Raw genomic sequence first — 54,845 nt, forward strand, 5'->3', positions numbered from 1 at the left:
AGGTGCCGTCCGGCTCGTGGACGTAGCGGAGGCGGTCGTGGAGGCGGTTCTCGTGGCCCTGCCAGAACTCGACCGTCTCGGGGATCACGCGGATGCCGCCCCAGGACGGGGGGACCGGGACCTGTTCGCGGTCGGGGTAGCGGGCGGCCAGTTCGGCGTAGCGGGCGAGGAGGTCCTCGCGGGACGGGATCACCGTGGACTGGGGGCTGGCCCAGGCGCCGAGCTGGGAGCCGTGGGGGCGGGTGCGGAAGTAGGCGACCGTCTCGTCGCGGCCGACGCGGACCGCGCGGCCGGTGACGATGACCTGGCGGGCCAGCGGGTGCCAGGGGAAGAGCAGGGAGGCGTACGGGTTGGCCGCCAGCTCCTGGCCCTTGCGGGACTCGTAGTTGGTGAAGAAGACGAAGCCGGCCTCGTCGTAGTGCTTGAGGAGGACCGTCCGGGAGGACGGGCGGCCGTCGGGGGTGGCGGTGGACACGATCATCGCGTTGGGTTCGTGGATCGCCGGGTTCTCGGCGGTCTCCTTGAACCAGCGGGCGAACTGGCCGACCGGTTCGGGGGCGAGGTCCGCCACGGTCAGCTCCGTGGTGCGGTACTGCTCGCGCATGTCTGCGGGATCCAGGGCGTCGGTCACAGGGGCCATCCTGCCGCAGCGGCCCAGTCTGCCCGGCACCGGCGGGCGCTAATCCTCTCTCGCCGGATCGGCGCAGTGTGCCGGATGTCACGCTTCCCCGCATCATCGGAACCGTACAGACTCTTCCGCTGGATGACTGTTGATTCCCCACGATCGCCCTGAACGGTTGATCGATCATCGATAGAGGAGCCGCCTGATGTCCGACTTCGTACCCGGGCTCGAGGGAGTCGTCGCGTTCGAGACGGAGATCGCCGAACCCGACAAGGAGGGCGGCGCCCTCCGCTACCGCGGGGTCGACATCGAGGACCTCGTCGGCCACGTCTCCTTCGGGAACGTCTGGGGCCTGCTCGTCGACGGCGCCTTCAACCCGGGCCTGCCGGCCGCCGAGCCCTTCCCGATCCCCGTGCACTCCGGCGACATCCGCGTCGACGTGCAGTCCGCGCTCGCGATGCTCGCGCCCGTGTGGGGCCTCAAGCCGCTCCTCGACATCTCCGCCGAGCAGGCCCGCGACGACCTCGCCCGCGCGGCCGTCATGGCCCTCTCGTACGTCGCGCAGTCCGCGCGCGGCCAGGGCCTCCCGATGGTCCCGCAGAGCGAGATCGACAAGGCCGAGTCCGTCGTCGAGCGCTTCATGGTCCGCTGGCGCGGCGAGCCCGACCCGAAGCACGTCAAGGCCGTCGACGCCTACTGGACCTCCGCCGCCGAGCACGGCATGAACGCCTCCACGTTCACCGCGCGCGTCATCGCGTCGACCGGCGCGGACGTCGCCGCCTCCCTCTCCGGTGCCGTCGGCGCCATGTCCGGACCGCTGCACGGCGGCGCGCCCTCCCGCGTCCTCGGCATGATCGAGGAGATCGAGCGGACCGGCGACGCCACCGCGTACGTGAAGCAGGCCCTCGACAAGGGCGAGCGCCTCATGGGCTTCGGCCACCGCGTCTACCGCGCCGAGGACCCCCGCGCCCGCGTCCTCCGCCGCACGGCCAAGGAGCTGGCGGCCCCGCGCTTCGAGGTCGCCGAGGCCCTGGAGAAGGCCGCCCTGGAGGAGCTGCACAACCGCCGCCCGGACCGCGTCCTGGCGACGAACGTGGAGTTCTGGGCGGCGATCGTCCTCGACTTCGCCGAGGTCCCGGCGCACATGTTCACGTCGATGTTCACGTGCGCGCGTACGGCCGGCTGGTCGGCGCACATCCTGGAGCAGAAGCGCACCGGCCGCCTCGTGCGCCCCTCGGCCCGCTACACGGGCCCCGGCCAGCGGGACCCGCGCGAGATCGAGGGCTACGAGGACATCGCCGGTCGGTGAGCCCCGTGAGGAGCCGGTGGGGCTCGGCGGGCCCGCACAGCCCCGCCGGGCCCTTCGGGCCCTCCGTGCCTGCTAGACCAGCTGGGCCTGCTGTTCCTGGGCGAGCAGCAGGTCCGCGTGGTGGCGGGCCGTCGTCAGCGGATGGGCGCGGAGCTTGCCCTTCAGCTCGTTGCGGCCGTACTCGGCGAACAGCGGGTTCGCCGGGTCGGTGGTGACGCCGGGCGCGCGGTCCGCGAAGGGGAACTGGAGCGGGGCGATCCGGGCGTCCAGGCGCGGGTTGTAGAAGAACGGCACGGAGAATCGTTCCGTCGCCCCGGGCGGCGACACCACCCGGTGGTTCGTGGCGATCAGGTAGCCGTTCGTGGCGACCTCGAGGAGCTCGCCCAGGTTGACGACGAACGCGCCCGGCAGCGGAGGCACGTCGTGGAAGTTCCCGTCCTCCCGCTGCACCTGCAGCCCGCCCACCTGGTCCTGGAGCAGCAGGGTGAGGAAGCCGTAGTCCTTGTGCGCGCCGACGCCCTGGTCGTCGCCCTCGCCGCTGCTGCCCGGGTAGCGCACCAGCTTGAGGTGCGGGTGGGCGCGCGGGCCGAAGATGTCGTCGTAGAAGTCCGCGGGCGCGCCGATGGAGGCGAGCAGCTCGTGGAGGAGCCGCTCGGCGACGCCGCTGAGGCGGTCGATCCAGTGCAGTGCGGCCGTGCGGAGCTCGGGGAGGGCGGCGGGCCACTGGTTGGGGCCTTCGAGCCACCAGTACGGGGGCTCCCAGGGTCCGGGGTCGCGCGCGGGGCGCTCGGCGCCGATGTCGAGCTGGTCGCGCCAGTCGCGGGCGCCGGCGGTGCGCTCGTCGCCGATGCGCGTATAGCCGCGGAAGTGCGGCGAGTTGATGTTGTCGAGGGCGAGCCGGTCGGCCTCGGGCAGCGCGAAGAAGGCGTGCATGGCGTCGGTCAGGGCCCTGGTCTCGGCCTCGGAGATGCCGTGCCCGATGAGCTGGAAGAAGCCCACGTCGTGGGCGGCCGAGTGGAGCTGCGCATGGAGCAGCTTCCGTGCCTGTGGGTCGCGGTCGGCGGCCGAGAGGTCGACGATCGGGAGCTGCGAGGAGTACGAGCTGTTCGTCATGTATGCATCCGCGGGGTATACGGGTGCCCGCGGCAGCCGCCAAGGGTGGGGCGGGGGCCACGGGTGCCGGTCGGCTGGGGCTCTGTACGAGGGACCGAAGGGGTGTGGAGTGGTACCCCGGTGGGTCAGGCGGAGCGGCGACAGCCCATGCTCGTGACGCGGACGTAGTCCACGTGGCGACGGCGTACGAGCAGAGGCATGAAGTCAGCGTACTGCGGTGGGGAGCGGGCCACTGTGGCCCCCGTCACGTCCCGGGCGGTGATGGCTCAAAGTCTGTTCAAAGTGGCGGGCTTGCGCGAAGATCGCCGCCATTGCGTGTTCGGTACACGCCAAGCTTCCCGTCGCCGCATCCCATCGCAGGAGGATGTCCATGACCCGCCGCACCTCTCGTGGCCTGGCCGCCGCGGCCGCCGTCACCGTGGCCACGGCCACCGCGGCGCTGCTCCCGTCCGCGGGAGCCTCCGCCGCCACCGCGCCGCAGGCCCGCGTCTTCATGGTGAACCCGGTCCAGTCCTCGGGCGACCAGACCCTCGCCGACCACAAGGACGCGGCGGGCGACGTCCCCGCCTCCGCGTACGCCACCGTCGCCCTGCGCAACCTCGACGCGAGCGGCGCCCTGTCCGGCAAGTGGGCCGCCGTCCGCTCCGAGACCGGCGCCCCCGCCAGGACCTCGGACCTCGCCGGCCTCGACCGGTCCGACGACCGGTTCGAGCAGGTCATGGCGTACTTCTGGGTCAACGAGGCGCAGGAGTACCTGCAGAGCCTCGGCTTCGGCTCCGAGCTGCCCGGGGCGAACGACCGGGTCCAGCCGGTCCGTCTCAACCAGTGGGGCGCCGACAACTCCTTCTTCACCGACAAGAAGGACGAGATCCGCTTCGGCAAGGGCGGCGTGGACGACGCCGAGGACGCCGAGGTGATCGTCCACGAGTACGGCCACGCCGTGCACGAGGCCCAGGTCCACGGCTTCGGCAGCTCCCCGGAGGCCGGCGCGATCGGCGAGGCCTTCGGCGACTACCTGGGCATGGAGGTCGGCTCGAACGCGGACGCCAAGTACGGCTGGCCGATGAAGACCGACCTCGCCTGTGTCGGCGACTGGGACTCCACCGGCTACAGCGCGGCCCCGCACTGCCTGCGCCGCCTCGACGGCACCAAGACCTACAAGGACCGCGTGGGCGAGGTCCACGCGGACGGGGAGATCTGGTCCCGCGCCCTCTTCGACATCCGGGGCAAGCTCGGCGCCCGCACGGCCGACCGGATCATCGTGAACGCGCAGTTCGGCTTCGCTCCCGACACCAGCTTCAAGGACGCGGCCCTGACGACGGTCGCGACCGCGCAGAAGATGTACGGGACGCAGGCCGCGGCGGCGGTACGGGACGCCTTCCGGGCGCGGGAGATCCCGGGCGTCTAGGCCTGTCCGGCGGACCGGGGCCGGGCGGGCCCTAGGGCCCGCCCTTCGGACCAGGCCCCGCGAGCCCGGCACGATCCGAAAGACGGGCCCTAGTCCTTCAGCGCTTCGCTGACGAGCCGCGCCCACTGGGACACCACCCGTTCCCGGCGGGCGCGGTCGTCCGTCAGGAGGGTGGCGAGGCCCAGGCCGCGGGCCATGTCCAGGAGGCCCTGGACGGTCTCGCGGACGCCGGGCCGGGACTCGTCGGCGCCCAGGACCTCGACGGCGATGCGGTGGGACTCGCGCCCGACGCGGGCCTCCAGCTCGGTGACCCGCTCGCGGAGCTGCTCCTCGCCCGAGGCGGCGACCCACAGGTGGAGCGCGGCTCGGAAGAGGGGCCCGGTGTAGAGGCCGACGAGGGCGGCGACGGCCTGTTCGCGGTCGTCCGTGGGGACGGCGCGCAGGGCCTGCGAGCGTTCCTCGGCGACGTACTCGACGGCGGCCGTGAAGAGGTCCTCGCGGGTGGGGAAGTGGTGCTGGGCGGCGCCCCGGGAGACGCCGGCCCGTTCGGCGACGACGGAGACCGTCGAGCCCGCCCAGCCGTGTTCGGCCAGGCAGGACACGGCTGCCTCCAGGAGCCGCTGCCGGGTGGCGCGGCTCCGGTCCTGCTTGGGGTTCCGGTCGGGCCTGTCCGGCCGGTCCGGCTTGGGCGCGGTCAGAGCCGCCATGCGGGGTCCCGTCGTTCGAGGAAGGCCGTCATCCCTTCGCGCGCCTCGGCGGAGGCGAAGAGCGTGGCCGATCTCTGCACCAGGTCCTCCGCGTCGCGTTCGAAGGTTTCCAGGACTCTAGCGGTGACCAGCCGTTTCGCCTCGCGCAGGCCCTGCGGGGAGGCGGCGCGGAGGGAGTCGAGGATGCCGGGGAGTTCCTGGTCGCCGGCGGTGACGAGGCCCATGCCGACGGCCTCGGGGACGCCGAACCGCTCGCCCGTGAGGTAGTACCGGGCGGCCGCGCGCGGTTCGAGGCGCGGCAGGAGGGTGAGGGAGATGACGGCGGGCGCGACCCCGATGCGCACCTCGGTGAGCGCGAAGTCGGCCCCCTCCCCCGCGAGGACGATGTCGGCCGCGCCGAGCAGGCCGAGCCCGCCGGCGCGGGTGTGGCTGCCGGCGGTGACGTGGGCGACGACCGGTTTGGGCAGCTCGACCATCTGCCGGAGCAGGTCCACGAAGGCGTACGGGCTGGGCGGGGCCTTCAGGTCGGCGCCCGCGCTGAACGTGGAGCCGGTGTGGGTGAGGACGACCGCCCGTACGGCGGGGTCCTTGCCGGCGGCGGTGAGCGCGTCGGCGAGCTCGGTGACGAGCGGGGCGGAGAGGGCGTTGCGGCCGGCCGGGGAGTCGAGGGCGAGGGTGGTGACGCCCCGCTCCTCGGAGACGCGGATCAGGTTCACGTACGGTCCCTCAGCTCTCTGCGAAGAATCTTTCCGGAGGCGGCCCGGGGCACGGCGTCGACGAACTCGACGGCGCGGACCTTCTTGTACGGGGAGACGCGGGCGGCGACGTGGGCCATGACGTCCTCGGCGGTGAGGCCGGGCGCGGCGGGCTGGCGGACGACGAAGGCCTTGGGGATCTCGGTGCCGTCCGGGTCGGTGACGCCGATGACGGCGGCGTCGGCGACGCCGTCGTGGGTGAGGAGGAGCGCTTCGAGCTCGGCGGGGGCGACCTGGAAGCCCTTGTACTTGATGAGCTCCTTGACCCGGTCGACGACGAACAGCCAGCCGTCGGAGTCGACGCGGCCGATGTCGCCGGTGTGCACCCACCCGTCGGCGTCGATCATGGCGGCGGTGGCGTCGGGCCGGCCGAGATACCCCTTCATGACCTGGGGGCCGCGGATCGCGATCTCGCCCTCCTCGCCCGGATCGGCGTCCTTCTCCGGATCGTCCAGGGAGAGGATCCGCATCTCGGTGGAGGGCAGCAGCCGGCCGACGGTGCCGGGCGGGGGCGTGGCGACGTCGAGCGGGGTGACGTGGGTGCCCGGGGACAGCTCGGTCATGCCGTACGCCTGCCGGACGGGCGGCAGGCCGAGCCGGGCGGAGCAGGCCTCGGCGAGGGCGGCGTCGAGCGGGGCGGCGGCGCTGACGAGGTACTCCAGGGACGACAGGTCGTAGTCGGCGACGGCCGGGTGCTTGGCGAGGGCGAGCACGATCGGCGGGGCCACGTACAGGCCGTTGATGCGGTGCTTCTGGACGGCGCCGAGGAAGGTGTCGAGCTCGAAGCGGGGCAGGACGACGACGGTGGCGCCCTGGCGGAGGGGCGCGTTCATGAGCGCGGTGAGCCCGTAGATGTGGAAGAACGGCAGTACGGCGAGGATCCGGTCGCCCGGGCCCATGGGGATCAGCGGTTCCAGCTGCGCGAGGTTGGTGGCGACGGAGGTGTGGGTGAGCATGACGCCCTTGGGGACGCCGGTCGTGCCCGAGGAGTACGGAAGGGCGGCGACGTCCTCGTCCGGGTCGATGCCGACCTCGGGGACGGGCGCGGTGGAGCCGAGGAACTCCTGGAGGGACCGCACGCCCTCACCTTCCGGCGCCGCGTCGCAGACGAATATCTCCTCGATCCCGCCCGCGAGTTCGGCCGCCGCGCGGGCGGCGGGGAGCAGCGGGGAGACGGTCACGATCCAGCGCGCGGAGGAGTCGCGGAGCTGCTTGGCGAACTCCTCGGGCGTCGCGAGCGGGTGCACGGTCGTGACGGACGCGCCCGCGCGCGTGGCGGCGTAGAACGCGACCGGGAACAGCACGGTGTTGGGGCTGTGCAGCGCGAGCACGTCCCCCTTCCGCACCCCGGCCTCGGCGAGCCCGGCGGCGACCCTGCGATGGAACCCGTCGACCTGCCCGTACGTGAGCGTCAGCTCCCCGGCCCCGTCGATGAGGGCCGGGGTGTCCCCGTACGCGGCGGCGCGGCCGAGGACGGCGTCGTGGATGGGGAGGGAGACGGCGGGAACGGGCTCGTACGCGCTGTGGAACACCATGCGTTGCCTCCTGGGGAGGTGGGAAGGTGACCTGGCCATGACCCTCTCAGTACCCCGGGAAACAATCAAGCATGCTTGCATGATTATGACGGCCGGTCAGGCGCCCGGGCTGGTCAGACGCCCGGGCCGGTCAAAGGTTGTACGCGACCGATCTTCCTTTCCGTCCTTCCCTTCCCTTAGTCTCCGGACGCCTCCAGGGCCCCGGCCCTCGCATGCCCACCACCACGTCCCGGGAGGGACCCTTTGCACCACACGCACCACCGGCGCCACCTGCGCCGCCTGGCGGCCTGCACGACCTTCGCGCTCGGCATGGGCCTGGTGTCCGCCGGCCAGGTCCCCACGGCCGCCGCCGCCCCCGCCGCGGTCAGTGCCACGGCCTCCGCCAAGCCCCGGTTCGACCGGGACGGCGACGGCCGGAGCGACCGGGTCTACCGGTCCGCCGCCACCGGCAAGCTGACGATCATCCTCTCGAAGACGGGCGGCACGCCGTTCACGATCGGCGCCGACGACCTCGACGGCGCCGTCAGCGAGGAGATCCTGCCCGCCGACGACGTGTGGCGCGCCGACGGCATCCAGGAGCTGCTGACGCTCCGCTCCGACGGCACGCTCCGGCTGCACGCCGGCGTGAGCCCCACGGAGACCGACAGGGGGCTCGTCTGGCAGGGCGGCGGCTGGCAGATCTACAACAAGGTCATCGCCCCCGGCGACCTCACCAAGGACGGCCGCCAGGACCTGCTGGCCCGCACCCAGTCCGGCACCCTCTACCTGTTCCCGGGGAAGGGCAGCGTGGACTACCGGGGTCCGTTCGCGTCGCGCGTCGCGATCGGCGGGGGCTGGCAGATCTACGACCAGATCGTCGGCACCAACGACCTCGACGGCGACGCGGTCGCCGACATCGTGGCCCGGACACCGGCCGGCGACCTCTACTTCTACAAGGGCACCGGCTCCGCCACCGCCCCGTTCAAGTCCCGCGTCAGGATCGGCGGCGGCTGGAACACGTACAACCAGGTCATCGGCGTCGACGACCTGAACGGCGACGGCAGGGGCGACCTGCTGGCCCGCACGTACAGCGGCACGTACTACCAGTACCTGTCCATCGGCGGCGGGAAGTTCGGGGCGCGCACGTACTTCGGCGGCGGCGGCCAGAACCTCTCGTACTACCTCGGCCAGGGCGGTGTGCCGGCGTACGGCAAGCACAACCTGTTCGCCGTGAACTGGGCGGGCACGGCCTACACCTACGGGACCCAGGCCGACGGCAGGTTCGGCCCGGCCAAGCCGTACGGCTTGGCCGGGGAGAACGCCCACCACGGGCGGATGACCAACGGCTACGGCCTGGACGAGGCCGACCGGGCCATGGTGCTGACCGCCAACAACCCCGGCCTGATGAGCGACCGCGGCGGCGAGGTCTCCAGCAGCGCGGCCTTCTACAACTACGCCGAGACGGTCTCCCCCGGCGACGTCACCTTCGACGGCGAGGGCGACGTCCTCGGCCTGGACCCGTGGGGCAACCTCTTCCTCCACCCGGGCCTGAAGGACTACCCGCAGCGCGTCGGCGCGGGCGTGAAGGTCGCCACGGGCCTGCGGGGGGTGGACCAGCTGGTCGCCACCGGCGACGTCACCGGCGACGGCCGCCCCGACCTGATCTCCCGCGAGGGCGACCGCCTCTACGTCCACCGCGGCACCGGATCGGCCACGGCCCCGTTCGCGGCACGCGCCCTGATCGGCGCCGGCTGGAGCGCGTACGAGCACCTCGCCGCGCCCGGCGACATGGACGGCGACGGCCGCGCCGACCTGATCGCCGTCACCCCCGGCGGCGACGTCTACCGCTACAAGGCCACCGGCCTCCCCGGCGGGCCCGTCTTCGCGCCCCGCGTCAAGATCGCCGGCGGCTGGCTGTACGTGCACCTCAGCTGACCCGACCCCGGCGGGCCCGCCACCTCGGCGGCCCCGCCGACGGGCTCAGTACGACTTGGGCAGGCCCAGGGTCTGGTGGGACACGTAGTTCAGGATCATCTCCCGGCTGACCGGGGCGATCCGGGCCACCCGGGCGGCCGTGACCAGGCGGGCGAGGCCGAACTCCTTGGTGAGTCCGTTGCCGCCGAGGGTGTGGACGGCGGTGTCGACCGCCTTCACGCAGGCCTCGGCCGCCGCGTACTTCGCCATGTTCGCGGCCTCGCCCGCGCCCATGTCGTCGCCCGCGTCGTAGAGGTGCGCGGCCTTCGCCATCATCAGCCGCGCCAGCTCCAGCTCGATGTGCGCCTGCGCGAGCGGGTGCGCGATGGCCTGGTGCGCGCCGATCGGGGCCTTCCAGACCTGGCGCTCCTTCGCGTACTTCACCGCCTGCGCGAGGGCGTACCGACCCATGCCGATCGCGAACGCCGCCGTCATGATCCGCTCGGGGTTGAGGCCCGCGAAGAGCTGGAGCAGACCCGCGTCCTCGTCTCCCACCAGGGCCTCGAAGGGCAGGTGGACGTCGTCGAGCGTCAGCTCGAACTGCTTCTCGTTCGCGTCCAGTTCCATCTCGATGTGGCGGCGCCCGAAGCCCGGCGCGTCACGCGGGACGATGAACAGACAGGGCTTCAGGTTCCCCGTACGGGCGTCCGACGTGCGGCCCACGATCAGGGTCGCGTCGGCGATGTCCACGCCCGACACGAAGACCTTCCGGCCGTTGAGGACCCAGCCCTCCTCCGTGCGGGTCGCCGTCGTCGTGATGCGGTGCGAGTTCGAGCCCGCGTCGGGCTCGGTGATGCCGAACGCCATCGTCTTCGACCCGTCCGCCAGGCCCGGCAGCCACGCCCGCTTCTGTTCCTCGGTGCCGAAGCGGGCGATGACCGTGCCGCAGATCGCGGGCGAGACGACCATCATGAGCAGCGGCGCGCCCGCCGCGCCCGCCTCCTCCAGGACGACCGACAGCTCGGCCATGCCGCCGCCCCCGCCGCCGTACTCCTCGGGCAGGTTCACGCCCAGGTAGCCGAGCTTGCCCGCCTCGGCCCAGAGCTCGGCCCGGTCGAAGCCGGGGCCGTGGCGGTGCCCGAGGGCGGAGACGGCGGAGCGGAGGGCGGTGAGCTCTTCGGTCTCGATCATGCTGCTCATGCGGGGTCTTCCTCCTGTGCTTCGGTCTGTACGACGGCGAGCAGGGCGCCGACCTCGACCTGGCGGCCGGGGGCTGCGTGGAGCGCGGTGAGCGTGCCGGAGGCGGGGGCGATGACGCGGTGCTCCATCTTCATCGCCTCCAGCCAGAGGAGCGGCTGCCCGGCGGTGACCCGGTCGCCGACGGCGAGGCCGTCCGCGACCCGGACGACGGTGCCGGGCATCGGGGCGAGCAGGGAGCCGGGGGCGGTCTGCTCGCGGGGGTCGGTGAAGCGGGGGCGGGCGGTGAGGCGGTGGCCTCCGGAGTGGACGGTGTCGCCGTACGCGGTGACCTCGAAGTTCCGTACCACTCCCGCCACTTCGAGGCGTACGGCCTCCGGCGTCGCCTCCACCACCCGTACGCCCTCCGGGGACGTGACCTCGTAGCCGCCGTCCCGGGTCGGCCGGTAGCGGACCTCGTGGCCGCCGTACGTCCGAGCCTCCTCCTGGGAGCGGACGTTGCGCCAACCGCCGCCGAACCGGCCCTTGTCGGAGGAGGCCGAGGCGAGGGCCGCCGCGACCGCCGCGTACTCCCCGCCCCTGGGCTGCTCCGTCAGCGCGGGCAGGTTCCGCTCGTAGAAGCCCGTGTCGAGGGCCTCCTCGTTCACGTACTCCGGGTGACGGAGGGACGCCACGAGCAGGTCCCGGTTCGTGACCGGGCCGTGCAGCACGGTCCGCTCCAGGGTGTGGGCGAGCTTGCGGAGGGCCGCCTCCCGGGTCGGGGCGTGGACGGTCACCTTCGCGAGCATCGGGTCGTAGTGGACGCCGATCGGGTCCCCCGAGACGTATCCGGTGTCGACCCGGACTCCGCCCGGCACCTCGAAGCGGTGCAGGACGCCCGTCTGCGGGGCCCACTCCCGCGCCGGGTCCTCGGCATACAGCCGGGCCTCGACCGCGTGGCCCTGCGGGGCCGGGGGCTCGGGCGGCAGGGCGCGGCCCTCGGCGACGGCGAGCTGGAGCGCGACCAGGTCGACGCCGTACACCTCCTCGGTGACCGGGTGCTCGACCTGGAGGCGGGTGTTCATCTCCAGGAAGTGCGCCTTGGGGGTCCCCCCTGCTCGAGCGAAGCCGAGAGCCTGGGGGACGTCGGCGACGAGGAACTCGACCGTGCCCGCGCCGACGTACCCGACGGCCTTCGCGGCGGCCGCCGACCGCTCGTACAACTCGTCGAGGAGCGGCGCGGGCAGGCCGGGCGCCGGGGCCTCCTCGATGACCTTCTGGTGCCGCCGCTGGAGGGAGCAGTCGCGGGTGCCGAGCGCCCAGACGGTGCCGTGGGTGTCGCAGAGGAGCTGCACCTCGACGTGCCTGCCGTTCTCCACGTACGGCTCGACGAACACCTCGCCGTCACCGAACGCGCTCGCCGCCTCCGCCGACGCCGCCCTCAACTCCCCTTCCAGAGCGTCGATTTCTCGTACGACACGCATGCCGCGGCCGCCGCCGCCCGCCGCGGCCTTCACCAGGACGGGCAGGTCGGCCTCGGTGACGTCCTCCGGGCGCAGGGGCGCGATCCCCAGGAGCTCCTTCGCGCGGGTCTTCGACGCCATCGCCTCGATCGCCTCGGGCGGCGGCCCGATCCACACCAGGCCGGCGTCGGTCACGGCCCGCGCGAAGTCGGCGTTCTCCGAGAGGAAGCCGTAGCCCGGGTGGACGGCGTCCGCGCCCGCCGCGAGCGCCGCCGCCACGATCAGGTCGCCGCGCAGGTACGTCTCCGAGGGCGCGGCCCCCGGCAGCCGTACCGCCGCGTCGGCCTCCCGGACGTGCAGCGCGCCGGCGTCCGCGTCGGAGTACACGGCGACGGTGGAGATGCCCAGGTCACGGCAGGTGCGGAAGACCCGGCAGGCGATCTCGCCCCGGTTCGCGACCAGTACGGTCTGAATCATCAGTGCCTCACATTCGGAAGACGCCGAAGCCGCCGCGCGCGCCCTCGACCGGTGCCGTGTGGATCGCGGAGAGGCACAGCCCGAGGACCGTGCGGGTGTCGCGGGGGTCGATGACCCCGTCGTCGTAGAGCCGGCCGGACAGGAACATCGGCAGCGACTCGGACTCGATCTGCGCCTCGACGAGCGCTCGCAGCCCGGCGTCGGCCTCGTCGTCGTACGGCTGCCCCTTCGCGGCGGCGCTCGCCCTCGCCACGATGGACAGCACCCCGGCGAGCTGCTGCGGGCCCATGACGGCGGACTTCGCGCTGGGCCAGGCGAAGAGGAAGCGCGGGTCGTAGGCCCTGCCGCACATGCCGTAGTGCCCGGCGCCGTACGAGGCCCCCATGAGGACGGAGAGGTGGGGGACCTTCGAGTTCGACACCGCGTTGATCATCATGGCGCCGTGCTTGATGATGCCGCCCTGCTCGTACTCCTTGCCGACCATGTAGCCGGTGGTGTTGTGGAGGAAGACGAGCGGGATGTCGCGCTGGTTGGCGAGCTGGATGAACTGGGCGGCCTTCTGCGACTCGGCCGAGAAGAGCACGCCCTGCGCGTTGGCGAGGATGCCGACCGGGTAGCCGTGCAGCCGGGCCCAGCCCGTGGTGAGCGAGGTCCCGTACAGCGGCTTGAACTCGTCGAAGTCCGAGCCGTCGACGATCCGGGCGATCACCTCGCGCGGGTCGAAGGGGGTCTTGAGGTCGCCGGGGACGATCCCGAGGAGCTCCTCCGGGTCGTACTTCGGGGGCTCGGCGAACGCCGGGTCGGGGTGGGCCTTGCGGTGGTTGAGGCGGGCGACGATCCGGCGGGCCTGGCGGATCGCGTCGGCCTCGTCGACGGCGTAGTGGTCGGCGAGACCGCTCGTGCGCGCGTGCATCTCGGCGCCGCCGAGGGACTCGTCGTCGCTCTCCTCGCCCGTCGCCATCTTCACCAGCGGCGGTCCGCCGAGGAACACCTTCGACCGTTCCCTGATCATCACGGCGTGGTCGGACATGCCGGGGACGTACGCGCCGCCGGCCGTCGAGTTGCCGAAGACGACCGCGACCGTCGGGATGCCGGCGGCGGAGAGGCGGGTGAGGTCGCGGAAGAGCGCCCCGCCCGGGATGAAGATCTCCTTCTGGGAGGGCAGGTCGGCGCCGCCGGACTCGACGAGCGAGATGACGGGCAGCCGGTTGGCGTACGCGATCTCGTTGGCCCGCAGGGCCTTCTTCAGCGTCCACGGGTTGGAGGCGCCGCCGCGGACGGTCGGGTCGTTGGCGGTGATCAGGCACTCCACGCCCTCGACGACCCCGATGCCGGTCACCAGGGAGGCCCCCACGGTGTAGTCGCTGCCCCAGGCGGCGAGCGGCGACAGCTCCAGGAAGGGGCTGTCGGGGTCGACGAGCAGCTCGATCCGCTCGCGGGCGAGCAGCTTGCCGCGCTTCTTGTGGCGGGCGGTGTACTTCTCGCCGCCGCCCGCGAGGGCCTTGGCGTGCTCGGCGTCGAGGGCGGCGAGCTTGTCGAGCATGGCGGCGCGGTGGGCCGCGTAGTCGGGTCCGCCCGTGTCGAGGGCGGAGGCGAGGACGGTCACAGCAGTTCCTCCGGTACGTCTACGTGGCGCGAGCGGAGCCATTCGCCGAGGGCCTTGGCCTGGGGGTCGAAGCGGGCCTGGGAGGCGACGCCCTCGCCGAGGATCCCGGCGACCGTGAAGTTCACGGCGCGGAGGTGCGGGAGGAGGTGCCGGGTGACGGCCAGGTCGACGGTCTCCGGGAGGAGTTCGCGAATCTTGGCGACCGTCAGGGCGTGGGCGAGCCAGCGCCACTCCTCGTCCGTGCGGACCCACACGCCGACGTTCGCGTCGCCGCCCTTGTCGCCGCTGCGGGCCCCCGCGATCCGGCCGAGGGGCACTCTCCGGGTCGGTCCCTCGGGGAGGGGCGGCGGAAGCTCGGGGTCGGGTACGGGTTCGAGGTCCAGGGTCTTCGGGGGTACGGGGATCTCCCGGCGGGTCCCGTCGGGGAGCACCGCCGTGTGCGGGACCTCGGCGGCCGGCGCGTACGCGGTCTCGAAGACCCCGTAGGGGGCGCCCTTGCCGGGCGGGGCGGTGACGTGGAAGCCGGGGTAGCTGGCGAGGGCGAGTTCGATGGCGGCGCCGGTGACGGTGCGGCCGACCTTCTCCGGGTCCCGGTCGCGGACGACGAGGCGGAGCAGGGCGCTCGCGGTCTCCTCGGTGGGGGCGTCGGGGCGGTCGGTGCGGGCCAGCTCCCAGCGGACCTCGGCGGGCGGGTTCTCGGCCAGGGCGTCGGCGATCTGCTCCTGGAGGAGGGCTGCCTTGTCCTCGACGTCGAGGCCGGTGAGGACGAAGACGACCTCGTTGCGGAAGCCGCCGAGCCTGCTGAGCCCGACCTTGAGCGTCGGGGGCGGGGCCTCGCCCCGCACGCCCGTGATCCTGACCCTGTCGGGGCCCTCCCGGGTGAGCCGGACGGTGTCGAGGCGGGCGGTCACGTCGGGGCCGGGGTAGCGGGCGCCGGCCGTCTCGTAGAGGAGCTGGGCGGTGACCGTGCCGGTGTCGACGAGGCCGCCGGTGCCGGGGTGCTTGGTGATGACCGCGCTCCCGTCGGCGTGGAGTTCGGCGACCGGGAAGCCGGGGCGGCGCACGTCGTGGCCCCGGAAGAAGGCGTAGTTGCCGCCGGTGGCCTGGGTGCCGCACTCCAGGACGTGCCCGGCCACGACCGCGCCCGCCAGCTCGTCGTACGCCTCCGGGCCCCAGCCGAAGTGCCACTGCGCGGGGCCGGTGACGAGGGCGGCGTCGGTGACCCGGCCGGTGACGACGACGTCGGCGCCGGCGGCGAGGCAGGCGGCGATGCCGGCGCCGCCGAGGTAGGCGTTGGCGGTCAGCGCGCCGCCGGGCGGCGGCAGCCGGTCGCCCTCGACGTGGGCGACACGGGTCGGCAGGCCGAGCTTCGCGGCGAGGGCGCGCAGGGCGTCGGCGAGCCCTGCGGGGTTGAGGCCGCCCGCGTTGGCGACGATCCGGACGCCGCGCTCGTGGGCGAGGCCGAGACCCTCCTCCATCTGGCGCAGGAAGGTCTTCGCGTACCCGGCGGCAGGGTCCTTCAGCTGGTCGCGGCCGAGGATGAGCATGGTCAGCTCGGCGAGGTAGTCGCCGGTGAGGACGTCGAGTTCACCGCCGGTGAGCATCTCGCGGACGGCGTCGAAGCGGTCGCCGTAGAAGCCGGAGGCGTTGCCGATGCGGAGTGCCATCAGGCCCCCTTGGGGGTACGGCCGCCGCCCGCCGGGCCGGCGAAGGCCTGGGCGATGCCGAGCCAGCGCTCGGCGTCCTCGCCCTCGGCGACCAGCGCGGTGTCGTCGCGGTGGAGGCGCTGGGTGACGAGGAGGCAGAAGTCGAGGGCGGGTCCGGTGACGCGCTGGACGGCACCCTCGGGCCCGTACGTCCACAACGACCCTTCGGGCGCCTGGAGTTCGACCCGGAACGGCTCGGCGGGCGCCGGGATGCCCCGTACGAGGTAGGCGTAGTCGCGGGCGCGGTGGCCGATCCAGGCGACGTGCCGGAGCCGGGCGGTGGGCGTGCGGACCACGCCGAGGGCGTCGGCGACGTCCTGGCCGTGCGCCCAGGTCTCCATCAGCCGGGCGGTGGCCATGGCGGGGGCGCTCATCGGGGGCCCGTACCAGGGGAACCTGACGCCGGGCGGGACCGCGCGCAGCACCTCCTGGAGCTGCGCGCGTCCGGTGCGCCAGCGGGCGAGGAGTTCCTCGGCGGGCAGTGCCGCGCCCTCCTCCGCGCCCTCGTCGACGAAGCGGTCGGGGGCTTCGACCGCCTTCTCGGCCTCGGCGGCGAAGGCGTCGGCGTCGGTGGCGGCGAGGAGGGCGGCGCGGTCGGTCCAGGCGAGGTGGGCGATCTGATGGGCGATCGTCCAGCCGGGGGCGGGGGTCGGGGCCCTCCACTGCTCCTCGCTCAACTCTCCGACGAGACGGTCGAGTTCGTCACTCTCGTCACGCAGGTCGTCGAGGACTTCGACGGGGTCGGACACGGGGCGCTCCCCTCGGGGGACGGACGGGTCACGGGCCTTCGCGGAGGAGCATGCCAGCGCGACCAGAAACAATCAAGCGTGCTTGCTTGCTTCAATGCCGGAGCGGCTGTGCGCCGAGATCCCCCGCTCACCGGAGGCCGAGGCACTGCCTGCGGAACGCCGCGGGAGGCATGCCGTACGCATCTCGGAACGCCCTGCTGAAAGCAGACGCGTGACTGAAGCCGCGCCGGGCGGCGATGGCCTGCACGGGCAGCCCCTGACACAGGGGGTCGGTCAGGTCCAGGCGGGCTCGCGAGAGCCGCTGACGCTGCAGGAAGCCCGCAGCGGTCGCTCCGCCGCCCTCCCGCTGGAACAGACGGTGGAGGTAGCTGACGGAGATGTGGTGCGCGGCGGCGATCGCGGGGATGTCCAGCCGCGGGTCGTCGGCATTGCTCCGGATGAAGGCCATGATGCGCAGCGTCAGGGCGCGTCGGTGCGTCTCCGGGGGCAAGGACCGGTCGGCGTCGAGGACGCCGGCGAAGAGCGAGGCGACGAGGTCGGCGAGGACGCCGCTCAGGCGCGGCCCGTCCGCCGGTTGATAGGTGTGGCTGGATCTCGTCACCTGGTCGAGGAACGTGGCGAGGAGCGCCCCCATGCCGTCCCGGGACGAGAGGCGCCGACCGATGACCTGACCGGCGATACGCGGGGGCAGCGGGAGAAGGGCCTTCGGCATCTCGACTCCGATGAGCTCGAACGACTCGCGCACGGAACTGATTTCGAACGGGCGCGAGGTGTCGCTGGTGTGGTAGTCGAAGGCACTGTGCGCGCGCACCTCCCCGCCCATGGCGACCACACCGGTCCCGCGCTTGATAAGCGACAGGTGATAAGCATCGGGGTCCGACTTCCTTATCAGCTTCGGCGTGCGCCGGAAGGCGAGGGGATTACATTCCAGTGGATAGACGGTTACCTCACCCAGTGAGATGTTTCGCTGATTGACCCAGAAATCGTCGGCGTTCTCGGTCCGCAGGTCCATGGGCGCATGCGTCTCCGCCATGACGGTCCGCCAGCATTCGAAGCGGTCGGCAGGCGATAATGCGGAACTGCGAAATGTCCTCTCAGGAAGCATGCTCAGGGTCTACACGGGCGGGCGGATCCGCTGCAAGGATTTCCGTGCGCGATGGCCGTCGACGGACCATCGGGGGACTGCGATCCGGACATTTCTCCCCGCTCGACCCGTCATCACGATCCGGAATTCAACCTTCCTGCGCGGCCGGGCGTCGGCAGCCCGGAGTCGACTGTCCGTCAAGAAACCGTGCACCGCTCGCCAATGCCTCGGCCGCCCGGAATTGGAAGAGTCGGCGCACCGGTCCGAACCGACGACGAGGACAGCCTTGAGAACGCACATGAAAATCCTCCGCAATGCCGGCGCGGCCCTGGGCGTGGGCGCCCTGGCATGGCTCGCGGTCGGCGGCGGCAACTCCCCCGCACCCGCCCGGGCGTCCGCGTCCGCTTCCGCGATGGTGGCGGTCGCCGACGAGGGGCCCGGCTACGCGATCGAGGACTTCGGTTACCCGAACGCCGACAGGATCCTCGCCGACCGGGGCATCGAGCTGAAGCGCGGCGACGGGCACATCACGCTCGCCGACTGCGGGAGCGCGACCGATCTGCTGGAGGTCTGGTCCCGCGCGAACGACAAGATCTGCTTCCGCGTCACCGGCACCACCGGCTGGCTGACCCTGGAGATACCCGCTGTCTTCGCGGTCAAGGGCAACAGCTACACGACGCAGGTCGACATGACCGCGGGTACCGAAGAGAAGACCTTCGACGTGAACAAGAACGCCTGGACGCCGGTCGGCGAGAGCGCCGACGAGCTGGGCCGCGACTTCATGCTCCTGGAGATCCGCACGTCCGGATGACACCGCCGGGCGCCCGTACGACGCCCCCCGCACCACTCCTTGAACCCGTCGGCCCACGAGCCGACCCGCGCGACGGCGCTCGCCAGGCCATGACCCCGCGCCCGCGCCCTGCCATCGAAGGAACCCACGTGTCTGCACTCCGCCCGCGCGCCGCGCGGATCTCCGGCCTGCTGGCCACCACCGCCCTGCTGTCGACGGCCCTGATGTCCACCACCCCCGCCGTCGCGGTCTCCGGACCCGAGGCCGCCGCCGGCACGCACCCGTACGCCGTCCGGCTCGCCCTCGGCGGCGAGGCCGACTCCCGCGCCTGCACGGGCACCCTCGTCGACCGCTTCTGGGTGCTGACCGCCGCGAGCTGCTTCGCCGCCACTCCGGGGACCACGGTCGCGGCCGGCAAGCCGTTCCTCAGGACCACCGCGACGCTCAGCGACGGCAAGGCGGTCGAGGTCACCGAGGTCGCACCGCGCGCGGACCGGGACGCCGCGCTCGTACGCCTCGCCACCCCGGTCACCGGAATCGCGCCCGCCCCTCTCGCCACCAAGGCCCCGGCGACCGGTGCCGAGCTGACCGCCGCCGGGTTCGGCCGCACGAAGACCGAGTGGGTGCCGAACAAGCTCCACACCGGCACCTTCATCCTCGACTCCGCCACGTCCACCGCCCTCGCCGTCACCGGCAAGGGCGGCGACGCGATCTGCAAGGGCGACACCGGCTCCCCGCTCCTGAACGCCTCCGGTCAGATCGTCGCGGTCAACTCCCGCTCCTGGCAGGGCGGCTGCCTCGGCGCCCCCGCGACCGAGACCCGTACGGGCGCCCTCTCCACCCGCACCGACGACCTCGCCGACTGGCTGCGGCAAATCCGCTTCACGACCGCCTCGATCCGCAACGCACAGAGCGACCGCTGCGCGTACGTCGACTGGCGCACCCCCGAGAACGGGGCCCCGGCGCAGCAGGTGGACTGCGACCCGCAGTACGCCGACCAGCTCTGGAAGCTGGAGCCGGTCCAGGGCGGCTACCAGATCCGCAACCGCCTCGACGACCGCTGCCTCGTGGTCTCGTGGGCCACCCCGCAGGACGGCGCCCCCGTCACCCAGTACGACTGCCACCCGGAGTACGCCGACCAGGTGTGGAAGCTGGAGCCGGCCCCCGGCGGCGGCTACTCCATCCGGAACTCGGTCACCGACAAGTGCATGTACGTCCCGTGGAACACACCGGAGTGGGGGGCGCCCCTCCTCCAGATCGGCTGCGACGCGCGGTACGCCGACCAGGTCTGGAAGATCTGAGCGTCCTGACACACCGGAAGAGGCCTCAGACCGCCCTCGGCGGGTGCCGAGGGCGGCGGCCTCCCTTCCCCCAACTCTCCGTCCGGCCGGGCGCCGTCGCGTCGTCGCGCGGCCTGCCGGGCGCTGACCCCGAAGGACTGTTTTGGACACCACTTACTGGAGTCGGCGTCGTGTGCTGGAGGCCATCGCGGCCACCACGGTCGTCGCCGCCACCTCCAGCCTCGTACTCAACCCGCTGTCCGCCCGGGCCGACGACGTCCCGCCGGCCGACGGCGATCCGTTCCTGCTTCCGGACACCGAGCGGGCGAAGGTCGTCAGGGCCTGGCTGCTGGGCGGCAGGGCCGTCCGCGCCGCCGCAGCGGCCGCGCTCACCGGAACCGACGCCGACGTGCAGTACTTCCTCGGAACACGGCTGGCCGGCGAGACGGCACAGGACAACCGCGTCGCGCTCGTGCGCGGCCTGGTGGGGGCCGGCCGGGGCACCCGCCGTGACACCAACACCGCGCTGAACGACGGGGACCCGGCCATCGCCGCGTTCCTCGGCGGCGGCTTCCAGGCCTCCGTCATGGAGGACCTGCGGGTGGCCACGGCCACCGTGATGAGCGTGGGCGGCAAGGCCGTGAACCGGGCCGGCAACGCCGCGCTGACCGACGGCACCCAGCCGGCCCTTGAGGCCTTCCTGCTGGACGGCCAGTACACGGCACGCCTTGAGGACCTGCGCGTCGAGACCTCCAAGATGCTGGTCCAGGCGGGCCCGGAAGTGCAGAAGTACGCCGAACGGGCCCTGTCCGGCACCGGCGACGACATCGTGTGGTTCCTGGAGACCGGGCAGCACATCGCCCGCGCACGCGACCAGGAGCGCGTGAAGATCGAGGAACTCGTCGCAGTCGTCCAGCGCGAGGGCAGGAACGCCGAGGCGAAGACGCAGCAGGCGGAGGAGTCCGCGGCCCGCGCCGTGGCCGCGGCGGCCAACGCCAAGGAAGCGGCGGAGAAGGCCGCGGCCGAGGCGCAGGCGGCCCAGGACGACGTGGCCGCCGCCGGCCGCGCGGCCCGCAAGGCCGGCGACGCCGCGAAGGGCGCGGCCGACGCCTCGCGCGTCGCGATGAACGCCTCCCACGCGGCCGTCGAGGCGTCCCGCCGCGCCTCCTACGCCGCCGCGGCCGCGAGCCAGGCGGCGGCCAGCGCGGGCTCGGCCGCGGCGGTGGCGTACAGGGCCGCGATCTCCGCGTCCAAGGACGCCTCCCAGGCGTCCGCCGCCAAGGACGCCGCCGTCGCCGCCCGCAACGCCGCGGCGAAGGCCCGGAGCGCGGCGGAGGCCGCCGACCACGCCTCCAACGCCTCCGCCCAGGCCGCGAGCGCCGGTGCCTCCGCCGCGTCCGCGGCGCGCAACGCCTCCGCCGCCGCGAGCGCCTCCGCCCAGGCCGCGAACGCGGCCGGTGTGGCGAAGGCCGACGCCGCCGAGGCCCAGCGCCAGGCCCAGATCGCCGGCGCCAACGCCACGATGGCCACCAACGCCGCCGGGACCGCGCAGGCACTGGCGGACGCCTCCGCGGCGGCCGCGCGCACCGCCCGGGACGCCGCCAACAGCGCCGCCGGGCACGCGGACAAGGCCGCCGAGGCCGCGGAATGGGCCGTCCAGTACGCCGGCCAGGCGGTGGAGTACGCGAGCAAGTCCACCGAGTTCGCCAACGAGGCCACCAACGCCGCGAACAACGCCACCGACGCGGTCGCCCGGGCCGTCGAGGTGGAAAGGGCGGCCCGCGAGGCGGAGTGGCAGCGCCTGGACGAGGACACGCAGCGGGCGGTCGCCGAGATGCGCCTGCTCGCGCAGGTCGAGGCGGAGGAACGGGCCGAGTACGACCGCAAGCGGACCCAGGCCGAGCAGACCGCCGAGGCCACGAAGCAGCTCATCGCCCAGGCCGAATCGGCCCTCAGGGCGGGGGACACGGCGAGTGCCACCGAGCTCGGCCGCAAGGCGGCCCTCGCCCTGATGGAGTCCACGGGCGGCTGGTCCCACCAGGCCGCCCGGTACGCCCTGGCCGGGGCCGAGTCCGAGATCCACACGTGGATCGACGTCGACCGGCAGATCGCCCAGCGCCAGGACGACCGGGAGTCCGCCCTCCATCTCGCCCGCATCACCACCCCCGCCGTCGCCGCCGCGGCGGCCGCGGCCCTCGACAGCGCCGACCCGGACGCGGCCGGCACGTTCCTCGGCACCGGTGCCATCCAGGCCGCCGCCGCGGACAACCGCGTCGCGGTCGCCCGCGTACTCGACGAGAACCCCGGCCCCGCGGTGCGGCAGGCGGCGAACGCGGCCCTGGACGCCGGGACCGCCGAGGCGGTGTACGAGTTCCTCACCACCGGCTTCCAGAAGGCACTGAAGGAGGACGACGCGGTGGCCACCGCGACCCTCCTCAGGACCGGAGGACCCTACGCGAGGGCTCACGCCCAGGTCGCGATGGAGGCTCCCACGCAGATCCGCCGCAACTTCATCGCCGCGGTGCAGTACAAGAGCGCGCAGCTCGACTTCGACTCGGCCACCCACATCGCCGCCATGCAGGGCGCGATCGCCGCGGCCGCGAAGATCGCCCACAAGGCGCAGGAGGACGCCGCCCGTGCCCAGGAGGCCGCGGCCCACGCGCGCGACGCGGCCGCCGAGGCACTCCAGTGGGCGGACAGGGCGACGGCGTCGGCCCAGCAGGCCGCCACATCCGCCCAGCAGGCGAACACCCTGGCGGCCGGCGCCGAGCAGTCGGCCAAGGACGCGCAGGCCTCCGCCGACCAGGCCGCCGCGGCCGCCGCCAACGCCCGCCTCGCCCAGCGGTCGGCGAACTACTCGGCCACCCGCGCCCTCCAGTCGGCACAGAGCGCGGTCGCCTCGGCCAACGCCGCGCAGAACTCCGCCACTTCCGCCCGGGCCTCGGCGCTGCAGGCCAACCAGAGCAAGAACGCCGCCGCTGCCGCCGCCAGCCAGGCGTGGCAGATCGAGGGCGAGAAGCGGCGCGCCGAGGTCGCGGCAGCGGCCAAGCAGGCGGCCGCGGAAGCCGAGGCGGCCAAGGCGGCCGGCACCAACCAGTGCGACACGCCGGCCCACGACACCGTCCCGAGCGACGAGCCCGCGATCGGGTCCGTGAAGTGGTGGGCCGAGTACCTGCACAAGGCCGCCACGGTCGCCAAGCTCGTGGGGGCCGGCCTCACCGGCGCCGGATTCGTCGCACTCGGTGTCGGTGTCTTCTTCCCGCCCGCCGCTGGAGTCGGGGGGTTCCTCCTGGCCGCGGGTCTCGGGGTCGGTATCGGCGGCGCCGTGCTCGACTCGGCCAGTGCGGTCCTCTACGGGATCGGTTACGGCTGGACGAGCCGCCCGTTCATCAAGCAGTTGGGAAACGCGGCGCTGAGCGTCGCCTCGGTCTCCGGGCCCGGGGTGACCCGCTACGCCGCGAAGGCGATCACGGTGGGATCCCATCTCGCCGACAAGGCCTCGGATTTGGCGCACGACACCTTCTCACCGCTCGTCAACTTCATCAGCAACCCGATCGGCTTCCTTCGCTGAGGGACGGACCTGGCCCGGGGCCGGGGGCACCTGCCCGTCATCCCCGAGAGGTACGCGGGCCCGCCCCGTGCCCCTCCGGTATGACCCCGGATCATGCCTGGCGGGGCCGCGTCCTGCCGGTTCTCGCTCCTAGCGTGGACGTCATGTCTCCGTCGCTGTTCACCTTCACCCTCAAGGACTTCCGCGCCCAGTTGCGCCGGCTCGTGCTGACCGGGTCCGCCGTCGCCGTCGGGGTGGCGTTCCTCGTCCTCTCCGTCGGCGGCGCCGGGGCGCTCGTGCAGTCGTACGAGCAGTCCGCCGCCGCCGACGTCGGGGACGCCGCCGTCCAGGTCGTCCCGGACGGCACCGGCGGTTCGCTGCCGGCCGGCGCGGCGGCGCGGGCCGAGCGGGTGCCCGAGGTGACGTCGGTGGCGGAGCGGCTCGCCGGTCACGCCAATGTGCTGGCCCCGAACGGGCGCCCGCTCGACGACCGGGCCCTCGTCACCTCGATCGCCGCCGACCCGGCCCTCCGCTGGCAGCGTCTCGACGCCGGGCGCTGGCCCGGGGGTCCCGGCGAGGTCGTCCTCGACCGGGAGAGCGCGGAGCGCGTCGGCGCGGCACCCGGCGGAACCGTACGCCTGACGAAGGCCGACGGCGGCACGGCGGACGTGCGGCTCACCGGCCTGCTCGACACCTCCGCGTCGCAGGCGCTCGGCTCGCAGCCCGCGATCGGCGTGCCGTACGCGCAGGTGAGGACGTACGCGACGGGCGTACGGTCCACCCACCTCGACCTCGCCGTCGCACCGGGCGCGGACGCGCTCGCGGTGGCGAAGGCGGCGAAGAAGGCGCTGGGCGGCGAGGTGTCGGCGTACACGCACACCGGTGCCGTCGGCAACGCCGTCCAGAGCGCCGGCATGCTGCACGCGGTCGTCATGACCGCCGCCCTGTCCTTCGTCCTCATCGCGATGGCCGTCGCCCGCATGGTCGTCACGAACACCTTCTCCGTCGTCCTCGCCCAACGCGCCCGCCAGCTCGCCCTGTTGCGCTGCGTCGGCACCGACCGCGACCAGCTCCTCCGGATCATCCGCCGCCAGGGCCTCCTGCTCGGCGCGCTCGCCTCCGCCACCGGACTCGCGGCGGGCGCGGCGGCCTGCGCGCTCGGCACGACGGTGATCAACGGCTTCGCCGACCTCGGGCCGATCGAGGTCTCCCTCATGCCGGGCCCGTGGACGTTCGGCCTCGCCGGGGTGTTCGGGGTGCTGCTCACCCTGTGGGCCGTACGCAGGCCGGCCCGGGCCGCGGCGGCCGTGCCGCCGGTCGCCGCGCTCGCCGCGAGCGGGGCGGCGAAACTGCCGGAGCCGGGCAGCCGGGCCGTCCGCGAGGCGATCAGCGTGCTGATGCTCGTCGCCGGTACGGGACTGCTCGTGCTCGGGGCCTTCGGCGGGTCGCCGCTCTCCCTCCTCGCCGTGACGCTCGGCGCGATCCTCACGTTCTTCGCCGTCCTGCGGTACGCCCGGTACCTGCTGCCGCCGCTCGTCGGGCTGCTCGGGCTCGCGCTGCGCCGCCCGTTCGGGACGGTCGGCAGGCTGTCCGTGCAGCAGCTGCGGGCCAACGCCCGCCGTACCGCCGCCGCTTCCTCCGCGATGCTCGTCGGCGTGACCGTCGCCGTCTCCGCCGTCACCGCGATCGGCGCGGCGAAGGGCGGCCTGGACGGCATGCTCTCCAGCCGCATGCCCGCCGTCTTCGCCCTCGACTCGGACACCGCCCGGGTGCCCGCCGACGCGATCGCCGCGCTGCGCGCCGAGCACGGTCTCACCGTCACCCCGGTCCGTACCGCGACCCTCACCGTCGACGGACGGAAGACGGTCGTCGCCGCGGCCGATCCGGCCGGGCTCAACCCGGACGCCGAGGGCGTCGGCGCGGCCCGCGCGCTGAAGGACGGCGAGGCGATCGCGCTGACCGGGCGACCCGCGCTGACCGTCGCCGGCACCCGGCTCACGGCCGTGTCCGGGGCGGCCGCGCTGCCCCTCTCCCTCTACCCGGAGGCCACGGTGTACGTCACCGGGGCCACGCTCGACCGGCTCGCGGCGGGCGCGGCGACGGTCTCCACCGTCCTGCTCAACCCCGCCGGCGACACCGGTCACGACGCGGCCCGCGCGGCCGTGGACCGGGCGCTCGCCACGCACCCGGAGATCCGGATCGCGGACACCGGGTCCGACGCCGACCTCATCCGCTCCATGCTCGACCGGATGATGCTGGTGGTCACCGTCCTGCTCGGCTTCTCGATCGCGATCGCCGCGCTCGGCGTCGCCGCGACCCTGATGCTGACGGTGGAGGAGCGCACCCGCGAGTTCGGGATGCTCCGCGCGATCGGTCTCGCGGGCGAGCAGCTGCGGCGGATGCTGACCCTGGAGTCGGTCCTGCTCGCGCTGACCGGCGCGGTCGCCGGAACGCTCCTCGGCCTGGTGTACGGGACGCTGGCCGCCCGCTCGGTCCTGGCGGGCCACGTCTCCGCCCTGGAGGCGCTGGCCTCCTCTGGCGGCACGGCCCCGACGGTCCTCGCCATCCTCGCGGCCACGGTCCTCACGGGCGTCGCGGCCTCGGTCCTGCCGGCCCGCCGGGTCCGCCGCATGGTGGTGGTGGACGCGCTCCAGGCGGCTTAGGGCCTGTCTTTCGGATCAGGCCGGATCAGGGAGCGGGGCCTGACCCGAAAGACAGGCCCTAAGCGGTGGCCCTTCTCCGTACGAGGGAGGCCAGGGCCGTGACGGCGACGACGAGGAGCAGGGAGCGGAGGGGGAGGAGGGTGCCGGGGGCGTCGTCGATCACGTCGATGCCGTTGCCCACGGCGGTGATCCAGGCGATCTCCCCCACGAGCACCATCGGCCCGACCCGCCGCTCCCCCGTGATCAGCATCCCGATCCACAGGACCGCCGGCATGACCAGGAAGGTGTTGATGAGCGCCGTGGTGAACGCCTGGTCGGCGGAGTATCCCGGCCCGGCGCCGAGCGTCGCGGCCGCCTGACCGGCGAACGACAGGTCGAGCGTGTCGGACAGGATCAGGTGCGACGCGGCGACGCCGAGCGTCGAGACGATCACCGCCTTGAGGAGGCGGGGGGCGCGGGGGATGGGTGCGGACGGTGCCATGCGCCCTGACTATACGCACGGTCTATACATGGGGTGTATAGACCCCTCTCCGCCTCGGTTCGGCAGCCCTCGATCGGGCCTCAGACTCCCGGCGGGAAGACCGTCGCCGCGTAGGCCGCGGCCGCCGGGGCGGGCTGGAGGGCGGCGTGGGCGGCGATCGCGTGGATGTCGCGCCAGGCCCGCTCCAGGCCGCCGCCCGCAACGAGCCCGCGGGCTCCGCCGGTACGCATGAGGCGCTCCACCGCGCCGGTGAGGAGGTCGACGGCGAGGGCCGCGTCGCGCTGGTTGAGCGCGGCGGCCACGGCCGCGGCCGCGCCGGGAGTCGGCCTGTCGGCCCGGGCGGCGGCGGGGCTCGACGTCGACCCGTCGGGGCGGGCGGCGGAAAGACCCGCAGCCGGACCGTCGGCACGGGCGGCGACCGGACCTGCGGCCGCCCCGTCCGCGCGTGCCGCCGCCGTCTCCAGGAGCAGGCGGGCCGCGTCGATCTCGGCCGCGCAGCGGGCCAGGGTCTGCTGGACCGCCGGGTCGTCGGTGAGCGGCCGGCCGTCGGGGAGGCGGCGCCCTCCGACGAGCAGGGTCCAGGCCTCGAGGGCCCCGCGCGCCGCGCCCAGCGCGGGTACGGCGAAGAGGAGCGCGGCGACCAACTGGTACGGCACCCGGTGGCAGGGGGCCGCGTCGGCATCGGCCACGCCGGCCAGGGCCTCGCGGAGGAAGGTGCGGTGCTCCGGCACGAACACCCCGTCGACCGTGACGCCGTGGCTGCCGGTGGCGCGGAGCCCGACCGCGTCCCAGGTCTCCCGGATCCCGACCTGCTCGCGCGGCACCGCCAGGACCCGGTAGGCGGGGGCCCCGTCCCCCGAGTGGTCGAGGGAGGCGAGGAGCACCCAGTCGGCGTGCTCGACGCCACTGGCGAAGGCCCACTCCCCCGACAGGTTCCAGCCGCCGGGCACCCGGGCGAGCCGGCCGGCCGGGGGCACGATCGCCGCCGCGATCCGTACGTCGGGCGAGTCGCCCCACAGGTCGCGCTGTCCCTCGTCCGGCAGGTGGGCGGCGAGGCGGGCGTGGGCGGCGAGCAGCACCGCGCACCAGGCGGCGGAGGCGCAGGCCGTGCCGGCGTCGGCGACCGTGTCGAGCAGTTCGGCGAAGCGTCCGGCTCTGCCGCCCCAGCGGCGGGGCACGAAGTGCCGGGCGAGACCGGCGGCGGCCATCGCCTCGACGACCTCGGGGTGGAGCCGCCCGGTCCGCTCCGCCTCCTCGGTGTGCCGCGCGGCAGCGGCCCGGAGGTGCCCGGCGGCGAGGGCGGGGAGGGTCGCGGGGGCGTCGACGACTGTCATGGCACGTACTCCTTGGAAGTGGAGGTTCAGTGGTGGTGCTGATGCGAGTAGCAAAAGATTCGGTCCGGAAGGTATTTTCTGAGAGCCCGTCATGAGAGACATGGAGGGTGCTACATCGGAAGGGAGGCGGACGCCCGGTGAGGCAACAGGACAGGGCCCGCATGACCTATGACCTGGTGCTCGGCGCGGCAGCGGCCGAGTTCGCCCTGCACGGATTCGCGGGGACGAACCTGGCCGACATCACGGCCCGCACCGGCCTGACCAAGGGGGCTCTCTACGGACACTTCTCCTCGAAAGCCGACCTCGGCGGCGAACTGACCCGCTCCTTCGAGTCGGCCTGGGCCGACGCCCTCGCCACCGCCGCCGGCGAGGCGGAGGAGAGCGGCGCGGCACTGCCCGCCCTGCGGAGACTGCTCCTCGACCTCGCCCACAGGGTGCACGAGGACCTGCCCTTCGCCGCCGGGCTGCGTCTGGTCATGGACGCCGCCCGCGCCGAGGGGACCGTCCCCGGCGCCCTGGGCACGCTGTGCGAGGTCGTGGAGCGCCTGATCCGCAAGGGCCAGGGGGAGGGCACCGTCCGCACCACCCACCCGGCCGACCTGCTGGCCCGGCTCGTGGTGGCCCTTCTCGTCGGTGCGCCCGCCGTGGTGACGGCGGCGGACACGACGGGTCCCGCCGAGCTGGTGAGCGAGGTCTGGGACATCCTGGAGCCCGCGTTGTCGGGCTCCCGTGGCGGCTGAGCGAGGCCGGGCGGGGGCGGGTCCGCGCAGTCGGGGGCTGTGCGGGCGATGCCCCCTGCCCGTCCGGGTGCACGGACGTCACCTCTGTGCAGGTGAGGCTGCACAGACGGGACTTGCACGGGCGGGGCTTGCGCATGCGGGGCTGCGCGAGCGGGACTCGCACAGGTGGGACGTGCGCAGGTGGGACGTGCGCAGGTGGGGCTGCGCGAGCGGGACTTGCCCATGGGCGAACTTGCGCACGTGGGGACTGCGCGAGCAGGACTTGCGCACGTGGGGTCGTACGAGCCGGACTTGCCCATGCGGGGGCTGCGCATGTGGGGCCGCCGGGACCGCGGCTGCGCGAGGGGCGTCAGGCTCGGGGAAGTCGAACGGCCCTAGGAGCCGCCGTGGCGGCGGGGCTCTCGTGCGGGCGGGTGTTCGGCGGGGATCGGCGGGGCTTCCGTGACGGGCTGCGGCGGCGGGTGGGTCCGCGCCCAGGTCCGGAGCTTCAAGCCGCCTGTGGCGCCAGGGTGCGCGCGGCCACCGGGAGGCCGGCGGGGGACCCGGCGGGCAGGGCTGGTGGGCGTGGGGTGGCCGGCGCCGGGCCCGGCAGCCAGGACCAGGTGGCCGTCTCGGAGGGCGGGGCGGAGATCGGCCCGTCGCCCACGAGGACCGGATGGCCGACGGAGCGCAGCAGCGGCAGATCGCTCTCGTCGTCGGCGTAGACGTGGCAGTCCCCGGCGGAGAGGCCGAAGGCCGTCATGATCCGGCGGGCGGCCTCGGCCTTCGGCTCGCCGATCATGGGCGGGCCGGTCAGTTCCCCCGTGAGGACGCCCTCCGAGGTCACCTCGGGCACGGTGCACACCACGAGGTCGGCTCCGACCTCCCGGGCCAGCGGGTCGAGGCAGGCGGAGAAGGCTCCGGAGACGAGGACGATCAGGTCGCCGGCATCGCGGTGGCGGCGCAGTGCCTCGTACACGGGGCGGTGGAGCAGCCCTCCGGCCCGGGCCTTCTCGTACCACTCGCGGCCGCTGGTCTCGAGGTCGTCGAGGTGGCTGCCGGCGAGGAAGCGGAAGAAGGAGCGGTTCACCTCTTCGCGGGGGACGCCCTCGGCGATCTGGCGCTGGAGCGAGGCGCGGGCGGTGGCGAGCCTGCGGGCGGCCACCTCTCCCCGTCCCCAGTGGCGGGCGAGGACGCAGGCCATGCTCTTGCAGGTGATGAGGGTCTCGTCCACGTCGAAGAACGCGGCCCGGGCGGGGGCGATGCTCATGCTCTTCCCCCTCTGTCTCCGAGGCGGCTGCCGGTCGCGCGGCTCTGGCCCAGGCGGCTGGTACCGCGGCCCAGCGGGGTCATCCGCCGGTCCGGCGGGGTCATGCGCCGGTCGGCCGCCGTGCGGCCGTTCGCCGTGACGGGGGCGGGGTCGGCGATCTCGTACTGCGCCGTCTCGACGAGTTCGAGGATCTGCTCCGCCAGCGGGCGCAGCCGCGCACCGGCGGGGGTGAGTTCCACGGAGCGGTTGCCGCGCCGCTGGAACAGCGAGGCTCCCATGTCCTCTTCCAGGCCCTTGATCTGCGCGGTCACCGCGGGCTGGGAGTAGTGCAGGTTGTGGGCCGCGCGGGTGAAGCTGAGTTCGCGGGCCACTTCGCGGAAGGCCCGTAAGTGCTGGAGTTCCATCCTTCTGCCTTTCTACGCTCGTCCGTTCTTCCCTTGGAGGTGGAGCCGTACGGTCACGCGCAGCGGGCCACCGCGGTGGCGAGGACGCGGCCGCCCTGGGTCGCGGAGAGGCGCACCCGTCCGTCCTCCGTCGGCGCGGCCTCGACGGCCACGGCCTCGGCCAGCTCGCCGAAGACGGCGAAGTCGGCGTCGAGCGTGGTCAGCGCTGCGCCTCCCGCCGTCTTCCGGGCCGCCTGCCGGAAGGCCTCCAGGAGCAGCATCCCGGGCACGTGGTCCGAGGGGTGCTCGAAGTAGCCGGGGTGCGTGGGGTCGACGTGCAGCCGCCATTCCGCGGCGCCGAACGGCCGGTTCCGCTCCTCCGCGGCGGGTACGGGGCGCAGGACGCCGCGGTCGTCGGCGGATCCCACGCCCGTCCCGTACGCGGAAGCCCCCTGGTCCATGGCCACCGCCACGCCCGCGGTCTCGGCGACCCGGCCTCGCTGTCGCAGGCGCCCGTACCGTACGCCGTCGATGACGACGACCCCGGCGGAGGCGCGGGCGCATTCGCGGCCCCCGACCTCGATCACCATGTCGAAGCGGGCGTCGAAGCGGCGCGGGTTCCGTGCTCCGGCGGGCGTCACGACCTTCACGTCGAGGACCACCGCGAGCGGACCGCAGCCGACCCGGAGGGCGGCCGGGTCGCTGATGCGCAGCGACAGCGCCTTGAAGATGAAGTGGTGGCCGATCGGCACGTCGTGGTAGCGGTGGCTCAGGAAGATGCCGGCCTGGCGTACGGTCTCGACGAGCAGCATGAAGTCGCACTGCCCGGTCTCCTCCGGGCGGTACAGCGCGTGGTTCCGGGGCAGTTGCGCACCGACCAGGAAGCGGTCGGCCCCGGCGACGGCCGCGTCGGTGAGGAAGACCTCCGTCACCGAGGCGCGGTGCACGAACCGGCGGGAGATCGTGCGGTCGAAGCTCAGGCCGTCCTTGGCCTCCCGGATGAGCGACTCCAGGGACTCGACGGGCGTGAGCGCTTCGGCGGGTAACACGTTCTGCAGCACACCGATGGACATCCTTATCCCCCTCAAGGTGAATCATCGTGGCGACGAGGGACCTCGGTGGCCCCTCGGCAGCAAGAAATATACCTTCGAGAATGTATATTGCAAGGCGTAGGAACGAGAGAGGCGGACAGGCATGGCGACGACACCCCGAAGCGAACCCAAGCAACGCACCACCGATCCCAGGCAACGCGGCACCGACCCGAAGCCCCGCAGCGAACCCAAGCAGGAGCGGGCCCGGCGCACGAAGGTGCACATCCTCCAGTCGGCCGCCGAGCTCTTCGCCGAGCGCGGCTACGCCACCGTCACGCTCCAGGACGTGGCCGAACGCGCGGAGATGACCAAGGGCGCGGTGTACTTCCACTACACGAACAAGGAGGCCCTCGCGGTCGCGGTCGTGCAGGAGCACTACGCCCGCTGGCCCGAGATCCTCGACGGCGCCGAGGGCGACCACGAGGCGCCGTTCGACCGGCTCACCGCCGTCCTCGACACGGTCACCCGGGCGTTCGCGCGGGACATCGTCGTCCAGGCCGGCGCGCGGCTCCAGATCGAGCGGGCCCTCATCGACGCCGAGCTCCCCGAGCCGTACGTCGGCTGGGAGGACTACCTCAGCCGGCTGATCGGCGAGGCGAAGGACGCGGGGCAACTGCGGGCGGGAGTGGAACCCCGCGCGGCGGCCCGCGTCCTCGTCTCCGCCTTCTTCGGCATGCAGCACATCTCGGACGTCCTCAGCGGGCGCAAGGACCTCACCGAGCGGCACCAGGAACTGCAGACCGTCCTCGTCGAAGGGCTGCGCGGCTGACCGGCCGCGTGCCCGCCGTGAGAAGCAGGAGAACGGCGTGGCCTCCCACAGGTGTGGGAGGCCACGCCGTACGCGTGCAGCGGGTCGGGTCCGGTCAGGACCTGCTGCCCGAGGCGACCGGGGCCTGAGCGGAAGCGGAGTCCGTACCGGAAGCCGTACCGGAACCGGAAGCCACGACCGGCGTCGGGGCCGCGGCGGCCTTGGCGGCGACCTTGCGCAGGTACAGGTTGTTGAAGACCAGCGCCGCCGCCGTGAGCGAGGCACCGACGATCTGCATGCCGGCCGGGACGACACCCGTCAGGGCGGAGATCACGAAGGCCGTGATCGGCACGACGTCCATGAAGAGGACGCCGTTGAGCGGGCCGAGGTAGCGGTTGCCGAAGTTCCAGCCGAGGACACCGACGAAGCCGGCGATGACGCTCATGTAGGCGAGCTGCGGCAGGATCGAGCCCACGGCGCCCGCCGTCGGGACCGGGACGCCGCCGGCGGCCAGGATGATCGCCGTGATCACGGCGGCGCTGGCGAGGCCGAGGACCGTGGTGATGGCCGTGTACTTGATCGGGGACCAGGTCGGGAAGTAGCTCGCGCCCGAGGTGTAGACGACCCAGCACAGCGCGGCGAAGAGCAGCAGCGCGTCGGCGCCGGCGGTCTTCGGGTCGGCGATCAGGGAGCCGATGTCACCGTCGGAGACGACGAGGATGGTGCCGACGAAGGACATCGCGATGAAGACGAGCGAGAACTTCGGCGGAACGACCTTCTTCAGCACCCAGTTCACCAGGAAGCCCATCATGGGCATGGTCGCCATCATGATCGAGGCGTTGAGCGCGCCGCGCGCTCCGATGAGGTCCTGGCCGAAGAAGACGAGGAACTGGAAGCCCGCGAAGCCGGCCGTGCCGAACAGCCAGGCCAGACCGATGCGCTCACCCTTGAGGCGGAGCCCCGCCTTGCCCTCCCGCATCCGCAGGAAGACCAGGAACATCGCACCGGCGATGGTGTACCGCATCACGGTGAAGGTGAAGGGGTCGATGTGCTGGAGGGTGGAGTCCATGAGGGGGAACATCGCACCCCAGGACACCGTGGCCAGGAGGCAGAGGAGGACGCCTCGCGTGTACGTGTTCTGACTGTTCATGATTCTTCCTGTCGGGCCTGAGGCGGCTGGGAGTTGAGGGGAGTGCGGGGAGGGGGCGGCCGGGTCCCGGATCCGGAGGAGGGGGTACGGGCTCCGGGACCCGGCCACGCTTGCGGGGGGCTGTCGGGCGAACGGGCGGGGGTCAGACCCCGGCGGACTCCAGCTCGCGGTCCTCCGTCGGCCGGATGTCGAGCAGCGGCAGGACCGACTCCAGGAGCTGGGCGGCCCGGACCTTGCCGGTGGGGCTGTACGGGATGGCCTCGACGGGCACCACGTACGCCGGGAGGCACGGCACCCGGCGGGCGCAGGCGGCGCTGACCGCCCGGTAGCCGCTCTCCTGCCGCTCGGGCGCGACCGGGGTGAAGGGCACGACGAGCACTTCGCCGACGCCGGGGAGACTGGTGCGCAGGACGGCCGTCTCGCGGACGCAGGGCAGGTCCATCAGATCGGCTTCGAGGCCGAAGATGTTGACGTCGAGCGGCTTGCCCGCCTCCGCCTTCGCCACGCCGTCGTTGCGGCCGGTGAGTTCGAGCCGGCCCGCCTCGTCGACGAGCCCGCTGTCGCCGGTGAGCAGGAAGCGCTGCGTACGGCCGCCGTAGTCCAGGGTCATGAAGTCGGGCTCGCTCGTCGCGTAGCTGTCCATCAGCTGGTAGCTGGCTATCGCGACCCGGCCGCGGCTGCCCTTGGGGAGCGGCTTGTTGTCGGCGTCGAGGACGACGACGGTGTTGCCGGGCATGGGGCGGCCCGAGCGGCAGGGCGCCACGTGCAGCTCCTCGGGGCCGATCATGACGTTCACGCCGGTCTCGGTCGTCCCGTAGTAGAGGTGGAGCACCGGACCGAGGCGGTCCCAGGCGTTGTTGATGACCCATCGGTTGAGGTGCCGGCCGCCGGAGAGGACGAAGTGCAGGCGTGAGGTCTTGTGCAGGTGCTCGGAGTTCGGGTGGGCGACGACCCGGGCCAGGACCGGCGGCACCATCAGGGTGGTGGAGACGCCCTCGTCCTGGATGATGCGGATGAGCTCCTCGGCGTCGTCGTACGGGCCGAGGACGACCGTGCCGCCCAGGGTGAGGAAGATGCGCGCCCAGCCCGGCCCGGAGGCGTGGTAGAGCGGCACCGTGACGAGGTGGACGTCCTCTTCGTCGAAGGCGTACTGGTCGACGAGGTCGGCGAAGCGGCGGGCCTCGAAGGAGGTGCGGCGGACGACCATCTTCGGGACGCCGCTGGTGCCGGAGGTGAAGGAGAAGGCCTCGAAGGGCTGCTCCACCGGCTGCGGGTCGCCGGGCGCCGACACGAGGAGGTCGGCGAAGCTGACCGCGACGGTCTGCCCGTCGGGCAGGCCCACCGGCTCGCTGTCGATGAATATGTCGAGGATGTCTCTGCCGCCCGGCCAGCCGCACTCCTCGACGAGGGCCCGCTGCTCCTGCGAGGTGATGACGACGGTCGGCTGCAGCTGGTCGAGCGCGGCGGCGGTGGCGACGGGCCCGGCGCTGTAGTCGAGTCCGACGCAGGGGATGCCGAGGGAGCTGACGGCGGCCATGGAGACCACCAGCTCCCAGCTGTTCTCGGCGAGGAAGACCGCGCGGGCCGGCCGGGTCTCGGGCAGCAGGTCCTGGATGGCGCAGGCCACCCGGCTGACCTTGTCGGCGAAGCTCGCCCAGGTCATGCGGGTCTCGCCGTCGACGACGGCGACGCGCTGGGGCCAGCGGGCGGCGTGCTTACGGATGTCCGCGAGCTTGATCATGAGGTGCTCTCCTCGGAGTCGGGGGGTGGCGGATCAGCTGGTGACGACGGCGGTCGCGGCGGCCGAGACGGTGGCCGCGGTGGTGCCGGCGGCCGAGACGGCGGCAGCCGCACCGGCGAGCTGCTCGGTCGTGATGTTCTCGACGGTCAGGTGGTCGGCCGTGGCCGGCACGGAACCGGTGACGGCGGCCTGGACGGCGAGTTCGCGCGCGGAGACGGTCGGGTTCCGCAGCGTGTAGATCTCGCAGCCGCTGGAGCGCAGCTCGTCGATCTGACTGAGCGTCCGCTCGCAGAGCTTCTCGCCGGGCACCGTGATCGGGATGCCGGGCGGGTAGGCGATGATGAAGTGCTCGGAGGTGCCCGTGGCCAGGGCCGCGGAGGCGCTCCGGTAGGTGCGCTGGATGGTGCGCAGGGCGTCGAGCAGCCGCAGCAGCGTCGCCTCGTCCACACCGATGTGGATGTGGAAGAGGACGGCGTCCCCGCTCTCCCGGGCCACGTACAGCGCGTACTCGTCGAAGAGCATCCGCCGGAAGTCGGCCGCCGTGATGCCGAGGGCGCTGATGTCGACGAGGACCCGGGTGGGGTCGTCGCTGACGAGCTGCGCGGCGTCCGTGAGGTGGCCGTCGGGGCCGAGCGGGCGGTACGCGGAGAGCCGCGGGTCCGTGGCGAGCTCGACGCGCAGGGTGCGGGCGAGCCCGAGGGACCGGCCGAGGAGCGACTCGCCCTCGGTCTCGGCCTGGAGCCGGGCCAGGTCCAGGCTGGCGAGCACGGGCCAGCTGGGCGAGGTGGTGTGGTGCTGGAAGAGGGCCTGCGCGGTGCGCTCCTGGGCCTCTCCGTCGCCGATGAGGTGCAGGTAGGAGCCCTGACGGAGCGCGGACATCGACTTGTGCGCGGAGTGGGTGACGGCCACGTTCATGGCGAGGCGCGGGTCGGCGGCGCGGAGCGTCTCGACGGCGTGCAGCGCGGTGAGCGGGCGCAGCCGGGGGTGGAAGCGGTGCGCCGCGCCCCAGGCCTCGTCGACGAGGACGGAGACGGTGGGGTGGACGGCGGCGAGCTCGGCGAGGACGGTCGGCAGGTCGTACCGGACGCCGTCGTAGGAGACGGCGGAGAGGACGACGGTGTCGAAGGGCCGGCCCTCGGCGGCGGCGGTGCGGAACATCTCCAGGAGCCGGGGAAGGTCCGCGTACGTCCGGGGGCAGCCGTCGCAGCAGCGCTGCATCGGGGCGTACGCGACCTGGACGCCGAGCGAGTTGAGGGCGAAGTGCACCGACTGGTGGCAGGAGCGGTCCGCGAGGACGCGGGAGCCGGGCTGGGTCAGCGCGGTCAGGGCGACCCGGTTGGCGGTGCTCGTGCCGGCGGAGAGGAAGTAGGTGGCGTCGGCCCCGAAGCTGCGGGCCGCGAGGCGCTGGGCCTCGCGGAGCGGCCCCCGTGGCCGGAAGAAGGAGTCGAGCATCGTGCCGCTGTAGGACACGTCGGCCGCGAGCTGCGCGACGCCGAAGAGCGCCTCGTAGGTCTCCCGCATGTGGGAGTCGCGGATAGACCGGCCGTGCGAGAGCGGCAGCGCGTGGAACGTGGCGATGTCACGTCGGGCGACTGCGAGCACGGCGTCAGCGAGGGGGGTCCTGCCGTCCGGGTAGGCCCCGGAACGAGCCGGCAGTGTCGCCGGCTCCGGAGTGGAGCTGGTGGATGCGGTCATGGACCCATGAAATAAAAACCTTCGCGAAGGTATCAACTATCATCAGCGAGACTGATGGAGCCCGTCGGCCACACCCCCTCCGACCTGCGCGAGCGCCGGGACACCCGAAGAAGCGGATCCCGGCACTCCGACGCCTGTCCGGTCTCGCCTACTTCACGAGGGTCTCGAAACCGGCCCGGTCGCAGGAGGACACGACGCGCCCCTCGGCCATCAGATCCGCGCCCGTGACCGCGGCGACGGTGTCGTCGAGGACGCGGGCGCCGTCCTCGTCGTGCCCCTTCCCGTCGAGCACCTGGGCGGCGGAGATCACGGCCGGGGCGAGCTCCTCGGCGCCGCCGTCCGTGCCGCCGGCCTTCTTCGGGAAGGCGTCCACGGAGTTCCTCGCCTCCTGCCAGGCGCCCAGTCTGGTGCAGTAGTCCTGCCAGTACGCCTTCACCTCGTCGGCGTCGGACGACGAGCAGCCGCCCAGCAGGACGGCCGCGAACACCACGCTCAGCGCACGACTCCCCCTCCTCACGACGCGCCCCTGTCACCGCGGACGCGCCGCGGGCGCGCCACCAGCTCGCCGCCGCAGTTGGGACAGACGTCGTTCATCGCGTCGGCGCAGGGGACGCAGAAGCTGCACTCGTACGAACAGATCCGCGCGGGCCCGTCCGGCACCAGGGCCTCGGTCTCACAGCGCTCGCACCGGTCACGCATCTCCAGGGCCACGATCGGCTCCCCCTCCTCGTACGACTGAGAACCCCTCCATCGTCGACGCCGACGCGAGCGGCGGAAACAGGCCGGCGGCCAAAGACCGACAGGATCGGGTCAGCGGGGCCGAGGCCCGCGGATCAGTGCCTGACCAGGCAGAACGGGTGCCCCGCCGGGTCCGCGTAGACCCGCCAGCCGCGCGCGCCGGACCCGGCGTCGAGGAGCTTCGCCCCGGCCGCGAGGACCTGCTCCTCGGCCGCGTCCAGGTCGGGGACGCCGAAGTCGAGATGGGACTGCTGGGGGCGCTCCGGGTCCGGCCAGGTCGGCGGGCGGTGATCGGGCACGCCCTGGAAGCAGAGGACGAGACCGCCGGGCGTGTGCAGCGTGGACCAGGCCTCGTCGAGGGACCAGCGCGGATCGGGCCGATCGACGTCCCCGCCGAGCACGGCCCGGTAGAACACGGCGAGTTCACGGGGCGCGGAGCAGTCCAGGACGATGCACTGCAGGTCGGCGATCATGGCCGGATCATAGGCGGGCGGGGCGGGGCGGGCCAGGCCGGGCCGGAGCCGCGCCGGGATGCGCGGCACCGAGGTCACCCGGCCCGACGCCCCGCGCCCGCCCGGACGGCGGTCGCCCGCGCAATCCATCCCCTCCCCGCACACGTACCCATAGACAGGCACTCCGCGGAAGGAGGAGTGGTCATGCATCCGCTGAAGCGTGCGGCTCTCGCGGTGGCCTCTGTCGCCCTCGCGGCGGCGGGCGCCGCGGGCATCGCCGCGGGCCCCGCCTTCGCCGGACAGCCCAGCCAGTCCTGCGAAGAGCAGCCCGTCCGCCCGGGTCAGTCCCAGTCGGCCCCGGGCTCCGCGTTCAACCCCGACGGCGTCGCCGGGACCCACTACGCCGGCGAACAGCCGCAGAACTCCGTCAACCCCCACTCCGTGTCCCAGTACGACGTGGCCTGCTTCCAGGTCTCGACGCACTGACATCCCCTGCCCTGAAGCGGCCTCGGCCTGAACGAGGAGGCGGCCGGCCGCTTCTACTCCGCCCGGGCCCGGCGGGACTGCGTGCGCACCGCGCCCATGCTCGCCGCGATCACCAGGGCGATCGCGAGGGCGTCGGTCGGCGACAGGGCCTGACCGAGGACCAGGAAGCCGGCCGTCGCCGCGATGGCCGGTTCCAGGCTCATCAGGATCGCGAACGTCGGCGCGGGCAGCCGGCGCAGGGCGAGGAGTTCGAGGGTGTACGGGAGGACCGAGGACATCAGCGCGACGGCGAGGCCCAGGCCGATCGTCGACGGCACGAGGAGCTTGTCGCCCGCCTCCGCGATGCCGAACGGCAGGCTGAGGACCGCGCCGAAGGCCATGGCGAGCGCGAGCCCGTCCGCCTGCGGGAAACGGCGGCCCGTACGCGCGCTGAAGACGATGTACGTGGCCCACATGGCGCCCGCCGCCAGCGCGAAGGCCGCACCGGCCGGATCCAGGCGGTCGAAGCCGCCGCCCCCGAGGAGGACGACGCCGCCGAGGGCGAGCCCGGCCCACAGGAGGTTCACCAGCCGGCGCGAGGCGACCACGGAGAGGACGAGCGGGCCGAGGACCTCCAGGGTCACGGCGGCGCCCAGCGGGATCCGGTCGGCGGCCTGGTAGAAGAGGATGTTCATGCCGGCCATGGCGGTGCCGAAGGCGACGATCGTCCCCCAGTCGGCGCGGCCGTAGCCGCGGACCTTGGGCCGGCAGACGATCAGCAGGACGGCGGCGGCGAGCACGAGCCGCAGGGTGACGACCCCGAGCGCGCCCGCGCGGGGCATGAGCAGGACGGCGACGGCCGAGCCGAACTGCACGGAGAGCCCGCCGGCGACGACGAGCGCGACGGGCCCGAGCCGATGACCGGCCGCCTTCGGCGCCACCACGGGAGCCGCGGCCACTGCCGGGGCCGCCTCCTTGACCGGACTGTCCACCGACGACTCCTTCACCCACGCTGGTTCAATGAAATGGACCCCCAGTCCAGAATAATGCACCCCCGTCGGGTCCACACCCCGATACCCCCTCCCACGCTACGAGCCCCCGCGCGGCGCCGGAAATGCCGATTGTGCTGCGGTTATGCTCCGGACGCATGAGCATCGAGCTACGCCACCTCCGCTGCTTCCTCGCCATCGCCGAGGAGTCCAGCCTCACCAGGGCGGCAGCCCGGCTCCACCTCACCCAGCCCGCCGTCTCCCGTACGCTCGCCGCCCTGGAACAGCACCTCGGCGCCCGGCTCGTCGACCGCTCCACCCACCACCTCGCGCTCACCGCCGAAGGCCGCGCCTTCCAGGACCGGGCCGCCGCCGCACTCGCCGCCTTCGAGGCCGCCGTCGACCCGGCGCGCCTGCGCCACCGCCCCCTGCGCCTCGGACACGCCTGGTCGGCCTTCGGCCCGTACACCACTCCCCTGCTCCGGCGCTGGCAGCGCGCCCACCCCGAGACCCCGCTGGAACTCCTCCGCATCGACGACCGCACCGCCGGCCTCGCCCGCGGCGAGGTCGACGCGGCGCTGCTGCGCGGGGCCGTGGAGGCGCCCGGCCTCGTCACTGCGGAACTCACCACCGAGGAGCGGGTCGCCGCGCTCCCGGCCGACAGTCCGCTCGCCGACCTCCCCCGGATCACCCTCGACGACCTCGCGGCCGAGACGGTCGTCCTCAACACGGTCTCGGGCACGACGACCCTCGCGCTCTGGCCGGCGACCGCACGCCCCGCGGCCACCCTCACCGTCGCCAACACCGACGACTGGCTCACGGCGATCGCCGCCGGCCGGGGCATCGGCGTCTCCTCCGCCTCCACGGCCGCCCTCCACCCCCACCCGGGCGTCACCTACCGCCCCCTCCCGGACGCGCCCCCGCTCCCGGTGCTCCTCGCCTGGCGGGACGCCTTCCCGCACCCGGCGACGGAGGCGCTCGTGGCGATGGCGCGGGAGATCGTCAGCGGGGGGTGACCGGGGTCGGCGCGTCCCGCCGCAGCGAGCACCAGACGTGCAGGGCCCGGGTTCGCATCCCGCACGCAGCCGTCTCGAGGACCGAACCGTGCTACGTCGTGACCGACGACGAGGGGCGGGCGCACGGCCCGCCGTTCGGCGAGCACACGGGGCCTCGCCACGGCGGCCGACACCGTCAAGTCGCTTGCGCACACCCGGGCCCGCCACGGCAGGATGCCCCGATGGACATGAACGGCGAAGACATGGTGGCCGAGGTCATCGAGCGGGAGCTGCGGCTGCTGAGCCCGGCCGTGCGGTCGTCCGCGGCACTGTCGGACGCACTCCTCGATCCGGAGTTCACGGAGGTGGGCGCCTCGGGGCGCACGTGGGACCGGGAGTCGATGCTCTCGTCGCTGCCGGTCATGCAGGGCGCGGCCGACGAGGGCCCGCAGTACCTCCCCACGGAGATGACCGGCACCGTCCTCGCACCGGGGATCGTGCACCTGACGTTCGAGACCGTCCTCGACGGCAGGCGGGCCCGCAGGAGCTCGATCTGGCGGAAGCTGGACGATGCGTCCGGCTGGCGGATGTACTACCACCAGGCCACGCCCGTGCCCGACGCGTGAGGCCGTGATCAGCAGGTGAGCGACCGGGCGAGGCGCAGCAGGCCGGCGCGCATGCGCGCTTCGCCCAGCTCCGGCAGGAGCGCCGCGACGTGGTCGGCCGCCACGGCGGCGAGCAGGGCGTGGGCGGCGTGGTCGGGGTCGGGCGCGGAGGCGAGCAGGATCGCCACGTGCCGGTGCCAGAACCGGTACGCCCCGATCCTGTAGCGGGCGCCGGGAGTGGCGGTCTCGGACATCCGGACCAGCGCCAGGTGCTCGAGCAGGTAGTCGAAGTAGGCGTCGAGGAACGCGGCCAGGCGCTCCTCGTCCGGCGCCCCGGGGCCGAGCGGGGGCGGCCCGTGCAGGATCGCCTCCTGCAGGACGCGTTCACGGGCGTCGAGCAGCGCGGCGGCGAGCCCCGACTTGTCCCCGAACCGGCGGAACAGCGTGCCCTTGCCGACGCCGGCGGCGGCGGCGACCTGATCCATCGACACGGCCTCCACGCCCTGCTCGGCGAACAGCCTGGCGGCGGCCTCCAGCACCGCGACCCGGTTCCGGGCCGCGTCCGCGCGCTCCTTGGGCGGCGGCGTCCGCAGCAGCTCCAGGGGCATTGCAGAACCGGACTGCAGTCCGCTATCGTCGTGAGTCATAAGAGGACTGTAGTCCGATTCCTTGGAGGCAGTGGCATGACCGCACTCATCACCCGCGAGGACCTGGAAACGGCGATCAAGGCCGAGACCGTGACCGTCGTCGACGCGCTCGGCGGCGAGTACTACGCCCAGCAGCACCTCCCCGGCGCCCTCGCCCTCGTCCCGGCCGACGTCGACGCCCAGGCACCCACCCTGCTCCCCGACCTGGACGCCGCGATCGTCACGTACTGCTCGAACCCGGCGTGCCCCAACAGCGGACAGGTCGCCGACCGCCTCACCGCCCTCGGCTACACGAACGTCCGCAAGTACCGCGAGGGCATCCAGGACTGGGTCGAGGCGGGCCTCCCGGTCGAATCCGCCTGACCGTCGCCCGGGGGCGAAGACTCCACACCGGGCCTTCGCCCCTCGCGTCAAGGCATCGGCTGGCCCAGCCCCTCCTCCACCCCCTCCGCCAGCACCTCCGCCAGATGCCGTCCCCGCAAGTCCGTCAGGTCGCCGATCTGGGTCCTGCACGAGAAGCCGTCCGCCAGGATCGTCGCACCCTCGGACGTGCGGAGGGCCGGCAGGAGCTGGTCCTCCGCGATGGTGACCGAGACCTCGTAGTGGCCCGGTTCGAAGCCGAAGTCGCCCGCCAGGCCGCAGCAGCCGCCCGCCAGGTCGCCCCTCAGGCCCGCCCGTTCGCGGAGGCGGCGGTCCGCCGTGTCGCCCAGGACCGCGTGCTGGTGGCAGTGGGTCTGACCGGTGACCGGGCGGTCGAGGCGGGGCGGGGTCCAGTCGGGGGCCAGCTCCTCCAGGGCCTCCGCGAAGGTGCGGACCGCCCCCGCGAGACGCGCCGCACGGGGGTCGTCCGGCAGCAGCTCCGGCAGGTCCGTGCGGAGGGTCGCCGCACAGGAGGGCTCCAGGACGACCACCGGGCCCATCCCCTCCCCCATCACGTCCAGCGTCCGCCGCATCACCTTCCGCGCCGCCCCCAGCTGCCCCGTCGACACGTACGTCAGCCCGCAGCAGACCCGCCCCGGCGGCAGGTCCACCCCCAGGCCCGCGTCCTCCAGGACGCGGACCGCCGCCTCGCCCACCTCCGGCGCCAGGAAGTTCGTGAACGTGTCCGGCCACAGGGTGAGCGACGGCGGCCGGGTCGAGGCGCGTTGGGCGAACCAGTACGCGAAGGACCGTTCCGCGACCCTCGGCATCGTCCGCTCGGGCGTCACCCCCGCGAGCCGCGCCGCGAACGGCAGCCGCATCGCCGCGTTCAGCCCCCGCCCGAAGTGCGCCAGCCATCCCGGGAGCCGGCCCATCGTCCAGTGCGAGCGGGGCCGACGCCACAGACCCCCCGGGCCCGCGTAGTGCCGGTCGAGGAACTCCGCCTTGTACGCGGCCATGTCGACGCCCACCGGGCAGTCGCTCCGGCAGCCCTTGCACGACAGGCACAGGTCGAGCGCCTCCCGCACCTCCTCCGAGCGCCAGCCGTCCGTGATGACCTCACCGAGCGCCATCTCGTGCAGGAGCCGCGCCCGCCCCCGGGTGGAGTGCTTCTCCTCCCCCGTCGCCCGGTACGAGGGGCACATCACCCCCGGCCCCGAACTCGGGCCCTCCACCCGGCACTTGGCCACCCCCACGCACCTGGCGGCGGACCTCCCCACCCCCTCCACCGGCAGCAGCCCCTCGAACCGCAGCCCCTCGTCCAGCCGCCGCGGCCGCACCAGCATCCCCGGGTTGAGCCCCCCGTCCGGGTCCCACACGTCCTTCACCGCGCCGAAGAGGCCGACCAGCTCCTCCCCGTACATCCTCGGCAGCAGCTCGGCCCGCGCCTGCCCGTCGCCGTGCTCCCCCGACAGGGATCCCCCGTGGGCGACCACGAGGTCCGCGACCGCCTCCGAGAACCGCCGGAAGTCCCGTACGCCCTCCCCGCTCCACCAGTCGAAATCGATCCGCACGTGCACGCACCCGTCCCCGAAGTGCCCGTACGGGATCCCCCGGAGGCCGAACTCGGCCAGCAGCGACCGGAATTCACGGAGGTACGCGCCGAGCCGCGCCGGCGGCACCGCGCAGTCCTCCCACCCCGGCCAGGCGTCCCCGCCCCCCGGCATCCGGGTCGCCGTCCCCGCCGCGTCCTCCCGGATCCGCCACAGCGCCCGCTGCCCGGCCGCCTCCCGCACCACGGCCGCGTCGACCGCGTCCGCCGACCTGACCAGCTCACGCGCCGCGCCGTCACCGTCGACCTCGCAGAACAGCCACGCCCCACCCTTCGGCAACCCCTCCGTGCCGCCCCGCACCAAGTCCGCCGCCATGCCCTCCACGGTCAGCGGCCCGTACGGAAGGAGTCCCGCCGCGGCGTCCGCCGCCGCGCTCTCGTCCGCGTACCCGAGGACGACGAGCACCGGCTCGGCCGGCAGCGGGACGAGCGCGACCGTCGCCTCCGTCACCACCCCGAGCGTGCCCTCGCTGCCACAGAAGGAGCGGGCCACGTCGACGCCGCGCTCGGGGAGCAGCGCGTCGAGGGCGTACCCGGAGATCCGGCGCGGGAGCCCTGCCGGGTAGCCCGTACGGAGGAGGGCCAAATTCCGCTCGACGAGATCCAGCAGACCCGCCGGAGCGCCCTCCCCGCCCCTCCCCAACGTCAACCTCTCGCCCCGGTACGTCACCACGTCCAGCGAGCGCACGTTGTCCGCCGTGGTCCCCCACGCGACCGAGTGCGCCCCGCAGGCGTTGTTGCCGATCATGCCGCCGAGGGTGCAGCGGCTGTGCGTGGACGGGTCGGGGCCGAAGGTCAGCCCGTACGGCCGGGCGGCCTCCCGCAACCGGTCCAGAACGAGGCCCGGCCGGACGACGGCGGTGCGCGACGAGGGGTCCAGGGAGACGATCCCGCCCATGTGCCGTGTGAGGTCGAGCACGACGCCGGTGCCGGTCGCCTGGCCTCCGATCGAGGTCCCGGCACCTCTCGCGACCACCGGCGTGGTGTCGTGCGCGCGGCACACCTCGACCACGGCCGCGATGTCGTCGGCGTCGCGCGGCGCGACCGTACCGGCCGGTACACGGCGGTAGTTGGAGGCGTCCATCGTCGCGAGCGCCCTCGCGGTGACGGAGAAGTCGACGTCTCCGGCGACGGCCGCGCGCAGGTCGGAGGCGAGTCCGGACGGGTCTTCGTCGTGTGTTCCCACAACGCCAGGATGTCCCACGTTTCGTCTCATCGGGCGGACATCCGGCGACCGGCGCCTCCCCGACCCGATACTCTCCGCCTCGTGGCTGAGATCCAGATTCCCGCTGACATCAAGCCCGCCGACGGCCGTTTCGGCGCGGGCCCCTCCAAGGTGCGTACGGAGGCGCTGGACGCCCTGGCCGCCACCGGCACCTCCCTCCTCGGCACGTCCCACCGCCAGGCTCCGGTCAAGAACCTGGTCGGCGAGGTACGTACCGGCATCTCCGACCTCTTCTCGCTGCCCGAGGGCTACGAGGTGATCCTGGGCAACGGCGGCTCCACCGCCTTCTGGGACGTCGCGACCCACGGTCTCATCGAGAACAAGTCGCAGCACCTCACCTTCGGCGAGTTCTCCTCCAAGTTCGCGAAGGCCGCCAAGCTGGCTCCCTGGCTTGCCGAGCCGACCGTGATCTCCTCCGACCCGGGCACCCACCCGGAGCCGGTGGCCGAGGCGGGCGCCGACGTCTACGCGTACACGCACAACGAGACCTCCACCGGTGTCGCCGCCCCGATCAAGCGGGTCGCGGGCGCCGACGAGGGCGCGCTCGTCCTGGTCGACGCGACCTCCGGCGCGGGCGGCCTCCCGGTCGACATCACCGAGACGGACGTCTACTACTTCGCCCCGCAGAAGTCCTTCGCCGCCGAGGGCGGCCTGTGGCTCGCAGCCTTCTCCCCGGCCGCCCTGGAGCGCGCGCAGAAGATCCACGACTCGGGCCGTCACATCCCCGAGTTCTTCTCCCTCCCCACGGCGATCGACAACTCGCTGAAGAACCAGACGTACAACACCCCGGCGCTCTCGACCCTCTTCCTGCTCAACGAGCAGCTGAAGTGGATCAACGGCCAGGGTGGTCTGGACTGGGCCGTGGCCCGGACGAAGGAGTCCTCGGACGCCCTCTACACGTGGGCCGAGGAGTCGAAGTACGCGACCCCGTTCGTCACCGACGCGGCGAAGCGCTCGCAGGTCATCGGCACGATCGACTTCGCGGACGAGATCGACGCGGCGGCGGTCGCGAAGGTGCTGCGCGCCAACGGGATCGTGGACACCGAGCCGTACCGGAAGCTGGGCCGCAACCAGCTGCGGATCGCGATGTTCCCGGCGATCGACCCGGCGGACGTGCGGGCGCTCACGGCCTGCATCGACTACGTCATCGGCCAGCTGTAACCGGAAGCCGTACGAAGGGCCCGGCGTCGGACACGACCGACTCCGGGCCCTTCGGCGTCCCTCGGGTCACCCCTTGCGGAACAGCCGCTTCAGGCCGACCACGAGGACCGTGGCGCCCGCGAGGACGAGGAAGCCGGTGGTGGCGCTCCCCTGGCCGTCCCCCTGGTTCTGCGCCGCCGGGGTCTTCGGCGCGCCCGGCGTCCGCGCGGTCGGCGAGTCCGAGGGGTGCTCCGGGTCCCGGTCGACCCGCACCACCCGGCTGTTCTTCCCCTCCGAGCCGAACATGAAGGCCGAGCCGTCCGGCGTGTACGTCACGGACTCCGCCTGACCCTGGAAGGGGGCCCCGATCGCCGTGCCGTCGTCGCCCGGGCGGCCGTCCTTCCAGGCGTACTCCTTGGCCATGAAGTAGCCGCGCAGGACGAGCCGGTCGCCGTCCGGCGAGAACGCGCCGTCCGTCACCCAGGGGACCTCCCCCACACGCCGGAAGACGTTCGTGTCGGACGAGGAGAGCCGCTCGGGGCCCGCGTACAGGCCGCCGCCGTCCTCGTTCTTGCTCGCGATGTACACCCGGCCGGTCTTCGGATGGACCATCAGGGCCTCGGCGTTGCGGGCCCCGTCGGCGTACTTCACGACGTACTGCTTCGCCTTGACGGTCTGGTCCTTCAGGGTCTCCGGCTCGGGGAAGCGGTAGATCCAGACGTGGTCCCAGGAGCCGTCGAGGTTGTCGCCGATGTCGCCGACGTAGATGTCGCCGTCCGGGCCGACGGAGATCCCCTCCATGTCACGGGGGGTGCCGACGCCGGCCATGGTGAGGGTGGCGACGGTCTTTCCCGTACGGGAGTCGACGCCGTAGATCAGGGGTGCGTCCTGGTCGTTGTGCGTCCAGTAGATCCCGGGGTGGGCGCGGCTCGCGGCGAGGCCGCTGGACTCGGTGATCCGGGGGTCCTGGATCGTGAAGTCCCGGTCGGGTTCCTGCCCTTCGGCACGGGCATGGCCGGCCGGGAGCAGCACGAGGGCGGCGGCCGCGCCGAGGGCGCACAGAGCAGATCGCATGGATCAAGCGTGCCACGGCGGCACGGAAACCCGGCCGACCAGCGCCGGGGGCCGATCGGGGGCGGCCGGGGCCTCGCGGGCCGACCCCACGGACGGGCCGCGCAAGCCGGCCCCACGCGCTGCCGGAAACCCGTTTGACCTACCCCCGGGCCGCTGTCATGGTCGCGCCCATGCCTACCTTTCCCGCCCCCGACGGCACCCTCCTCGCCCACCACGCGTCCGGTTCCGGCGCCCCGCTGGTCTGTCTGCCCGGCGGTCCCATGCAGGACTCCGCCTATCTGGGCGACCTCGGCGGGCTCGACGCCCACCGCACCCTGATCCGCCTCGACCTGCGGGGCACCGGCGGGTCCGCGGTGCCGGAGGACCCGGCCTCGTACCGCTGCGACCGGCAGGTCGAGGACGTCGAGGCGCTGCGCGTGCACCTGGGGCTCGACACGATCGACCTCCTCGGGCACTCGGCGGGCGCCAACCTGGCCGCGCTGTACACGGCCCGGTACCCGGAGCGGGTGGCCCGTCTGGTCCTCCTCACCCCGGGCACGGCGGCCGTCGGGCTCGACACGAGCGGCGAGGAGCGGCTCGCGGCGGCCCGGCAGCCGTGGCGGGAGCGGGAGCCGTGGTTCGGTCCGGCGTACGCGGCGCTCGGGGAGCTGGCGGCGGGGCGCGGTTCGGCGGAGGCCTTCCAGGCGATCGCGCCGTTCTTCCACGGGACCTGGGACGAGGCGGCTCGGGAGCGGCACGCCGAGAGCCACCGGCAGCGGAACGGCGAGGCCGCGGGGGCCTACGCCGGCGAGGGCGCCTTCGAACCGGCGGCCACGCGCGCGGTGTTCGCGGAGTTCGGCCGTCCGGTGCTGGTCGTGGCCGGGGAGGGCGACGCGAACACGCCGGTGCCGACGGCAACGGCGTACGCGGAGCTGTTCCCGAAGGCCGAGCTCGCTGTCCTGGCGGGGGCGGGGCACTTCCCGTGGCACGACGACGCGGAGTGGCTCGCGACGACGGTGAACACCTTCCTGCGGTAGGCGCTGGTGTCCCGGATCACGTCGCAGCTCCGGGACACCGTCCGCAATGATGTGACCATGCGTTTTCTGTTCGTCGGCGACAGCATGACCATCGGACGCGCCGGCGACTGGACCTGGCGCTACCGCATGTGGGAGCACCTGGAGGCCACGCTTCCGAGCGGGTACGAGATCGTCGGCCCGCGCTCCGGCCTGTACGACCCCGCCACCGACGCGGCGTCGTCGGAGGCGTACCCCGACCCCGCGTTCCCCGCCGACGCCCGGCGGCATCTGGCCGGCTGGGGCGAGGGCTGGCTGCACATGGCGCCGTTGATCGGCGGGACCGTCACGGCGACGGGGGCGGACGTCCTGCTGATCTCCCTCGGCCTGATCGACCTGGGCTTCTACACGAACAGCGACCAGACCGAGGAGAACGTCCGGGCGTTCGTGGCGGCGGCCCGGGCCGCGAACCCGCACGTGAGGGCCGTCCTCCTGCCGGTCATCCCCAACGTCCGCGCCGGGTACGACGCCCCGTTCGCCGCCGAGTGCGCCCGCTTCAACGAGCTCCTCGCGAAGGCGGTCGCCGACCTGGACACGGCCGCCTCGCCGCTGCTGCTCGCGACGATCCCGGAGTCGTACGACCTCGGGACCGACACGTACGACGGCACGCACCCCGGCCCGAGCGGCGAGCACAAGCTGGCCGGCGCCTTCGCCGACGCGATGCACCAGGCGTGGGGCCTGGGCGGCCCCTACGGGGTGCACGGGGTGTACGGGGTCAGGCCGCTCGCGTGAGCCGGTTGGCGAACGTCGACAGCGTGTACGCCCCGATGCCGAGGACGACCTCCAGGGCGTTGCGGCGGGTGTGGCCGGCCTTCTCGAAGGCGGCGAGGTCCTCGTCGGTGACCGCGCCCGAGGAGGCGAGGACCTGGAGCGTGAACTTCCTTACCGCGGAGAGGCGTTCGGCGTCGGGTGCGGGCCCGAGGGCGGCCATCTTGGCCTCGTGCATGTCGACGCAGAGGTGACACTGGTTGCGCTCGGCGACGGTCAGGACGACGGTCTCGCGGGAGTGCGGGTCGAGGGTGGTGGACTCGAAGATCGCGCTGAGCTTGAGGAAGCCGTCGAGGGTCTCCGGGGAGGTCTCCTTGAGGAGGGCGACGGCGGCGGCGGTGCGGGCGGACATGTCGAGCGGTGCGGACAAGGCGGTTCCCCCAGGGTGGACGGACTAGAATAGACAACATGGTTGACCATGTCGCTGGAGAAAACGTAAACCAGGTTGTCGATATGGGCAAGGGGGTACCCGTGCGCGACACGCCCGGGTACGAACTCCCCCTGCTCCTCTTCGGCGGCTTCCGCACCCTCATCGACCGGCTCCACGCCCGCCTCGCCGACGAGGGCCACCCCGAGATGCGCCCCGCCCACGGCTTCGCCATGCAGGCCATCGGGGTGCACGGCGCCACCGCGAGCGACATCGGGCGGCGCCTCGGCGTCTCCAAGCAGGCCGCCGGCAAGACCGTCGACCGGCTGCTCGCCGTCGGCTACGCCGAGCGCGCCGACGACCCCGCCGACGCCCGCCGCAAACTCGTCCGGCTCACCCCGCGCGGATACGACGCCCTCGCCCGCTCCGCCGCGATCTTCGACGACCTGCGGGCGGAATGGATCGCCGCCCTCGGCCCGGACCGCGTCCGGGACATGGAGGCGGCCCTGCGGAACGTCGTCCCCGAGGAGACGGCGTTCCGCCTGGACGCCACGAGCTGGCTGGGCACGCCCTGAGTCATCCCCAAGGGATCACCAGGCGAAGGCCTCCGGAGACGGCCCCGGCCCCGGGAAGACCTCGTCGAGCCCGGCGAGGACCTCCTCGCTCAGCTCGAGCTCCAGCGCACGCAGCGCGCCCGCCAGCTGCTCGGGGGTGCGGGGCCCGACGATCGGACCGGTGACGCCGGGCCGGGTCAGCAGCCACGCCAGAGCCGTCTCACCGGGCTGGAGGCCGTGCTTGTCGAGCAGGTCCTCGTACGCCTGGAGCTGCGCCCGCACCACCGGGTCGGCGAGCGTCGCCGCCGCGCGCCCCTCCGTGCGCCGCTTGCCCTCGATCTCCTTCTTCAGGACGCCGCCGAGGAGGCCGCCGTGCAGCGGCGACCAGGGGATGACCCCGAGGCCGTACTCCTGCGCGGCCGGGATCACCTCCATCTCGGCGCGCCGCTCGAAGAGGTTGTAGAGGCACTGCTCGCTGACGAGCCCGACCGAGCCGCGCCGGGCGGCGACCTCGTTGGCCTGGGCGATCTTGTAGCCGGGGAAGTTGGAGGACCCGGCGTAGAGCACCTTGCCCTGCTGGATGAGAACGTCGACGGCCTGCCAGATCTCCTCGAAGGGAGTGGCACGGTCGACGTGGTGGAACTGGTAGACGTCGATGTAGTCGGTACCGAGCCGCTTGAGACTGGCCTCGACGGCCCGGCGGATGTTGAGCGCCGAGAGCTTGTCGTGGTTCGGCCAGGCCTCACCGTCGGGGCCCATGTTCCCGTACACCTTGGTGGCGAGGACCGTACGGTCACGGCGGCCGTCGCCCTTGGCGAACCAGGAGCCGATGATCGACTCCGTCCGCCCCTTGTTCTCCGCCCACCCGTAGACGTTCGCGGTGTCTACGAAGTTCAGACCTGCGTCGAGCGCGGCATCCAGGATGCCGTGGCTGGTCGGTTCGTCTGTCTGCGGACCGAAGTTCATCGTGCCGAGGACGAGTCGGCTGACCTTGAGTCCCGTGCGTCCGAGCTGCGTGTACTTCATGAGGCACAAGCCAACTGCTTCGAGCCCACTCCAAGCAAGAGCCGATCGCTCAGCCGCCCATTTATGCGACAACGCACATAGTCGCGTTTCCGCATAGACGGCGTATCGGCCCCGCTCGTACGGTCGTGACGACCGGCCCGCAGAGGGCTCGCAAGAGGGGGTTCAGCATGGCGCGCGAAGAACTCACACGGCTTACCGGCAACACCAACGGCGGCAACTGCGGACAGGGAGACTGCCCGAACGTCTACCGCACCGAATCCGGCTCGTTCGTCGTCCAGGGCGACGTCTCCACCGCCTTCACCCCGCCCGCCGGGGAAGGGCTCGTGGAGATCCCCGAAGAAGTCCTGAGGGAGGCCGTCCGTGCTCTTGGATGGTGAAGCCTGGTCGGACAAGTTCAAGACGTTCCAGACCGAAGCCTGGCGGCTGGAGACCCTGCCGCAGTACCTCGTACCGCAGGAAGCAGAGGAGTTCGCCGCATTCAAGGCGGGGGCCCGCTTCCCCGGCCCGTACGAGGACGCGTGGATGGCCATGGTCCGCACCCGCACCGTGGGCCGCGTCCACATCGTCACCCGGCCGCTCGCGGACTACCTGCGGTTCGAGTTCGAGCGGTACTACCGGCACCAGGCCCCGGCGGGGGAAGATATCCGCATTCTCGACATCACCGACCGGCCGAACCCGCTCCCCGACGTCCAGGACTTCTGGATGTTCGACCGCACCACGGTCGTCCTCATGCACTACCACCCGGACGGCAGACAGATCAGCCGCGAACTGCACGAGGGTGACCCTGCCCCGTTCGTCGAGTACCAACGGATCGCCGTAGAGGCGTCCGTGCCCTTCCTGGAGTACGTCCGCCGTTGAGTGTCGAACCCGAGGAGCTGGGTCAGTCGGGTGAGGAACTGGCGGCCCTGCTGAAGGCGGTACGCAAGCGGTCCGGGCTCACAGGAACCCGGATCGCCGCCCGCTGCACCATGTCCCAGTCCAAGATCAGCCGTATCGAGAACGGCAAGGTCCGCCCGTCCCTGGTGGACGTGGAGCAGTTCCTCCGCGCCTGCGACGCGCCCCCGGCACTCGTCGCGCAGGTCATGGCAATGGCCAGGCTGGCGAACACGGAGTGGCAGGGCGCCCGGGGCATGCGCCGCAAGGGCCTGGACAAGAAGCAGTTCGAACTTGCCGGCCTCGAATCGACCTCGACCGAGTTTCGGTTCTTCTTGCTCTCGATGATCACGGGACTTCTCTCGACTCCCGAGTACATCCGGGCCAGCCTCGCCCACATCCCCGGCGACCACTCCAAGACGATCGCCAAGAAGCTGGAGCGGCAACAGGTCCTCTACGACCGCTCCAAGCGGTTCACTTTCCTCCTCACTGAGCAGGCCGTCCGCTGGCCCCTGGTCGACCCCGACGCTCACGCGGTTCAGACCGACCACCTGGCCTCGCTCACGCACCTCCCGAACGTTCGCCTCGGCGTCATCCCCATGACCGCGCCGACCGGCCCGGCACCGCTCAACACGTTCACCATCTACGACGACCGCATAGCCACCGTGGAGCTGTCGTCCGGGGTCATGGTCTTCCGTGACCCCCGCGACGTGATGGGCCACCTCGAAGAGTTCGGGCACCTGGAAGCGCGGGCCCTGTTCGGCCAGGACGCACGTACCTTCCTGGGGGATTGCGCCGACGCCCTGCGGTGATCTTTAGTCCAGGACGCGCATGATCCGCCTACAGCACCGCCGGCCCGTGAAGGATTCCGCACCGAACGCCAGGCGACAGCGAAAGGTGCGGACATGGCGACGGCACTGGACAAGGTGACGGACGAGTACGGGACCTACGCCCCGAAGGGCTCGACCTGCCTCGTCTGCAAGCAGGAGATCAAGAGGTCGGAGCGCGTCCGGCGCGGCTACCTGCGCCCCGAAGGCGACGAGTCGGGCGACATGACGGCGGTCTACCACCACAGCCCGCAGTGCCCGGCCTGATGGTCACACGTAAGGACATCGGACACCTCGTCCAGGACGGGCACGGTCGTACCGGAGTGCTGACTGACCTGATCCCGGACTACGAGGACCCGGCGAAGATGCCTGCCGACCGCAGGAAGCAGCGCATGGCGTTCGTACGGCCCGAGCGCGGCGGCGTGGAGTGGCTGGTTCCCTCAAAGGACGTCAGCCGCTTACAGCCCTGAGACTCCCACCCCCACCGTGCGGACACCGACGCGCGGCGGGGGTGGGTCACCAACACACCAGCGAAAGGACATCCACCATCCCTGATCTTGCGTGGGTATCCCCGGCTTCAGCCGGGGAGGGAAACGCATCCTCGCCCCGGAGCCGCGCGACGGCGGAGTTCGCTTCGGCTCCGGGGCGACGGTCAGGCGGGCCGTTTCCGGCCCCCGGTGTACTGCCGCGTCGCGGGCAGCGGCGCACGGCCGAAGGAGCGTGCGAAGCCGGGTGGGGCGATCTTCGGCGTGGCGACTTGTCGCCAGGGGGTCCGTTGCTGCCGGTGGACCGCATTATGGTGGCGGCGAGGGGGTGGGCTGGATGATCCGTGCGTACAAGTTCCTCATGCGGCCCACCGTGGGCCAGACGATCGCGCTCGGCGAGATGCTGCGCGATCACTGCTCCCTCTACAACGGGGCCTTGCAGGAACGCCGCGACGCCTACCGGCACGTCTCCAAGACGAGCGTCAAGTACGGGCAGCAGTCTGCGCAGCTCAAGGAGATCCGGGCCTTCGATCCGGAGCGCCAAGGGCGTTGGTCGTTCTCCAGCCAGCAGGCCACTTTGCGCCGCCTGGACAAGGCATTCCAAGCGTTCTTCCGCCGGGTCAAGGCCGGGGAGAAGTCGGGTTACCCCCGCTTCCGTGGGGTGAACTGGTTCGACACGGTGGACTTCCCGAAGGACGGGGACGGCTGCCGGTGGGACTCCACCCCGCACGACCCGGTCGCCCGGGTCCGCTTCCAGGGCGTCGGGCACGTCAAGGTCAACCAGCACCGGCCCGTGGTCGGCAAGGTCAAGACCGTCAGCATCAAGCGCGAAGGCCGACGCTGGTACGTCGTCCTGACCGCCGAACAGACCGAGCCCGAGCCGCTCCCCAGGACGGGCAGCGTGGTCGGCATCGACCTGGGCATAGCCGACTTCCTCGCCGACTCCAACGGCGCCTTCGTGCCCAACCCGCGCCACGGCCGGAAGGCCGCCGCGAAACTCGAATCCGCACAACGGGCATTGTCGAAGTTCCCTGTCCGCCGCGACCGCCGCACCAACAACCACCAGCGGGCCGTTCAGCGCGTCGCCGACCTGCACCGCAAGGTCCGGCGCCAGCGCCTCGACCACGCGCACAAGACCGCTCTTGACCTCGTACGCGAACACGACTTCATCGCGCACGAAGACCTCAAGATCCGCAACATGGTCAAGGCCCCCACACCGAAGCCCGACCCCGACCAGCCGGGCGCCTTTCTGCCCAACGGGGCGGCGGCCAAGGCCGGGCTCAACCACTCGATCTCGGATGCCGGATGGGGGGTGTTCCTGACGATCCTGCACGCCAAGGCTGAAAGCGCCGGACGGGAAGTGATCGCCGTGGACCCCCGCAACACCTCCCGGACCTGCCCCGAATGCGGGCACATCTCAGCGGAGAACCGGCCCACCCAGGAGAAGTTCCACTGCGTCTCGTGCGGCCACAGCGCGCACGCGGACACGGTGGGCGCCCTGAACGTCCTACGGGCCGGGCTGGTCCGTCGCGACGCCAACCCGGCATAGCGAGAAGCCCCCACGTTCACGTGGGGGAGGAGTCACGATGGCGTGACTGGTGGCTTCGTCCGTCTGCGGTCCGAAGTTCATCGTCCCGAGGACGAGTCGGCTGACCTTGAGTCCGGTGCGTCCGAGCTGCGTGTACTCCATGGCCGCCAAGCCAACTGCTTCGAGCGCACTCGAAGCAAGGTCTTTCCCACGGCGTGGCAGGGACGGACGTACGAGCGACCGACGGGGGGTACGAGAGGCCGCCGGGGGTACGAGGGGCTACTGACCGACCACCGACGCCACGGCGATGATCGCGAACATCAGGACGAGAGCGCCGGCCATGATCATGTTTCGAGTCTTCGGATCCACCCGTCGAGGTTAACCCGAGAGCCCCTCCCGCCCCTCAAGGGGCCAGGCGCCGACCGTCTCGTACCGGGGCTGCTCCCCCGGCACCCCGCGCACCGGCAGGTTCGACCGGACGAGCGCCAGCTCGGCCACCTGCCACCGCCGCCCCTCGAAGGACGCGAGCTCGTCCACGAACGGGCGAAGGGAAAGACCTCCCTCC

At 72.8% G+C, this 54,845-nt stretch carries 52 protein-coding genes and 1 pseudogene (2 of these 53 only partly in view); 23 read left to right on the forward strand and 30 right to left on the reverse strand.

The window, feature by feature from the left end; genetic code table 11:
- A protein-coding gene (gene pdxH / locus ACFYX3_RS04345) for a pyridoxamine 5'-phosphate oxidase (protein WP_389008111.1) crosses the window boundary here: on the reverse strand, positions 1-604 show its 5' portion. It extends 26 nt beyond the left edge of the window; 604 of the gene's 630 nt are visible here — the first part of the coding sequence; it begins with the start codon at positions 602-604; its stop codon lies off the left edge, out of view.
- A gap of 223 nt (positions 605-827) precedes the next feature.
- Here pdxH and ACFYX3_RS04350 point away from each other — a divergent pair, with 223 nt between their 5' ends.
- Complete coding sequence (locus ACFYX3_RS04350; RefSeq protein ID WP_376585802.1) at positions 828-1,931, forward strand: citrate synthase 2; 1,104 nt, start codon at positions 828-830, stop codon at positions 1,929-1,931.
- 72 nt (positions 1,932-2,003) lie between these two features.
- Here ACFYX3_RS04350 and ACFYX3_RS04355 read toward each other — a convergent pair whose 3' ends face one another.
- Positions 2,004-3,044, reverse strand: coding sequence for an isopenicillin N synthase family dioxygenase (locus ACFYX3_RS04355; protein ID WP_389007788.1), 1,041 nt, complete (start codon positions 3,042-3,044; stop codon positions 2,004-2,006).
- Positions 3,045-3,414: 370 nt separating this feature from the next.
- Between ACFYX3_RS04355 and ACFYX3_RS04360 the strand changes: the two genes are divergently transcribed.
- A complete protein-coding gene (locus ACFYX3_RS04360; protein ID WP_389007790.1) occupies positions 3,415-4,452 on the forward strand; it encodes a M4 family metallopeptidase in 1,038 nt (345 codons plus the stop codon).
- An 89-nt stretch (positions 4,453-4,541) separates the two neighbouring features.
- On the opposite strand, the gene ACFYX3_RS04365 is transcribed toward ACFYX3_RS04360, so the two are convergent.
- Genes ACFYX3_RS04365 through ACFYX3_RS04375 form a run of 3 tightly spaced genes read right to left on the reverse strand, consistent with a single transcriptional unit; the run spans position 4,542 to position 7,449 of the window.
- Positions 4,542-5,159 (reverse strand): TetR/AcrR family transcriptional regulator, encoded by a 618-nt coding sequence (locus ACFYX3_RS04365; protein ID WP_389007792.1) that lies wholly within the window; start codon positions 5,157-5,159, stop codon positions 4,542-4,544.
- On the reverse strand, positions 5,147-5,875 hold the full coding sequence (locus tag ACFYX3_RS04370; RefSeq protein WP_376585791.1) for an enoyl-CoA hydratase family protein: 729 nt from the start codon (positions 5,873-5,875) through the stop codon (positions 5,147-5,149). The genes ACFYX3_RS04365 and ACFYX3_RS04370 overlap by 13 nt, the downstream gene beginning before the upstream one ends.
- Positions 5,872-7,449, reverse strand: coding sequence for an AMP-binding protein (locus ACFYX3_RS04375; protein WP_389007794.1), 1,578 nt, complete (start codon positions 7,447-7,449; stop codon positions 5,872-5,874). Before ACFYX3_RS04375 ends, ACFYX3_RS04370 begins: the two co-directional genes overlap by 4 nt.
- A 243-nt stretch (positions 7,450-7,692) precedes the next feature.
- On the opposite strand from ACFYX3_RS04375, the gene ACFYX3_RS04380 reads away from it, so the two are divergent.
- Positions 7,693-9,363 (forward strand): FG-GAP repeat domain-containing protein, encoded by a 1,671-nt coding sequence (locus ACFYX3_RS04380; protein ID WP_389007796.1) that lies wholly within the window; start codon positions 7,693-7,695, stop codon positions 9,361-9,363.
- Positions 9,364-9,408: 45 nt separating this feature from the next.
- On the opposite strand, the gene ACFYX3_RS04385 is transcribed toward ACFYX3_RS04380, so the two are convergent.
- The 6 genes from ACFYX3_RS04385 to ACFYX3_RS04410 all read right to left on the reverse strand — a co-directional run bounded on the left by ACFYX3_RS04385 (position 9,409) and on the right by ACFYX3_RS04410 (position 17,624).
- Positions 9,409-10,542 (reverse strand): acyl-CoA dehydrogenase family protein, encoded by a 1,134-nt coding sequence (locus ACFYX3_RS04385; RefSeq protein ID WP_389007798.1) that lies wholly within the window; start codon positions 10,540-10,542, stop codon positions 9,409-9,411.
- Positions 10,539-12,458, reverse strand: a complete 1,920-nt coding sequence (locus ACFYX3_RS04390) for an acetyl/propionyl/methylcrotonyl-CoA carboxylase subunit alpha (RefSeq protein WP_389007800.1) — start codon at positions 12,456-12,458, stop codon at positions 10,539-10,541. Before ACFYX3_RS04390 ends, ACFYX3_RS04385 begins: the two co-directional genes overlap by 4 nt.
- 7 nt (positions 12,459-12,465) lie before the next feature.
- Positions 12,466-14,064: an acyl-CoA carboxylase subunit beta gene (locus ACFYX3_RS04395; protein ID WP_389007802.1), complete on the reverse strand. Its 1,599-nt coding sequence runs from the start codon at positions 14,062-14,064 to the stop codon at positions 12,466-12,468.
- The gene (locus ACFYX3_RS04400) at positions 14,061-15,731 is read right to left on the reverse strand and encodes an acyclic terpene utilization AtuA family protein (protein ID WP_389007804.1); all 1,671 of its coding nucleotides are present in this window, start codon (positions 15,729-15,731) and stop codon (positions 14,061-14,063) included. Before ACFYX3_RS04400 ends, ACFYX3_RS04395 begins: the two co-directional genes overlap by 4 nt.
- A complete protein-coding gene (locus ACFYX3_RS04405) occupies positions 15,731-16,519 on the reverse strand; it encodes a TIGR03084 family metal-binding protein (RefSeq protein ID WP_389007806.1) in 789 nt (262 codons plus the stop codon). The genes ACFYX3_RS04400 and ACFYX3_RS04405 overlap by 1 nt, the downstream gene beginning before the upstream one ends.
- A 127-nt stretch (positions 16,520-16,646) precedes the next feature.
- A complete protein-coding gene (locus tag ACFYX3_RS04410) occupies positions 16,647-17,624 on the reverse strand; it encodes an AraC family transcriptional regulator (RefSeq protein WP_389007808.1) in 978 nt (325 codons plus the stop codon).
- Positions 17,625-17,901: 277 nt separating this feature from the next.
- On the opposite strand from ACFYX3_RS04410, the gene ACFYX3_RS04415 reads away from it, so the two are divergent.
- The 4 genes from ACFYX3_RS04415 (at position 17,902) to ACFYX3_RS04430 (ending at position 25,886) form a co-directional block, all read left to right on the forward strand.
- Positions 17,902-18,414, forward strand: coding sequence for a hypothetical protein (locus ACFYX3_RS04415; RefSeq protein WP_389007810.1), 513 nt, complete (start codon positions 17,902-17,904; stop codon positions 18,412-18,414).
- Positions 18,415-18,542: 128 nt separating this feature from the next.
- Positions 18,543-19,694, forward strand: a complete 1,152-nt coding sequence (locus ACFYX3_RS04420; RefSeq protein ID WP_389007812.1) for a trypsin-like serine protease — start codon at positions 18,543-18,545, stop codon at positions 19,692-19,694.
- Between the two features lie 172 nt (positions 19,695-19,866).
- Entirely contained in the window at positions 19,867-23,244 is a 3,378-nt protein-coding gene (locus ACFYX3_RS04425) for a hypothetical protein (protein ID WP_389007814.1), read from the forward strand.
- A 143-nt stretch (positions 23,245-23,387) separates the two neighbouring features.
- A complete protein-coding gene (locus tag ACFYX3_RS04430) occupies positions 23,388-25,886 on the forward strand; it encodes an FtsX-like permease family protein (RefSeq protein WP_389007816.1) in 2,499 nt (832 codons plus the stop codon).
- Positions 25,887-25,944: 58 nt separating this feature from the next.
- On the opposite strand, the gene ACFYX3_RS04435 is transcribed toward ACFYX3_RS04430, so the two are convergent.
- Both ACFYX3_RS04435 and ACFYX3_RS04440 read right to left on the reverse strand, forming a co-directional pair.
- Positions 25,945-26,367 carry a hypothetical protein gene (locus ACFYX3_RS04435; protein WP_389007818.1) on the reverse strand — a complete coding sequence of 141 codons (423 nt, stop codon included), beginning with the start codon at positions 26,365-26,367 and terminating at the stop codon, positions 25,945-25,947.
- Between the two features lie 80 nt (positions 26,368-26,447).
- Complete coding sequence (locus ACFYX3_RS04440) at positions 26,448-27,701, reverse strand: acyl-CoA dehydrogenase family protein (protein WP_389007820.1); 1,254 nt, start codon at positions 27,699-27,701, stop codon at positions 26,448-26,450.
- A 161-nt stretch (positions 27,702-27,862) separates the two neighbouring features.
- Between ACFYX3_RS04440 and ACFYX3_RS04445 the strand changes: the two genes are divergently transcribed.
- On the forward strand, positions 27,863-28,441 hold the full coding sequence (locus ACFYX3_RS04445; RefSeq protein WP_382654576.1) for a TetR family transcriptional regulator: 579 nt from the start codon (positions 27,863-27,865) through the stop codon (positions 28,439-28,441).
- Between the two features lie 487 nt (positions 28,442-28,928).
- On the opposite strand, the gene ACFYX3_RS04450 is transcribed toward ACFYX3_RS04445, so the two are convergent.
- Genes ACFYX3_RS04450 through ACFYX3_RS04460 form a run of 3 tightly spaced genes read right to left on the reverse strand, consistent with a single transcriptional unit; the run spans position 28,929 to position 31,146 of the window.
- A complete protein-coding gene (locus tag ACFYX3_RS04450) occupies positions 28,929-29,690 on the reverse strand; it encodes an HAD family hydrolase (RefSeq protein ID WP_382654575.1) in 762 nt (253 codons plus the stop codon).
- Positions 29,687-30,094, reverse strand: a complete 408-nt coding sequence (locus ACFYX3_RS04455) for a LysR family transcriptional regulator (protein WP_376585744.1) — start codon at positions 30,092-30,094, stop codon at positions 29,687-29,689. Before ACFYX3_RS04455 ends, ACFYX3_RS04450 begins: the two co-directional genes overlap by 4 nt.
- Positions 30,095-30,147: 53 nt before the next feature.
- A complete protein-coding gene (locus ACFYX3_RS04460) occupies positions 30,148-31,146 on the reverse strand; it encodes a ScbA/BarX family gamma-butyrolactone biosynthesis protein (protein WP_389007823.1) in 999 nt (332 codons plus the stop codon).
- Positions 31,147-31,267: 121 nt separating this feature from the next.
- On the opposite strand from ACFYX3_RS04460, the gene ACFYX3_RS04465 reads away from it, so the two are divergent.
- Positions 31,268-31,933, forward strand: coding sequence for a ScbR family autoregulator-binding transcription factor (locus ACFYX3_RS04465; protein ID WP_388771671.1), 666 nt, complete (start codon positions 31,268-31,270; stop codon positions 31,931-31,933).
- A gap of 94 nt (positions 31,934-32,027) precedes the next feature.
- Here ACFYX3_RS04465 and ACFYX3_RS04470 read toward each other — a convergent pair whose 3' ends face one another.
- The 6 genes from ACFYX3_RS04470 to ACFYX3_RS04495 form a co-directional block, all read right to left on the reverse strand.
- Positions 32,028-33,062: a DMT family transporter gene (locus tag ACFYX3_RS04470; protein ID WP_389007825.1), complete on the reverse strand. Its 1,035-nt coding sequence runs from the start codon at positions 33,060-33,062 to the stop codon at positions 32,028-32,030.
- Between the two features lie 142 nt (positions 33,063-33,204).
- Positions 33,205-34,803: a class I adenylate-forming enzyme family protein gene (locus ACFYX3_RS04475; protein WP_389007827.1), complete on the reverse strand. Its 1,599-nt coding sequence runs from the start codon at positions 34,801-34,803 to the stop codon at positions 33,205-33,207.
- A gap of 33 nt (positions 34,804-34,836) precedes the next feature.
- The gene (locus tag ACFYX3_RS04480) at positions 34,837-36,498 is read right to left on the reverse strand and encodes an arginine decarboxylase (protein WP_376585732.1); all 1,662 of its coding nucleotides are present in this window, start codon (positions 36,496-36,498) and stop codon (positions 34,837-34,839) included.
- Positions 36,499-36,646: 148 nt separating this feature from the next.
- Complete coding sequence (locus ACFYX3_RS04485) at positions 36,647-36,988, reverse strand: hypothetical protein (protein ID WP_389007830.1); 342 nt, start codon at positions 36,986-36,988, stop codon at positions 36,647-36,649.
- 23 nt (positions 36,989-37,011) lie between these two features.
- A complete protein-coding gene (locus ACFYX3_RS04490; protein WP_389007832.1) occupies positions 37,012-37,209 on the reverse strand; it encodes a DUF1272 domain-containing protein in 198 nt (65 codons plus the stop codon).
- Between the two features lie 122 nt (positions 37,210-37,331).
- The gene (locus ACFYX3_RS04495; protein ID WP_116159544.1) at positions 37,332-37,709 is read right to left on the reverse strand and encodes a VOC family protein; all 378 of its coding nucleotides are present in this window, start codon (positions 37,707-37,709) and stop codon (positions 37,332-37,334) included.
- Between the two features lie 183 nt (positions 37,710-37,892).
- Here ACFYX3_RS04495 and ACFYX3_RS04500 point away from each other — a divergent pair, with 183 nt between their 5' ends.
- Positions 37,893-38,174, forward strand: coding sequence for a hypothetical protein (locus ACFYX3_RS04500; protein ID WP_389007834.1), 282 nt, complete (start codon positions 37,893-37,895; stop codon positions 38,172-38,174).
- 53 nt (positions 38,175-38,227) lie between these two features.
- Here the strand turns inward: ACFYX3_RS04500 and ACFYX3_RS04505 are convergent, their stop codons facing one another.
- A complete protein-coding gene (locus tag ACFYX3_RS04505) occupies positions 38,228-39,112 on the reverse strand; it encodes a DMT family transporter (RefSeq protein ID WP_389008114.1) in 885 nt (294 codons plus the stop codon).
- A gap of 188 nt (positions 39,113-39,300) precedes the next feature.
- On the opposite strand from ACFYX3_RS04505, the gene ACFYX3_RS04510 reads away from it, so the two are divergent.
- Entirely contained in the window at positions 39,301-40,158 is an 858-nt protein-coding gene (locus ACFYX3_RS04510; RefSeq protein WP_389007836.1) for a LysR family transcriptional regulator, read from the forward strand.
- A gap of 221 nt (positions 40,159-40,379) precedes the next feature.
- The gene (locus ACFYX3_RS04515; protein ID WP_389007838.1) at positions 40,380-40,763 is read left to right on the forward strand and encodes a DUF4440 domain-containing protein; all 384 of its coding nucleotides are present in this window, start codon (positions 40,380-40,382) and stop codon (positions 40,761-40,763) included.
- 8 nt (positions 40,764-40,771) lie between these two features.
- On the opposite strand, the gene ACFYX3_RS04520 is transcribed toward ACFYX3_RS04515, so the two are convergent.
- Positions 40,772-41,389: a TetR/AcrR family transcriptional regulator gene (locus ACFYX3_RS04520; protein ID WP_389007840.1), complete on the reverse strand. Its 618-nt coding sequence runs from the start codon at positions 41,387-41,389 to the stop codon at positions 40,772-40,774.
- 36 nt (positions 41,390-41,425) lie between these two features.
- Here ACFYX3_RS04520 and ACFYX3_RS04525 point away from each other — a divergent pair, with 36 nt between their 5' ends.
- On the forward strand, positions 41,426-41,752 hold the full coding sequence (locus ACFYX3_RS04525; RefSeq protein ID WP_389007842.1) for a rhodanese-like domain-containing protein: 327 nt from the start codon (positions 41,426-41,428) through the stop codon (positions 41,750-41,752).
- 47 nt (positions 41,753-41,799) lie between these two features.
- On the opposite strand, the gene ACFYX3_RS04530 is transcribed toward ACFYX3_RS04525, so the two are convergent.
- Positions 41,800-44,577: an FAD-binding and (Fe-S)-binding domain-containing protein gene (locus tag ACFYX3_RS04530; RefSeq protein ID WP_389007844.1), complete on the reverse strand. Its 2,778-nt coding sequence runs from the start codon at positions 44,575-44,577 to the stop codon at positions 41,800-41,802.
- 51 nt (positions 44,578-44,628) lie between these two features.
- Between ACFYX3_RS04530 and serC the strand changes: the two genes are divergently transcribed.
- Positions 44,629-45,747, forward strand: coding sequence for a phosphoserine transaminase (gene serC / locus ACFYX3_RS04535; protein WP_376585708.1), 1,119 nt, complete (start codon positions 44,629-44,631; stop codon positions 45,745-45,747).
- 66 nt (positions 45,748-45,813) lie between these two features.
- Here serC and ACFYX3_RS04540 read toward each other — a convergent pair whose 3' ends face one another.
- Positions 45,814-46,800 (reverse strand): WD40 repeat domain-containing protein, encoded by a 987-nt coding sequence (locus ACFYX3_RS04540; protein ID WP_389007847.1) that lies wholly within the window; start codon positions 46,798-46,800, stop codon positions 45,814-45,816.
- A gap of 170 nt (positions 46,801-46,970) precedes the next feature.
- Here ACFYX3_RS04540 and ACFYX3_RS04545 point away from each other — a divergent pair, with 170 nt between their 5' ends.
- Together ACFYX3_RS04545 and ACFYX3_RS04550 are read left to right on the forward strand one after the other, a co-directional pair.
- Positions 46,971-47,816 carry an alpha/beta fold hydrolase gene (locus ACFYX3_RS04545; protein ID WP_389007849.1) on the forward strand — a complete coding sequence of 282 codons (846 nt, stop codon included), beginning with the start codon at positions 46,971-46,973 and terminating at the stop codon, positions 47,814-47,816.
- 57 nt (positions 47,817-47,873) lie between these two features.
- Complete coding sequence (locus ACFYX3_RS04550; protein WP_389007851.1) at positions 47,874-48,584, forward strand: GDSL-type esterase/lipase family protein; 711 nt, start codon at positions 47,874-47,876, stop codon at positions 48,582-48,584.
- On the opposite strand, the gene ACFYX3_RS04555 is transcribed toward ACFYX3_RS04550, so the two are convergent.
- Positions 48,568-48,972 carry a carboxymuconolactone decarboxylase family protein gene (locus ACFYX3_RS04555; RefSeq protein WP_389008117.1) on the reverse strand — a complete coding sequence of 135 codons (405 nt, stop codon included), beginning with the start codon at positions 48,970-48,972 and terminating at the stop codon, positions 48,568-48,570. The genes ACFYX3_RS04550 and ACFYX3_RS04555 overlap by 17 nt on opposite strands.
- Before the next feature lie 101 nt (positions 48,973-49,073).
- Between ACFYX3_RS04555 and ACFYX3_RS04560 the strand changes: the two genes are divergently transcribed.
- The gene (locus ACFYX3_RS04560; RefSeq protein WP_389007853.1) at positions 49,074-49,562 is read left to right on the forward strand and encodes a MarR family winged helix-turn-helix transcriptional regulator; all 489 of its coding nucleotides are present in this window, start codon (positions 49,074-49,076) and stop codon (positions 49,560-49,562) included.
- A gap of 15 nt (positions 49,563-49,577) precedes the next feature.
- Here ACFYX3_RS04560 and ACFYX3_RS04565 read toward each other — a convergent pair whose 3' ends face one another.
- The gene (locus tag ACFYX3_RS04565; protein ID WP_389007855.1) at positions 49,578-50,567 is read right to left on the reverse strand and encodes an aldo/keto reductase; all 990 of its coding nucleotides are present in this window, start codon (positions 50,565-50,567) and stop codon (positions 49,578-49,580) included.
- A gap of 167 nt (positions 50,568-50,734) precedes the next feature.
- On the opposite strand from ACFYX3_RS04565, the gene ACFYX3_RS04570 reads away from it, so the two are divergent.
- The 6 genes from ACFYX3_RS04570 to ACFYX3_RS04595 all read left to right on the forward strand — a co-directional run bounded on the left by ACFYX3_RS04570 (position 50,735) and on the right by ACFYX3_RS04595 (position 54,301).
- A complete protein-coding gene (locus ACFYX3_RS04570; RefSeq protein WP_389007857.1) occupies positions 50,735-50,944 on the forward strand; it encodes a hypothetical protein in 210 nt (69 codons plus the stop codon).
- The gene (locus ACFYX3_RS04575; protein WP_389007859.1) at positions 50,928-51,425 is read left to right on the forward strand and encodes a DUF6879 family protein; all 498 of its coding nucleotides are present in this window, start codon (positions 50,928-50,930) and stop codon (positions 51,423-51,425) included. The genes ACFYX3_RS04570 and ACFYX3_RS04575 overlap by 17 nt, the downstream gene beginning before the upstream one ends.
- On the forward strand, positions 51,422-52,252 hold the full coding sequence (locus tag ACFYX3_RS04580) for a helix-turn-helix domain-containing protein (protein WP_389007861.1): 831 nt from the start codon (positions 51,422-51,424) through the stop codon (positions 52,250-52,252). The genes ACFYX3_RS04575 and ACFYX3_RS04580 overlap by 4 nt, the downstream gene beginning before the upstream one ends.
- 93 nt (positions 52,253-52,345) lie before the next feature.
- Positions 52,346-52,534, forward strand: a complete 189-nt coding sequence (locus ACFYX3_RS04585; RefSeq protein WP_389007863.1) for a hypothetical protein — start codon at positions 52,346-52,348, stop codon at positions 52,532-52,534.
- Positions 52,534-52,737 (forward strand): hypothetical protein, encoded by a 204-nt coding sequence (locus ACFYX3_RS04590; RefSeq protein ID WP_389007865.1) that lies wholly within the window; start codon positions 52,534-52,536, stop codon positions 52,735-52,737. The genes ACFYX3_RS04585 and ACFYX3_RS04590 overlap by 1 nt, the downstream gene beginning before the upstream one ends.
- A 352-nt stretch (positions 52,738-53,089) precedes the next feature.
- On the forward strand, positions 53,090-54,301 hold the full coding sequence (locus ACFYX3_RS04595) for an RNA-guided endonuclease InsQ/TnpB family protein (RefSeq protein ID WP_389007867.1): 1,212 nt from the start codon (positions 53,090-53,092) through the stop codon (positions 54,299-54,301).
- Positions 54,302-54,334: 33 nt separating this feature from the next.
- On the opposite strand, the pseudogene ACFYX3_RS04600 reads toward ACFYX3_RS04595, so the two are convergent.
- Positions 54,335-54,502 (reverse strand): annotated as a pseudogene (locus tag ACFYX3_RS04600) (aldo/keto reductase); the annotation flags it as partial.
- 156 nt (positions 54,503-54,658) lie between these two features.
- A protein-coding gene (gene thpR, locus ACFYX3_RS04605) for an RNA 2',3'-cyclic phosphodiesterase (RefSeq protein WP_376585691.1) crosses the window boundary here: on the reverse strand, positions 54,659-54,845 show its 3' end. It continues 398 nt past the right edge of the window; 187 of the gene's 585 nt are visible here — the last part of the coding sequence; the start codon falls outside the window, past its right edge — the gene reads right to left on this strand; it ends in the stop codon at positions 54,659-54,661.

The sequence above is a fragment of the Streptomyces sp. NPDC002463 genome (assembly GCF_042889835.1).
In the GTDB taxonomy this organism is placed as follows: domain Bacteria; phylum Actinomycetota; class Actinomycetes; order Streptomycetales; family Streptomycetaceae; genus Streptomyces; species Streptomyces nymphaeiformis.

Excerpts from the sequence above, each read along its gene's own strand:
- ACFYX3_RS04510 (WP_389007836.1), top strand. The coding sequence starts at position 39,301 with ATGAGCATCGAGCTACGCCACCTCCGCTGCTTCCTCGCCATCGCCGAG.
- ACFYX3_RS04550 (WP_389007851.1), top strand. The coding sequence starts at position 47,874 with ATGCGTTTTCTGTTCGTCGGCGACAGCATGACCATCGGACGCGCCGGC.
- ACFYX3_RS04435 (WP_389007818.1), bottom strand. The coding sequence starts at position 26,367 with ATGGCACCGTCCGCACCCATCCCCCGCGCCCCCCGCCTCCTCAAGGCG.
- ACFYX3_RS04480 (WP_376585732.1), bottom strand. The coding sequence starts at position 36,498 with ATGACCGCATCCACCAGCTCCACTCCGGAGCCGGCGACACTGCCGGCT.
- ACFYX3_RS04595 (WP_389007867.1), top strand. The coding sequence starts at position 53,090 with ATGATCCGTGCGTACAAGTTCCTCATGCGGCCCACCGTGGGCCAGACG.
- ACFYX3_RS04445 (WP_382654576.1), top strand. The coding sequence starts at position 27,863 with ATGACCTATGACCTGGTGCTCGGCGCGGCAGCGGCCGAGTTCGCCCTG.
- ACFYX3_RS04475 (WP_389007827.1), bottom strand. The coding sequence starts at position 34,803 with ATGATCAAGCTCGCGGACATCCGTAAGCACGCCGCCCGCTGGCCCCAG.
- ACFYX3_RS04350 (WP_376585802.1), top strand. The coding sequence starts at position 828 with ATGTCCGACTTCGTACCCGGGCTCGAGGGAGTCGTCGCGTTCGAGACG.
- ACFYX3_RS04530 (WP_389007844.1), bottom strand. The coding sequence starts at position 44,577 with ATGAGACGAAACGTGGGACATCCTGGCGTTGTGGGAACACACGACGAA.
- ACFYX3_RS04585 (WP_389007863.1), top strand. The coding sequence starts at position 52,346 with ATGGCGACGGCACTGGACAAGGTGACGGACGAGTACGGGACCTACGCC.
- ACFYX3_RS04590 (WP_389007865.1), top strand. The coding sequence starts at position 52,534 with ATGGTCACACGTAAGGACATCGGACACCTCGTCCAGGACGGGCACGGT.
- ACFYX3_RS04560 (WP_389007853.1), top strand. The coding sequence starts at position 49,074 with ATGGGCAAGGGGGTACCCGTGCGCGACACGCCCGGGTACGAACTCCCC.
- ACFYX3_RS04500 (WP_389007834.1), top strand. The coding sequence starts at position 37,893 with ATGCATCCGCTGAAGCGTGCGGCTCTCGCGGTGGCCTCTGTCGCCCTC.
- ACFYX3_RS04520 (WP_389007840.1), bottom strand. The coding sequence starts at position 41,389 with ATGACTCACGACGATAGCGGACTGCAGTCCGGTTCTGCAATGCCCCTG.
- ACFYX3_RS04415 (WP_389007810.1), top strand. The coding sequence starts at position 17,902 with ATGAAAATCCTCCGCAATGCCGGCGCGGCCCTGGGCGTGGGCGCCCTG.
- ACFYX3_RS04470 (WP_389007825.1), bottom strand. The coding sequence starts at position 33,062 with ATGAACAGTCAGAACACGTACACGCGAGGCGTCCTCCTCTGCCTCCTG.
- ACFYX3_RS04540 (WP_389007847.1), bottom strand. The coding sequence starts at position 46,800 with ATGCGATCTGCTCTGTGCGCCCTCGGCGCGGCCGCCGCCCTCGTGCTG.
- ACFYX3_RS04460 (WP_389007823.1), bottom strand. The coding sequence starts at position 31,146 with ATGTCCATCGGTGTGCTGCAGAACGTGTTACCCGCCGAAGCGCTCACG.
- ACFYX3_RS04555 (WP_389008117.1), bottom strand. The coding sequence starts at position 48,972 with ATGTCCGCCCGCACCGCCGCCGCCGTCGCCCTCCTCAAGGAGACCTCC.
- ACFYX3_RS04355 (WP_389007788.1), bottom strand. The coding sequence starts at position 3,044 with ATGACGAACAGCTCGTACTCCTCGCAGCTCCCGATCGTCGACCTCTCG.
- ACFYX3_RS04400 (WP_389007804.1), bottom strand. The coding sequence starts at position 15,731 with ATGGCACTCCGCATCGGCAACGCCTCCGGCTTCTACGGCGACCGCTTC.
- ACFYX3_RS04525 (WP_389007842.1), top strand. The coding sequence starts at position 41,426 with ATGACCGCACTCATCACCCGCGAGGACCTGGAAACGGCGATCAAGGCC.
- ACFYX3_RS04410 (WP_389007808.1), bottom strand. The coding sequence starts at position 17,624 with ATGCTTCCTGAGAGGACATTTCGCAGTTCCGCATTATCGCCTGCCGAC.
- ACFYX3_RS04365 (WP_389007792.1), bottom strand. The coding sequence starts at position 5,159 with ATGGCGGCTCTGACCGCGCCCAAGCCGGACCGGCCGGACAGGCCCGAC.
- ACFYX3_RS04440 (WP_389007820.1), bottom strand. The coding sequence starts at position 27,701 with ATGACAGTCGTCGACGCCCCCGCGACCCTCCCCGCCCTCGCCGCCGGG.
- ACFYX3_RS04570 (WP_389007857.1), top strand. The coding sequence starts at position 50,735 with ATGGCGCGCGAAGAACTCACACGGCTTACCGGCAACACCAACGGCGGC.
- ACFYX3_RS04515 (WP_389007838.1), top strand. The coding sequence starts at position 40,380 with ATGGACATGAACGGCGAAGACATGGTGGCCGAGGTCATCGAGCGGGAG.
- ACFYX3_RS04390 (WP_389007800.1), bottom strand. The coding sequence starts at position 12,458 with ATGATTCAGACCGTACTGGTCGCGAACCGGGGCGAGATCGCCTGCCGG.
- ACFYX3_RS04450 (WP_382654575.1), bottom strand. The coding sequence starts at position 29,690 with ATGAGCATCGCCCCCGCCCGGGCCGCGTTCTTCGACGTGGACGAGACC.
- ACFYX3_RS04495 (WP_116159544.1), bottom strand. The coding sequence starts at position 37,709 with ATGATCGCCGACCTGCAGTGCATCGTCCTGGACTGCTCCGCGCCCCGT.
- ACFYX3_RS04430 (WP_389007816.1), top strand. The coding sequence starts at position 23,388 with ATGTCTCCGTCGCTGTTCACCTTCACCCTCAAGGACTTCCGCGCCCAG.
- ACFYX3_RS04455 (WP_376585744.1), bottom strand. The coding sequence starts at position 30,094 with ATGGAACTCCAGCACTTACGGGCCTTCCGCGAAGTGGCCCGCGAACTC.
- ACFYX3_RS04360 (WP_389007790.1), top strand. The coding sequence starts at position 3,415 with ATGACCCGCCGCACCTCTCGTGGCCTGGCCGCCGCGGCCGCCGTCACC.
- ACFYX3_RS04375 (WP_389007794.1), bottom strand. The coding sequence starts at position 7,449 with ATGGTGTTCCACAGCGCGTACGAGCCCGTTCCCGCCGTCTCCCTCCCC.
- ACFYX3_RS04465 (WP_388771671.1), top strand. The coding sequence starts at position 31,268 with ATGGCGACGACACCCCGAAGCGAACCCAAGCAACGCACCACCGATCCC.
- ACFYX3_RS04565 (WP_389007855.1), bottom strand. The coding sequence starts at position 50,567 with ATGAAGTACACGCAGCTCGGACGCACGGGACTCAAGGTCAGCCGACTC.
- ACFYX3_RS04545 (WP_389007849.1), top strand. The coding sequence starts at position 46,971 with ATGCCTACCTTTCCCGCCCCCGACGGCACCCTCCTCGCCCACCACGCG.
- ACFYX3_RS04385 (WP_389007798.1), bottom strand. The coding sequence starts at position 10,542 with ATGAGCAGCATGATCGAGACCGAAGAGCTCACCGCCCTCCGCTCCGCC.